Below are 41,671 nucleotides of genomic sequence, written 5' to 3'. Positions count from 1 at the left end.
ATCGCAACACCTTAAGCCCAAGCTGGTGTTGCACTTCGTTTGTGAACTCAGGGGGTCCATTGGTTCCCTCAGCATGGGCGATTGTGCATGGCGTCAGCGCCGATGCACAACATTCAAAGCTGCGGCAAGAGGCGCTGCGAGTGGGCCCCGGCTTTCGCCGGGGTGACACTGAATTTTTATCGACGGCACGGGCAAACGAAAAACAGAGAACCCCCTACCGTCCCAGCCCCGCCTTCAGCACCGATTCGATCTCCCCCAGCACCGCCGGGTCGTCGATGGTGGCCGGCGTGTCCCATTTCTCGCCGTCGGCGATCTTGCGCATCGTGCCGCGCAGCACCTTTCCCGAGCGGGTTTTCGGGAGGCGTTGCACGATCAGCGCGGTCTTGAAGGCGGCGACGGGGCCTATCCGTTCACGGATCATCTGCACGGCTTCCTGCTCGATCTCGCCGGCGGAACGCGCGACACCGGCATTGAGAACCAGGAAGCCGACCGGCACCTGCCCCTTCATCGCGTCCGCTATGCCGATGACGGCGCATTCGGCGACATCCGGGTGTTCGGCCAGCACTTCCTCCATTGCACCGGTCGAGAGGCGATGGCCGGCGACATTGATGATGTCGTCGGTGCGGCTCATCACATAGAGATAGCCGTCCTCGTCCATGAAGCCGGCATCGGCCGTCTTGTAGTAGCCCGGAAACTCGGCGAGATAGCTTTCGCGGAAACCCTCTTCGTTCTGCCAGAGCGTCGGCAGGCAGCCCGGCGGCAGCGGCAGCTTGACGACGATGGCACCGGTGGTGTTGGGGCCAACCTGGCGGCAGGCCTCGTCGACGACGTGAATCTCGTAGCCCGGCAGCGGCACGGTGGGCGAACCGTATTTGACCGGCAGACGCTCGATGCCCATCGGGTTGGCGACCATCGGCCAGCCGCTCTCGGTCTGCCACCAGTGATCGATGACCGGGCGACCCGAAAGCGCCTTCTCGGCCCACTGGATCGTGTCGGGATCGGCGCGCTCGCCGGCGAGATAGAGCACCTCGAATTTCGAGAGATCGTATTTGCCGACAAACTCGGCCTTCGGGTCCTCCTTGCGTATGGCGCGGAAGGCGGTCGGCGCGGTGAACATCGCCTTGACGCCGTGCTCGGCAATGATGCGCCAATAGGTGCCGGCATCGGGCGTGCCGACCGGCTTGCCCTCGAAGAGGATCGTCGTGCAGCCCTGCAGCAGCGGGCCATAGACGATGTAGGAATGGCCGACGACCCAGCCGACATCTGACGCCGCCCAGAACGTGTCGCCAGAATTTATGTCATAGACGTTTTTCATCGACCATTTCAGCGCCACCATATGACCGCCATTGTCGCGGACCACGCCTTTCGGCTTGCCGGTGGTGCCCGACGTGTAGAGCACGTAAAGCGGATCGGTGGCGGCGACGGGGACGCAAGCCGGGCGCGCATTGGCGGCGGCCGCCTTGTCCATTTCATCCTTCCAGTCGAAATCGCGGCCGGCGACCAGCGTCGCCTTCTCCATTTCGCGCTGGAAGATGATGGTGGCCGAAACCTTGTGCGCGCTCATCTCGATCGCCTTGTCGAGTAGCGGCTTGTAGGCGATGACGCGGCCGGGCTCGAGGCCGCAGGAGGCCGAGACGATCAGCTTCGGCGTCGCATCGTCGATGCGGGTTGCGAGCTCCTTCGGCGCGAAGCCGCCAAAGACCACCGAATGGATCGCGCCGAGACGCGCGCAGGCGAGCATGGCGACGGCAGCCTGCGGCACCATCGGCATGTAGATGAGGACGCGGTCGCCTTTCTTTATGCCGTGGCTTTGCAGCACGCCCGCGAAGGTCGCGACCTTGTCGAGCAGTTCGGCATAGGTGAATTTCTTGACGCGGCCGAGCATGGCGCTGTCATAGATGAGCGCGGTGCGCTCGCCGTTCCCCGCCTTCACATGCCGGTCGAGCGCGTTCCAGCAGCTGTTCGTCTCCGCGCCGACGAACCAGCGCGACAGACCGTTCTCGAATTCAAGGGTTTTCGTCGCGGGCCTGAACCAGTCGATCTCTTTGGCCGCTTCCGCCCAGAAGCCTTCCGGGTCCTGTTTCCAGGCGTCGTAGGTGTCCTTGTAGCGTCCCATGCTGCCGCTCCCCGTCATTTTCATTGTTGGGGAGGTTTTAGCACGGGAGAGATGGATTCAGGGAGTCGGGGGAGCGGATGACGGATCGGTGACGGCGCCGCGCCAGAACAGCAGCACCATGTAGATGGCGACGATCGGGAGAGGAGTGAGCGCCGGGAGATGACCCGCAAGATAATCCCGGAGAGGCATGTTCATGGTCGATGCCTGGTACGCCACGACGAAGTGGACCGTCAAAACGGAGACGGCAGCAAACGCAAGGTAGAGGAGGTTCGAGAGGTGCAACAGCCGCCGGAAGGGCGTTCCTGCTACCGACCCGTAAAGAAAATGGAGGCCGTTGCACGTCGACGCCACTGCCGCGGTAAGCGGAAACAACAGCCAAAGCGCGAGGAATGGAATTCCTTCGGCCCCGCCATGTCGCCCCGGATGCAACAGTGCATCCGTCAGCATCCACATAGCGGAGAAGATCATGAGTCCCGCGAGAAGAAAACTGGCTATGCCAAGTATGCGCCTCATCATGCCCTCCCTGTTCGCGGAGGAATTCTAGCATGGACGGCGAGGATACATGTTGAGCCCTGTCATACCCACAAGTGTCATCCCGGCGGAAGCCGGGATCCATCTGACTTGCGTATTTTGACGCGCCCGCCCATGGACCCCGGCTTTCGCCGGGTGACATTTTTATTTGTGGTTTGGGCAGTGCCCAAAATCTGCACAAGGCCAAAACTTTCCCGTCATTGCGAGGAGGCTGAAAGCCGACGAAGCAATCCATGGGGCCTCACCCTGCGGCGAACGCCCTATGGATTGCCGCGTCGCGGCTTTGCCGCTCCTCGCAATGACGGAGAAGGGAGATCTGGAGGTACGCCGCCTTGCCGCTCTCCCGCGTGCTGGGTAACGTGGGGCCAACGCCCCCCTCCCCCGCGCCACGAGGCCCGCCCATGACGACGAACCCCTATGAAACCGGTCTCGACAAGAACCCGGCCAATCACCAGCCGCTGTCGCCGCTGAGCTTTCTGAAGCGGGCGGCGGAGGTTTATCCGGAGAGAGTCGCGGTGGTGCATGGGAGCCTGCGCCGGCCTTACGCCGAACTTTATGCGCGTTGCCGCAAGCTCGCCTCGGCGCTGGCCGAACGCGGGATCGGGCTCGGCGACACCGTGGCGGTGATCGCGCCGAACATTCCCGAAATGCTGGAACTGCATTACGGGCCGGCGATGACGGGGGCGGTCGTCAACACGATCAACACGCGGCTCGACGCGGCGGCCATCGGCTTCATGCTCGACCATGGCGAGGCGAAGGCGTTGTTCGTCGACCGGGAATTTGCGGGGCTCGCGAAAGAAGCGCTGGCGCTCGCGAAAGTGAAGCCCTTCGTCATCGACATCGACGATGCTTTTTACGACGGGCCGGGCGAGAAGATCGGCGAGACGGATTACGAAAGCTTCATCGCCAAGGGCGATCCGCATTTCAACTGGCAATTGCCGGCCGACGAATGGCAGGCGATCAGCCTCAACTACACCTCCGGCACGACCGGCAACCCGAAAGGCGTCGTCTATCACCACAGGGGCGCCTATCTGCTCGGCATGGGCAACATCGTGACGGCGGGGATGACGGGGAGTTCGGTCTATCTGTGGACGGTGCCGATGTTCCATTGCAACGGCTGGTGCTTCACCTGGTCGATGAGCGTGGTGGCGGGCACGCATGTCTGCCTGCGCCGCGTGACGGCGGCGAACATCTTTGCCGCGATTGCCGAGCATAAAGTGACGCATATGGCCGGCGCGCCGACCGTGATGGGCTTCCTGATCAACGCAACGGCGGAAGAAAAGAAACCGCTGCCGAACGTCGTCAATTATTTCGCGGCCGCCGCGCCGCCGCCCGCCGCGACGATCCGCAAGCTCGAAGCGGAAGGCTTCAACGTGATCCATGTTTACGGCCTGACCGAAACCTACGGGCCGGCGGTGGTGAACGCCTGGCACGAGGAATGGGACGCGCTCGAAACCGACGAGCGGGCGCGGGTGAAGGCGCGGCAGGGCGTCAATTATGTGGTGCTGGAAGGAATTTCGGTGCGCGACCCGGAGACGATGGAGGAAGTGCCGCGCGACGGCGAGACGATGGGCGAGGTGATGTTCCGCGGCAATGTGGTGATGAAGGGTTATCTGAAAAACCTGAAGGCGACGACGGAAGCCTTTGCCGGCGGCTGGTTCCATTCGGGCGATCTCGGCGTCTGGCACGCGGACAATTACATTCAGCTGAAGGATCGTTCGAAGGACATCATCATTTCGGGCGGCGAGAATATTTCATCGATCGAGGTCGAGGACGCGCTCTACAAGCATCCCGATATCGTCGAAGCGGCCGTGGTGGCGCGGCCCGACGAGAAATGGGGCGAGACGCCTTGCGCCTTCGTGACCGTCAAGGCGGGGGCGAGCCTGAGCGAGAAGGATGTGATCGACTGGTGCCGGGCGAACCTCGCGCATTTCAAATGCCCGAAGACGGTGGTCTTCACCGAGCTGCCGAAGACCTCGACGGGCAAGGTACAGAAATTCAAGCTGCGCGAGACGGCGGAAGGGCTTTAGGAAGAAAGGATTTTGCACGCGCAAAGGGCCCCCGAAATGCAAAGCGCCGGGCTTGGGAGCCCGGCGCCGGTGTGAATTGTCTGTTTGGGGGTCAGGCCGCGGATCGTTCGCCGCTCAGCCTTGCGATTTCCTCTTTCAGTCGAAGCCTCTGCTTTTTCAACTCCGCGATATGCAGATCGTCGCTGCTCGGGTGAATGATTTCGGCCTCAATCGCATCTTCCAGCGCTTTGTGGCGGTCGCGAAGCTCGGCAATGTGAGACTCCAGAGCCATTACATTCCGTCCTTTCGTTAAGCCTCTAATCTTCAAAGTCTGACTCTTTTTGCCGCCCTTGTCGAACCCCACTCGCAAAGGACGGCCGCACAATGTAAATGTGGGATCATGAACAGAAACGGCAAGACCCCGCCCCGCCTCGTCGTGGGCATTTCCGGCGCCTCGGGCGTCGCCTATGGCGTGCGCCTGCTTGAAATGCTGGGTTCACTGGGTGTCGAAACGCATCTGGTAATGACAAGGGCGGCCGAGATGACGCTGGGTTACGAGACCGGCCTGAAGCCGAAGGATGTCGAGGCGCTGGCGCATACGCGCTACCGGATGGAGGATATCGGCGCGGCCATCGCCAGCGGTTCCTTCAAGACGCTGGGCATGATCGTGGCGCCCTGTTCGGTGCGCACCATGTCGGAGATTTCGACCGGCGTCACCTCGTCGCTGCTGACGCGGGCCGCCGACACGATGCTTAAGGAACGCCGGCGGCTGGTGCTGATGGTGCGCGAAACGCCGCTGCATACCGGCCATCTGCGCACCATGACGCAGCTTTCGGAAATCGGCGCCGTCATCGCCCCGCCGGTGCCGGCGCTCTACACGCAGCCCGGCTCGATCGACGAGATGGTGACGCAGACCGCGGCGCGGATGCTCGACCTGTTCGGCATCGAGGCGCCCGAGACGCAACGCTGGGGCGAGGATCTGAAACAGGGCCGCCGCGCGCCGGTGCGCAAACCGCAGGTCAAGACGCGCAAATGACGGAGCAGGAAGAACGGGAGCTGCGGCAGACGCTGGCCACGCTGAAGGAAGAGCATCGCGATCTCGACATGGCGATCTTTGCGCTGGAATCGACCGCGAGCCCCGACCAGCTGCAGATCAAGCGGCTGAAGAAGCGCAAGCTCAGCCTGCGCGACCGCATCCAGGAGATCGAGGACATCCTGCTGCCGGATATCACGGCCTGAGGGCGCGGCTCACTCGCGGCGCTTGGCCGCGTACATGGCCTTGTCGGCCCGCGCCAGCGCCTCGTCGGGCTGGTCCTCGCCGGTGAAGGCGACCGCGCCGACCGAAATCGTCAGCGCCAGTTCCTTGCCCTCGAATTGCAGCGGCCGCGATGCGACGAGGTCGGCCAGCCCCGCCGCCTTCGACTTCGCCATCGCCTCGTCGGCGCGCACCAGGATGACGCCGATCTCGTCGCCGCCGAGCCGGCCGACAATGTCGGTCTCGCGGATATTGTCGAGCACCAGCCGGGTCAGGTGATGCAGCGCCGCGTCGCCGGCCAGGTGGCCATGGACATCGTTGACCTGCTTGAAATTGTCGATGTCGAAATAGACGAGGCCCGCCGGTTCGCCATAGCGCCGGCCGAAGGCGATGACGCGGGAAAGTTCGCGCACGAAGGCGCGGCGGTTGAGCACCGGCAGCAGCGGGTCGTGATCGGCCAGCTTCTCGGCCTCGCGCAGCCGGTCCTGCATCGCGCTCATGTCGCGGCGCAGTCGATCGACCTCGCCCATCAGCGCCATCAGCGCGTCGCGCACCGCCGGCGTGATCTCGGCTTCGGGGATGCCCATGATGCTGGCGGTGTCACTGACCATGCGGCCGCCCGACGCCGCCGCGGCGCCGCGCGCCTTTTCCCGCTCCCGCGCGGTGGCCGAAGAGGTGCTGCCGACGGGCTTGCTGTCGCCGATCTTCATGGGGCCTTGTGCCTCGCTCTGCGGTGCTGCCGCGATTCGCCATTGAAAATGCCATCTTTTGCCGAATCGCGCCATGCGAAGCGGCCGCGGCCGGGCGCGGCACGGGGGCTAGGCGGGCGGCCCCGGCCTCTCCATAATCGAAAAGGCCCGCAACCGCCTCCCGCAGGAGAGACCCGTCATGACCGCATCGGCCCCCCGAACCGCTCCCGGGCTCGTCCTCGGCCTGATCGCCATCCTGCTGGTAGCCGGGGGCGCCTTCGCGACCATGCGGGGCGCCGCCCCGGCCGAGGCGCTCCCGACGCTGGCGGCGCTCGAACCCGGCTGGACGACCATCGCGCCGGGCGGCGACACCAGTTGCGCGCTCGGCACACCGTTCGAATTCCATGTGAAGCCCGGCCGCGCGGACAGGCTGTTCTTCTTCCTCAATGGCGGCGGCGCCTGCTGGACGGGCGCGCAATGTTCGCTCGAAGAGGAGCCGACGCCCTATATTCCGACCGCCCGGATCGAGCACAACGATCCGCGCCGGCTGAAAGGCGTCTTCGGCACGGATCATGCGGAGAACCCGCTGAAGGACTGGACGCAGGTCTTTGTCAGCTATTGCACCGGCGACGTGCATCTCGGCAACCGCGACGTGACCTATGACAGCTGGAAGGAGGCATTCACCGTGCGCCATCGCGGCCGCGCGAATGTCCGCGCCGTGCTCGACTGGGCCTATCGCAATGTCAAGGCGCCCGAGCGCGTGCTTGTGGCAGGCTCCAGCGCCGGCGGCATCGCCGCGCCGTGGTATGCGGTCGAGGTCGCCGAACATTATCCGGATGCCGGGATCTCGGTGCTGGGCGACGGCGCCGGCGGCTATCGCGATCCGGGCATCGCGGCGCTGATGGACAATTGGGGCTTCTTCGACGACGCTCCGGTCTGGGTAACCGATGGCGGCACGCCGGGCAGTTTCGAGGAGATCTGGCGCCGCGCCGCGATCGCCGCACCGGGCGTCACCTTCGCGCAATACGACAATGCCTTCGACGCGGTGCAGGAGATGTTCCTGCGTCTGCTCGGCAACGAGGCGCCGCTCCACCCGCTTGTCGAAGCCAACCGCAACGATCTCGCTGCCAGCATTGCCGGCTTCCGCTCCTATGTGGCGGGCGGCACGCCGCATACGCTGATCCGCTACGACCGGCTCTACACCTATCAGGTGGAAGGCCTGCGCGCGGTGGACTGGCTGGCCGATCTGGCCGAGGGCCGGGCCGGCGGCAGCGTCAGCTGCGGCACGGCAGCCGAATGTGCGGGCGAGCCGGGGGCCGAATAGGGCCGGTTCCCGCCGCTTGCGGGCGCCGGCGGCGCTTCCTTGCCAAGCGCCGCGCCATGCCTATACTGCCCCGCTTTCCGAAACCGGCGGGCCCCCTGGGCGCCCGCCCGACCCGCGAGGCGCGGACCACGGATGGCAGCGAAAAAGACGGGCGCAGGGCCGGCAAAAGCCCCGGCCAAGGCCCGGAAATCCCCGAAACAGCCGCTGGTCGGCATCATCATGGGCAGCCAGTCGGACTGGCCGACCATGAAGCACGCCGCCGACGCACTGAAAGCGCTGGGCGTGCCCCATGAAACGCGCATCGTCTCGGCCCACCGCACGCCGGAGCGCATGGTCGACTATGCAAGGACGGCGCGCGCGCGCGGGCTGAAGGTGATCATCGCCGGTGCCGGCGGCGCGGCGCATCTGCCGGGCATGACGGCCGCGCTGACCGCCCTGCCGGTCTTCGGCGTGCCGATCCAGTCGAAGGCGCTGTCGGGCCAGGACAGCCTGCTCTCGATCGTGCAGATGCCGGGCGGCATTCCGGTCGGCACGCTGGCGATCGGCGAGGCGGGCGCCAGGAATGCCGGCCTGCTGGCCGCCGCCGTGCTGGCGCTGTCGGATGCGGGCCTGGCCAAGCGTCTCGATGCGCTGCGCGCGGCGCAGACGGCGGCCGTCGGCCTGAGCCCCGAGGGCCGGTGATGGCGCCGGTCGCGCCGGGCGGCACGATCGGCATTCTGGGCGGCGGCCAGCTCGGCCGCATGCTGGCCATGGCGGCCGCCCAACTCGGCCTCAAATGCCACATCTATTGTCCGGACACGGAGGTTCCAGCCGCCGACGTCGCCGCGGCGCTGACCCGCGCCCCTTACGCGGATGCGGCAGCATTGGCCGCTTTCGCCGACGCGGTCGATGTCGTCACCTATGAATTCGAGAATGTGCCGGCCGAGACGGCGCGCGTGCTGGCCGAACATGCGCCGGTGCGACCCGGCCCGCTGGCACTGGCGACCGCACAGGACCGGCTGACCGAGAAGAATTTTCTCAGCCGGCAGGGCATCGCGACCGCGCCCTTCGCCGATGTGGCATCGGCCGGCGATCTGGCCGCGGCGCTCGAACGGATCGGCGCGCCCGCCATCCTGAAGACACGGCGCTTCGGCTATGACGGCAAGGGCCAGGCCAGGATCGCCGGCGCCGCCGAAGCCGATGCCGCCTGGGATGCGATCGGCCGGACGCCGGCGATCCTCGAAGGCTTCGTGCCTTTCGAGCGCGAGATCTCGGTGGTGGTCGCGCGCGGGATCGACGGCGAGACGGCGGCCTACGATCCGGTCGAGAACATTCACAAGGATCACATTCTCGACCGCAGCTATGCACCGGCCGCGCTCGACGCGGCGCTGGCCGCGGAAGCCTGCGCGATCGCCGGCAGGATCGTCGCCGCGCTCGACTATGTCGGCGTAATGGGCGTCGAGATGTTCCTGCTGCCGGCAAGCGCCGGAACGGCGCGCCTGATTGTCAACGAGATCGCGCCGCGCGTGCACAATTCCGGTCACTGGACGATGGATGCCTGCGCGGCCGGCCAGTTCGAGCAGCATGTCCGCGCGATCTGCGGCTGGCCGCTGGGATCGCCGGCGCGCCATTCAGACGCCGTGATGACCAATCTGATCGGCGCGGCAGCGGTCGACTGGGCCGCCATCGCCGCCGAGCCCGGTGCCCGGCTCCATCTCTATGGCAAGGCCGAGGCGCGGCCGGGCCGCAAGATGGGCCATGTCAACCGGCTGTTCCCGCTGGGAAAGCGCCCGCCGGTTACTTGACGTTAATCCACCCCCGTCACGCTATTGGCGAATGAAACGAGAATTTCGGTTCCGCTTGCCCGCTGCGGCGGAGACCGGATGGGGACAGGACCGCCGATGGACCGGGCCGGAACGGAGATGCACGCCGATGGCGATGCGCGCTGGCAGCGTTTCATGGCCGAGACGGCGCCGAGCGCCGGCCGGGCGACGGCCGCGCCGCTGTTCGGTCATCAGGCCCTGACCGACTTCCATCGCTACTGGTCCGCGCTTCCGCGCCGCGGCGGCGCCCCCGCCGACGCCGCTTTCGATCCACTCGAAATCGCGCAATGGACGCCCGACATGACCATCATGTGCCTGGCCGGCCCCGACGATATCCGCTTCCGCCTGGCCGGCACCCGCGTCGCCGAACGCATGGCGCATGACCCGACCGGCATCAACATGCTCGAGCTGCTGGCCGATGCCTCGCGCCTGCAGGTCTGTCGCGACATGCATGAAATCGCCGCGCGGCCCTGCGGCTATCACGCGCGTTATGTCAATCGCTACGGCTCCGGCCGCGTCTCGCATGTGCAGAGCCTCTATCTGCCGCTAACGCCGCCGCCGGGCCGGCCACCCCGCCTGGTCGCCATGCATGCACCGGAAGAGGCGATGGAATACCAGAAGCCGGCCGACCGCTCGACCTGCGCCACCTCGATCGACGAGATCGTATGGATCGACACCGGCTGCGGCACGCCCTGAGCTAGGGCCGGTAGCGCAGCCGTCCGAGCAGCGCGAAGGGATCGGGCAGCTTTTCCGCCACACCGCGCAGCGAGGCCTTGGCCTTCTCGAAGCGCATCACATCCTCGATGCGGGCATCCAGAAAGGCCCAGCTGTCGGCAAAGTCCTTCGACTGATCGGCCAGCCAGTAGAGCGTGACCGCCGAATGGACCGCCGCCAGCGTCGCGCGCTTGGTGTAGAAATTGAAATCGGTCGAAGTGTCGCCGGCGGCACGCCAGATCGCATCGACCGTGCGGTAGAGCGCACGGGGGCCGCGCGCACCGGAGGTCGGCAGCGCCAGCAGCGTCAGCGCGCGGCGCAGCGCCTCGCGATGCGGCGCATCGGCCTCGAGGCGGGCCCGCACGGCGCGGGTGATGCGCTGACGGATCTTCATTGCGGCCAGATCTTCCTGCGCCAGAACCGCTTCCATGCGCCGGTCGCCGGCTGACAGGAAACAATCGACGAGATCGAGCGGCCCGTCGGGAAAGGCCAGCCGCATCTCGTTGTGGCCGATGCCGGCGGCCTCCGCCGCCTCGCGCATCAGGCGCGGCGTCCAGCCGTCAAAGGCGACATGCGGCAGCGCCGCCGCCAGTATCTTTTCCCGCGCCGCGTCGAGATGGGCGGCGCCCCCGCGCCGGCCCGGACGGCCCTTCTGTCTATCGGTCATCGGCTTCATCCCCTTCGATCCGGGCCGCCAGCATCGCCCGGGCTTCGCTTTCGAAAATCAGCTCGGAGAGATCGTCCATCCGCTGAGGATAGAGAATGCCGTCGAGATGGTCGCATTCATGTTGCACGACGCGGGCATGGAAGCCGCGCGCCTCGCGCTCGATCACCGCACCCTCGGGCGTGACGCCACGATAGCGGATATGAGTCGCGCGCGGCACCGCGCCCCGCAGACCCGGCACCGACAGGCAGCCCTCCCAGCCCTTCTCGGTTTCGGCCGTCAGAACCTCGATCTCGGGATTGACCAGCACGGTGAGCGGCGCCGTGTGATCGAAGATCTCGGCCGCGTCGGCCGCCTCGTCCGCCCGCTCGGCCGGCGCCTGGAAGATGACGATACGCCAGGGCTCATGGACCTGGGGAGCGGCCAGCCCCGCGCCATTGGCGTCGATCATCGTCTCGATCATGTCGGCGACCAGCGCCTTGACCGCGGGCGCGGTCGGGTCGGGGACGGGCTTGGCGATGCCTTTCAGCACCGGATGCCCCATGCGGGCGATTTTGCGTATGGCCATACGCGCAATATGTGCCGGCCGCGGGCCCGCGGCAACGGGGCGGAATGCCTCGTTCTGATGCCCCGCGCCGCCCGCCCGCAGTGGACAAAGCCCTCATCCTTTGCTAGACAGGCGGCACTCTTGCGGGGGGCATCGGCCAGCCCGCACCTAACCCATTGAAACAAGACAGGTTTTTCTCGTGCAGGTACTCGTTCGCGACAACAATGTCGATCAGGCCATGAAGGCTCTGAAGAAGAAGCTTCAGCGCGAAGGCGTGTTCCGCGAAATGAAGCTGCGCAATTTCTACGAGAAGCCCTCCGAGAAGCGTGCCCGCGAGAAGGCCGAAGCGATCCGCCGCGCCCGCAAGCTGGCCCGCAAGCGCGCCCAGCGCGAAAGCGGCATCCCGGCGCCGGTCAAGAAGTAGATCCGGCTCTTTCAACCGCCGGAATGACAACGCCCCCGCAATGCGGGGGCGTTTTCGTTTTCAGAAAAGCTCAGAGCCGCTCTTCCGGCGCCCGCGCATTGCGCCCGCCTTCCCATGTCTTGAGGCGGCCGGTGCGCTTGGCCCAGCGATAGGCGGACTTGCCGGCGGCGTTCTGGTGGTACCATTGAAAATAGAGCATCGGGCTGAATTTCGGAATCCAGAAGCGTAGCGGCAGTTCGGCCCGCGGCTGAACGGCGCCGAGCTGGAGGTCGGCGACCGCAACGCCTGCGCCCTCCTGATAGCGGCGGTGCGCGAGAAGCCGGCCCTCGCCGTCGATCACCTGCGTCTCGCCCATCAACTGCGTGCGTATCGGCGCCGTGAGACGCGTGCCGGGCAGGATGAGAAACCCGCCATCGATGACGCTCGCATGTCCCGCATGCAGCAGCGGCGCGCCGACCAGCCCGGCGAAGGTGCGGGGCGTGCGCTCCATCAGCCGGCCATTGCCCGCGTGAAAGCGCTGCCAATAACCGTGCGCCCAGTTCCAGCCGGGTTCGCTCCACCAATGGCTGCCGGTCATCAGGAGGCCGACCTTGCCGCGCAGGCGCGCGACCGTCTGCGTCCTGACCGTCTCCCAGCAGACGGCTGCGCCGACCGGGCCGAGCGAGGTCTGCATCAGTCCGTCGTCGTGCCCGCCGACATAAAAGGCGTTCTCGACCATGGTCGGCAGATCCTTGTCGTGACGATGAACCTTGCCGTCGGGCTCGACAAGGACATAGGTGTTGTAGACATCGCCGTCGCGCATTTCGAGATAGGAGCCGCCGATATGGATGCGATGGCGGCGCGCCTTCTCCTTCAGCATGTCGAGTGCCGGATTTTCGGGCGGCAGCGAGCAGCCGAAGACGCGTTCGTCATAGACGATGCAGGTGGTGAAGAACTCCGGCAGCGCAACAAGTTCCGCGCCATTCTGAACCGCTTCGTCGACGAGACGGCTCGCATGCTCGATGTTCCACGCAATGTCGGCAACCCGCGCTTCGACCTGGATCGCGGCGGCGCGGATGGTCTTCGACTGTGTCATGGGCTGCGTCCCTCAGAACGTGAACCAGGCATAGAGCAGCCAGGGATAGGCGACGCTCAAAAGCCCGAAGGAGATCATCGTCGCAATGTCGATGACGCGGTGCTTGATATAGCCCTCCTTCGACAAGGCATGGACCATGAAGAGCTGGGCATTGGTCCATGAACCGACGACGAGGAGCCAGCCCGCGACTTCCGGGATCGCCGGGTGAACGGCAGCGATCGCGAATTGCAGCAGCGCCATCAGAATGTTGTCGATGTGGCACTGAAGCACGCGCTTGGCGTTCACCAGCGGGCCGAAGCGCTTGCGCGGCCCATACATCGCGACCATTACCCAGCCAAGCGCAACGGCGAAGGTGATCTGGATGAGCCCCGAGGATATCAGAATCGTCTGCATGACATGCCCCTAATGTCGAAACACAGCGACAAAAATGATGACGCTACCGCCGACACAAATCCGATCTGTTACTGTTATATCTATCTTCGTTGACCAGCGTGGCGTCAATATGGAGAATGCGAGAAAATCTGTCGAAATACCCGGACAGTCCATGGAACTCGAACCGAAACTTGTGGCGCTCGGCCTGACCGGCAAGCGGGCGCGCTTTTATCTCGCGGCCCTCGAGCTTGGCGACGAGACGGTGACCGCGGTGGCGCAGCATGCCGGCATCGAGCGGACGACCGCATACGCCCTGTTCGAGAAGCTGTTGGAAGACGGGCTGGTGACACAGGTCGTACGGGGCGGCCGCACCCATGTGGTGGCCGAGGACCCCGATGTGCTGGCACGCAATCTCGACGACAAGCGGCGGATACTTGGAGAGATTCTGCCGGATCTGCGCGCCGTTCATGCTCGCACGCATGGCGCGCCGCGCTTTCGTCTCTATGACGGGGCAGAGGGCATTCGTACCGTGCTCAATGCGGTGCTGGCGGCGCCGCTGCCGGAAATTTGCGGCATCCTGTCGATGAAAGAATTGCTTGCGGTTCCAGGCCCGAAGGCACTGCGCAACTTCATCGCCGAGCGGGTACGGATGGGAACCCACCTGCGCGTCATCCGCGCCCATAGCGAAGAAACGCACCAGATATGGAAAGCGGGCGAGGACGAGCTGCGCGAAGTGCGCTATGCGCCGTCGTCGGACGCCTTTCGCATCACCACCTTCATCTTTGGCGGCAAGGTGGCGCTGATTTCGTCGCGGCGGGAAAATTACGGGCTTATTGTCGACAGCGAGGAGTTTGCGCGACTCCAGCAGGCGCTGTTCGAAACGATGTGGCAGACAAGCACACCGGCCTGAACGCTAGATGCGTCTCGCCATCAACCGCTCATAGGTGCGATAGCCCGCCTCGTCATAGATACGCCGCGCGCGGGTATTGCCTTCGAGCACATAGAGCCTGATCTCGCCGATGCCGGCCACTTTCGCATGCGTCTCCGCCGCTGTCAGCAGTGCCCGGCCGACGCCCTGCCCGCGCGCAGCCGCATCGACGCTGAGGTCCCAGATCATCGCGTGGCGGCGATGCTCCGGCCGCACGAAGGTGCCCGGATCCTCCTCGATGGCGAAGCTCAGAAAGCCGACGACGGAGCCGCCGCTCTCGGCAACCAGTGTCACCCCGCCTTGGGCGGCGATTTCGCCGCTCACCCAGTCGAGATGGCTTTCGGCGGCCGACGCATCGGCACGATTGTCTTCGATCGCCGCCTCGAATTCGTTGAGCGCGCCCATGAGGCGAATGAGCGCCGGGCGATCTTCCGCCCGCGCGGCACGAATGACGACATCCATCTCAGAACCTTTCGTCGCCCTGCTCGCGCACCGGATCGGGGAAATCGCGGTAAAGCGCAAACTGGATGCCCGTCACCAGCGAGTTGACGTTGAAATGCTCGGTTTCGACCGGGTCCGCCCGCGTCGCGACCCAGTTGAAGGCCGAATCGAGCTGAGTGAGATCCGTCACCTCGATCATGAAATGGAACTCGCCGAGATGCGCCGGCGCCAGGCCAAGCTTCTTGCGCATCAGCCGCCAGCCCTCGATCACGCCCTCGCGTTCGAGCAGTTCCATATAGCCGGTGAAAGCCTCGACGAAGTCGATATCCCGCACGCCGGGCTTCAGGTTGAACCAGCCGTGATAGACATCCATGGGTCTCCCCCCTCAAAAGAAAACGGGCGGCGCCCATGTGAACACCGCCCGTTCGATCCGTCCAGCAAAGCCGTTCAGCCGCGCGCAAGCGTTTTCGCGCCAAAGACGGCGAGAACGACGACCACGATTTCCAACGCGATCGGCTGCAACACGCCTTCCGGCGCCCCGTCGATAGCGACACCGAGAATACGGCCTGCCGCCGCCAACCCGTAAAGCGCGGCCGCGCCCCAAAGCCAGTGCGGCCGGCCGGCGAAAAGCGCCAGCCCACAAGCAATCGCGCTCGCCAGAAAGAACGCGCCGATATCGGCCCGCAACGCATTGAGCCCGAGAGGCGACAAGGCACCGATCCCGAGCGTCTCCCCGAGCTGAACGGGCGACGCAAGGGCCATCAAGCCCATCGCCAGCGAAAAAAGCCCCACAAGCACAACACCGATTCGGGCTGCCCAGATCATTCTATGTGTCTCCCCTCTTCATTTTCGAAACCAGGAAGGAATCGAAAGCCTCCAGGACATTGTAATCCGAACGGACCGAGCAAGGCCGCTCATGAAAACGGGCGGCGCCCATGTGAGCGCCGCCCGTCCGGTCCGTCCAGTGCGGGTGCTTAGAGCCCCTTGACGATCTCCTCGACCATTTTCTTGGCATCGCCGAAGAGCATCATCGTGTTGTCACGGAAAAAGAGTTCGTTCTCGACGCCGGCATAGCCTGAACCCATGCCGCGCTTGACGAAGAGTACGGTCTTGGCCTTTTCGACGTCCAGCACCGGCATGCCGTAGATCGGGCTTTGCGGGTCGGTCTTGGCCGACGGATTGGTGACGTCGTTGGCGCCGATGACGAAGGCGACGTCGGCTTGGCTGAACTGGTTGTTGATGTCCTCAAGCTCGAAGACCTCGTCGTAAGGCACATTCGCCTCGGCCAGCAGCACGTTCATGTGGCCCGGCATCCGCCCCGCCACGGGATGAATGGCGTAGGAGACTTTCACGCCTTCGGCCTTCAGGATGTCGGCCATTTCGCGCAGCGTGTGCTGGGCCTGCGCCACCGCCATGCCATAGCCCGGCACGATGATGACCGAGCCGGCGTTCTTCATGATGAAGGCCGCATCGTCGGCCGAGCCCTGCTTGACCGGCCGCGTCTCGACGGCACCGGCGCCGGCCGCCGCGGCATCGCCGCCAAAACCGCCGAGAATGACGCTGAAGAAGGAGCGGTTCATCCCCTTGCACATGATGTAGGAAAGGATTGCACCCGACGAGCCGACCAGCGCGCCAACGATGATCAGCGCGAGGTTACCAAGCGTGAAGCCGATCCCGGCCGCAGCCCATCCCGAATAGGAATTCAGCATCGAGACGACGACCGGCATGTCGGCACCGCCGATCGGGATGATGATCAGGAAGCCGATGATGAAAGCCAGCACCGTGATCAGCAGAAAGAGCTCTGTGGTCTGCCGCGAGACGTCGGAGACAAGCCAGCCGATTCCGCCGACAATGACGATGGCAATCACCGCATTGATGACGTGACGGCCGGGCAGCATGATCGGCGCGCCCGACATGTTGCCGTTAAGCTTGGCGAAGGCGATGATCGAACCGGAAAAGGTGATCGCACCGATGGCCGCACCGATGCCCATTTCGATCAGATTGGCCGCGTGGATCGCATGATAGGTGCCGATACCATAGGCCTCGGGTGCCAGAAACGCCGACCAGGCGACGAAGACGGCGGCAAGACCGACCAGCGAATGGAAGGCCGCCACAAGCTGCGGCATCTGCGTCATGGCGATGCGCCGCGCGATGATGGCGCCAATGCCGCCGCCAATGGCGACACCGACAAGGATCAGCGTCCAGGTCAGCGTGTTCTGCGCCTGAAGCAGACTGAGCGTCGTGACGATGGCGATCGTCATGCCGATCATGCCGTAGACATTGCCCTGCCGCGAAGTTTCGGGCGAGGACAACCCGCGCAGCGCCAGGATGAACAGCACCGCCGAAACGACGTAAAGAAGGGCCGCTATGTTGGCTGACATGTCCCGGGCCCCCTCAGCGCTGCTTTTTCTTGTACATGGAGAGCATTCGCTGGGTCACCAGGAAGCCGCCGAAGATATTGACCGAGGCCAGCACCACGGCGACGAAGCCGAAGCTCTTGGAGAGCCAACCGCCCTCGCCCGCCTGCGCGACATCAAGGCCGACAGCAATCAGCGCGCCGACGATGATGACCGACGAAATGGCATTGGTCACCGACATCAACGGCGTGTGCAGCGCCGGCGTGACGCTCCAGACGACATAGTAGCCGACAAAGATCGCGAGCACGAAGATCGCGAGCCTGAAAACAAAAGGATCGACAGCGGCCGCTTCCATCAGTTGCCTCCCTCGCGAAGTGACGGATGCACGATCTGACCGTCGCGGGTCAGGCAGGTGCCCGTAATGGTTTCGTCGTCCCAGTCGATCGCAAGCACCTTGGTTTCCTTGTCGATCATGGGCGTGATGAAGTTCAGCAGGTTCTTCGCGTAGAGCGACGAGGCATCGACCGCGAGCTGGCCGGCCACGTTGAGATCGCCGATGATCGTGATGCCGTGCTTGACCACGCGCTTGCCGGGCTCTGACAGTGGACAGTTGCCGCCGCGCTCCACCGCGAGATCGACCAGGATCGAACCCGGCTTCATCGTCTTGACCATCTCCTCGCTGACAAGCTCCGGCGCCGGACGCCCCGGAATGAGCGCGGTCGTTATCACGATGTCCTGTTTCTTGATGTGTTCGGCAACGAGTGCGGCCTGCCGGCGCTTGTAGTCCTCGGACATTTCCTTGGCATAACCGCCGGCCGCATCGCCCGACTCCTCCGATTCGACCATGACGAAGGTGCCGCCGAGGCTTTCGACTTGTTCTTTGGTGGCCGAACGCACATCGGTTGCCGAGACAATGGCACCGAGACGCTTGGCCGTCGCGATCGCCTGCAGGCCGGCGACGCCGACACCCATGACGAAAACGCGGGCAGGCGCGATGGTGCCGGCCGCCGTCATCATCATCGGCATGGCGCGGGTGAAGGCCGCCGCCGCGTTGATGACCGCCTTGTAACCGGCAAGGTTCGATTGCGACGACAGCACATCCATCGACTGGGCGCGGCTGATGCGCGGCATCAGCTCCATCGCAAAGGCGTTGACGCCGGCCGCCGCATATTTCTGGAAACGGGCCTTGTCGTCATAGGGATTGAGAATCGCCGCCAGCATCGCGCCGCGCTTCATCAACCCGAGTTCCTCGTCGGAAGGCGCGCGCACCTTGAAGACGATGTCGGCATCCTTCAACGCCTCGGCGGCGCCCGAGGCGATTTCCGCGCCCGCATCGCGGTAGAGCGCGTCGGAAATCGAGGCGCCGTCGCCAGCACCTGCTTCGACCGTGACCTGAAGGCCGAGCGCCGTCAGCTTCTTCACCGTCTCGACCGACGCCGCCACGCGGGGTTCGCCGTCGAGCCGTTCCTTCGGGATCGCAAGTTTCATGGATTGTCGCCTGTTCCCCGGACGGTAAGACCGATATCGGCACCGCCCCCGTGAGAATAAGAATTATTCCAGCATAACGTATGATGGACGACCCGAGCCGGCATCCCGCCAGAAACGTCCATATCGCGCGGACGCGCCGTCAGAGCAGGAAAACCGCCATCAGAATGAGGACGATGGCAATGGCAATGGTGCCCCACTTGCTCATCGCAATGAAGGACTCATAGGTCCCGAGATGCTCCTTGGCATCCATTTCGGTGCTCCAGCCGTCCTGTGCCTTGTTCTCAGCCATGCTACCTCGCCCGCCTTTTGCTGCGCTCAAGCCCTTTTTGAGCGAGGCGGACTATAGCAAACGAACCGCTTGCGGCAAGCGCCGAGGGGCGCTCCCGGCCCCGGATGGCGGAGTGAAATGTGCAAATTCGAACAGGCGATCGACAGATCCTACTCGCCGAAAGGCGATGGCAGGGGCCCGCCGGTTGTTTTCCGCGACGGTGCAGAGTGGTCCCAGTCGGCGAGCAAGGCGCGAAGGGCCGCCACGAACGCCAGCGGCTGATCCAGCATCACATGATGCCGCGCTTGCGGAATCTCGATGACGGGCGCCGACCGCCCGAGCAGATTGAACATGTATTCGCCGATCTCGGCGGGCAGCAGCGCCGAGAATTCGCCGCGCATGATGGCAATGCGGCAGCGCGTGGCCGCCAGGCGCGCGCCCATGTCGCCGATATTGAAGCGCTGCCAGATCGCCGGATCGAACTTCCATGTCCAGCCCTCGCCGCCCTCGGGATTGGAAACCGGCTTCAGTGAATGGCGGGCGATGTAGTCGACGATGTAGCGATTCTCGCAAGGCTGCGGCGGCGCGAGGCGAAAGCGACCCATCGCCGCCTCGAGCGTCGGGTAGATCCGGTGCGGGCGAAACGCCCGATCGGGCGGACCACCCGGACGATCGGGCGGGTTGACGGGGCTGTCGACGATGACGGTGCCCGCAAGCCTGTCGCCATAAAGCGCGCCGGTGAGGATGGTGATGAAACCGCCGAAGGAATGGCCGACGATGATCGGCGGCTCTTCGCAGGCGAAGAATCCGGCATCTTCGCAAACGGCAATCTGTTCCTCGGAGAAGGTCTCGATCGTGTAGCGCTCGCGCCAGCCGGAATCGCCCATGCCGCTGACATCGATGGCAGCCACCGAATATTCACGCGCAAGAAACGGCGCGACGAAGGACCACCAGCGCGCATGCGCGCCATTGCCATGAACCAGCAACAGACCGGGCTTTGCCGGATCGCCCCAGCGCAGATAGTGAACCTGTGTGCCCGCCACTTCGACGAAACGGCTTTCGGGTTCGATGTCGACCGCGCGCAGGAACCAGCCCGGCGCAACCGTGACGGCCGGGCCCTCTTCGTCACCAGGGGCGAGAAGGAAATCTGTCACTTCGGTGGCCTCTCGCTCAGCGCCTTGAAAACGCCGGTCCCGGTCATGATCGTGCGGTCGCCACACCAGATACGGCCCTGCACGGTGAAGAAATCGTCCTCGCGCCCGACGACGTCGGCCGTACCTTCGATCCACTCGCCAATTCTGGCGCCGGACAGGAAGTCGGTCAGCAAGCGCACTGTCACCCAATAGCGATGCACCGACATCGTGACGGCGTGGCCGAATGCCATGTCGGCAAAGGCCATCAGCATGCCGCCATGGCAATTGCCCATGCCGTTGGTGTGGTGCTCCTGCACCAGAAAGGCGCGTGTGTAGCGGCCGTCTGCCCCGACCCTCTCGTAGAGCGGCCCGATTTGCCGCCCGAAGCCATGGAACCAGTTGAGGTTCGTATAGCCCGCGGGCAGGGCGATGGTGTTTTCTTCGAGCAAATCGTCTGTCATGGCCGGCAACTCTGGCGGAATCGAGAAAATATGGGGATGCGCCGCTCAGGCGGCGCGCGGCACGCCCGCCTTCTTTAGCGCGGCGCTTTGGCGCTTGTCGAGCGCGGCGGTTTCGAAGGCCTCGATGGTCTCGTTGAAAAGACGGAAGAAATTGAGTTCCGCCCCGAGATGCAGGAACACCGCACCGAGTCCGATCGCCGCGCGATCCATGAACACGAATTCCCGTGGCGGCGTCACCGGTCCAAGCTCGCGCAGCTTCCGGTGAACCGCAAATGCCTCCTTGCGGCCATACTCGCCCGGCTTGACGCCGTCGGCGACGGAGCGCACCCGGTCGTCGAGCAGCGGCCCATAGATGAACCCTGCCCATACGTTGAGGACATCGATCAATTCATTCGACAGGTTACGGAAGCCCCAGCTTTCATAGGCCGCCGCGGCACGATCGCGGTCGTCGCTCTCGAGTGCACGATAGAGTTCGACGACGCCGGCGACAAAAGCCGGCGGAAAGACACGGATGCAACCATAGTCGAGCAGGTTGATACCCCATTCTCCAGGCATGGAACCCGGCCGCACCGTGTAATTGCCGAGATGCGGATCGCCGTGAATGACGCCATAGCGGCTGAAGGGCACCCACCAGGCCGCAAACATCGCCTCGGCAATCGCATTGCGCGTCGCCAGGTCATGGTCGCGGAAATCGAGCAGTGCCACACCTTCGAGCCAGCCCATGGTGAGTAGACGCCGGGTCGAAAGACCGGCATGGACGTCGGGCACCGCAATGCGCGCGTCTTTGGCAAAAATATCCTTGTAGAGCCGCATATGCGCGGCTTCGCGCTCGTAATCGAGTTCCTCGCGCAGGCGCGCGCCGATCTCGGCATAAATTTCCCGCGTGTCGACGGCGCTGTCGATGCGACGGTGGATCGAGAAGATCAGGCTGAGTTGCTTGAGATCGGCATCGACGGCCGACTCCATGTCGGGATATTGCAGCTTGACCGCAAGAGGCGTCCCGTCGAGCGCCGTCGCGCGGTGGACCTGGCCGAGCGAGGCGGCGGCCGCCGCCTCCCGTTCGAAACTGGCGAATCGCGCCTCCCAACCGGAGCCGAGTTCGGCACGCATCCGGCGCTTGACGAAGGGCCAGCCCATTGGCGGCGCCGCCGACTGAAGCTCCGACAATTCGGCCGCAAATTCCGCCGGCACGGCCTCGGGAATGGTCGCGATCATCTGCGCGACTTTCATGATCGGCCCCTTGAGGCCGCCCAGTGCCGATTTCAGCTCGCGCGCCGTGCGGTCGTTGAGCATGTCGAGACCGAACAGCCGGCCACCCGCAACACGCGCCGCGATTCCGCCAACGCCCGCTCCGACTTGCGCATAGCGCCGGACACGGCGTCCGAGACGATTGGCCTCCGCGTCCTTCGGCAACCGGCCGCTTGGCGGCTTGTCGTTCATTCCATCGCCTCAAGCTCGTCGATGAACCCGCCAATGACGGAAAGACCCTTGTCCCAGAAGGCCGGATCGGAGGCATCGAGACCGAATGGCGCCAGCAACTCCTTGTGGCGCAACGTGCCCCCCGCCTCCAGCATGCGCATGTAACGCTCTGCAAAGCCTTCCTGCGCCTGCTCATAGACAGCATAGAGCGAGTTCACCAGGCAATCGCCGAAGGCATAGGCATAAACATAGAAGGGCGCGTGAATGAAGTGCGAGATGTAGCACCAGTAGGTTTCGTAGCCTTCGCCAAGCCGGATCGCCGGGCCCAGGCTCTCGCCCTGCACATCGAGCCAGATGCGGCCGATCTGGTCTGCGGTCAGTTCACCCTCGCGCCGCGCCGTATGGACGCGCCGTTCGAACATGTAGAACGCCGTTTGCCGGACCACGGTATTGAGCATGTCCTCGACCTTCGACGCCAGCATGGCCTTGCGCCGCGCCGGATCGGACGCCGAAGCGAGCAGTTTGCGGAAAGTCAGCATCTCGCCGAAAACGCTGGCGGTTTCGGCCAGTGTCAGCGGCGTGTCGGCCATCAGCGCGCCCTGCTTCGCCGCCAACACCTGATGGACGCCATGACCGAGCTCATGCGCAAGCGTCATCACGTCGCGTGTCTTGCCCTGATAATTGACCAGCACATAGGGATGCGCGCTCGGCACGGTCGGATGCGAAAAGGCGCCGCTCGTCTTGCCGGGCCGGATCGGCGCATCGATCCAGCCCTTCTCGAAAAACTGCTCGGCGATCGTCGCCATTTGAGGCGTGAAGCCGCGATAGGCGTCGAGCACCGTGTCGCGTGCGAGCTGCCACGGGATGGTCGTGTCGTCGGCATGGGGCAAGGGCGCGTTGCGGTCCCAGTATTCGAGCTGTTCGAGACCGAGCCATCGGGCCTTCATCGCATAGTAGCGATGCGAAAGCGCCGGATAGGCGCGTTGCACGGCTTCTGCCAGCGCATCGACCACTTCGGTTTCGACGCGATTGGCAATGTGGCGCGACTGCGCGATATCGGCAAATCCGCGCAGCCGGTCCTCGATCTCCTTGTCCTTGGCCAGCGTGTTTGTCACCAGCGCAAAGAGCGGAAGGCCGGCCCTGAAAACGCCGGCCAGTGCCTGCGCCGCGGCCGCTCGCTTGCCCCGATCCTTGTCGGAGAGGAGATGCAGCGCCCCTTCAAGCGTCAGCACCTCGCCATCGACTTCGAATGAAAGCCGCGCCATCGTTTCATCGAAAAGCCGGTTCCATGCCGCATGGCCCGTAATGCTTTTCTCGTGAAGCAGCGTCTCGAGCTCGTCGGAAAGCTGATAGGGACGCATCGCACGCAGATCGCGCAGCCAGGGTTCGTAGTACGCCAGCGACGGATCCCTAAGCGCATGGGCGAGCGCCGCATCGTCGAGGCGGTTGAGATCGAGTGCGAAGAACAGCAGCTTCGTCGAAATCGTCGTCACGCGCGCCTGCATGTCCCCATAGAACTTGGCATGAGCGGGATTTGTGTTGTCCTGGGCATAAAGAAGGCCGGAGAAGGACATCAGCCTTCCAAGCCGGTCCTCGATCATCTCGTAGGCGCGGATCGCTTCGGCGAGCTGCGCCCCGCCATCCGGCGCTTCGGCCAGGGCCGAAATCTTTCCGCGATAGCGCGCATTGAAGGTCTCCGCCGCTTGCGCAGCCGCCGCGAGGTCGGCCTGGACCTCCGGCGCTTCAGGTCCGGAATAGAGATCGTCGAGATTCCATGTCGGCAGTGAGGCAGGCATCAACGGGACGTCCTTTGTCGGGAGGGCGGAAAGGCACTGTCATGTATATTGCGCGCCGGCCTTCCCGGTTCAACGCAGAGGCGCCCGAATTCGGCCCGCGATAGCGGCCACCCAACAGAAAAGGGCCCCGGCTTTCGCCGGGGCCCCGATCCTGTCAGTCAGGACGAGCTTAGCAGCCCGCAACGACCGCGCGGCGGTTGAGCGGCTCACGCACGCCATCGCCCGTCTGCACCGCCAGCTGGGTCTCGCCAGCCGAAGAGGCACTGCAGAGTTCCTTGCCCTGCGCGGTCAGCGCATTCGACACCGTGTTGGCACGGCGCTGGCCAAGGGCCTGGTTGTAGGCATTGCTGCCCGACGTATCGGTGTGACCGACAACCGAGAGCGGACCGGTCGTCTCGGCGACGATCTGATCGATCACCGACTGCGCTTCCGGCGTCAGGTTGTACTTGTCGAAACCGAAATAGATGGTCCACGGACCCGCAGCCTGACGCGCGCAGGCGGTCAGGGCTTCGTAGAACGCGGCCTTCTCGGCCTCAACGCGATCCGGCTGCACCGGGCCGCCGGGGCCACCATAGTAGGAGCCGCCCACGCCGAGCTTGTTGTCGCTCGCCTGTTCGACCCAACCATCGTAGTAGCGTTGCGCCTTGGCGCAGGCACAGGCCTGATCACCAGTGCGGCCACCATCGTCAAGCGCGGCCATCAGCTTTGCCCGGGCGTCCTGCAATTCAGGCAGATCGCTCGGAAGAACCCCCATCGTGGAGGGGTCGAAAGGAAGGACAGTCTCGCCAGCAGCCGCGGCGCGACCCTTGGCGACGATCACTGCCGTGTCGACCCAGTTGCAGTCGACATAGGCTTCCGAAGTCGCCCTGTCCTGATATTCGCGAGCCAGGCATGCGTTGAAGGAATCGCCCTGAATGTCTTGATGCAGGTAAGATTCAGCCGTCCACGTGCCGCAACCAGCCAGCACCAGGAAGGAACCCAACGCTATCAGCCGGGATATCATTTTCATCCCAATCTCCGTCGTTATTTCGCTTTGCCCCCCGACAACACGACGGGTGGCCCGGACCCCACCGGTAAGCCCTCATAAGTCCAATTTCATCGCACGGAAGGGCCGAAACCATCAACCCGAATTGGCAGAATCCGGAAACTTCTGGCGCGTGCGTCACATGAGAGCAACACTGTTGCGACACGGAATCGCCGAAATCCGGCGACCTCGATCCCGGAACCTCAAAAAGTGGCGCCAGGCGGGTAAAAGGCAGGTGACAAGCCGCGAATTAAGGCACCCTTTACCAATGCGGGTCATTATGGGGCAAACGGGGCGTTTTTGGGCCCTGACCCTGCACAGCATCGAGGCCGACATGACCCAGGCGATTCTGATCGTCGACGACGACCCGGCGCAGCGCCGCATCCTGGAGGAAGTGGTTAACCGCGACGGTTACCGCGCCATTCCGGTCGAGAGCGGCCAGGCGGCGCTCGACTATCTGGAAGGCCCGTCCGGCGCCGAGATCGCGCTGGTGATCCTCGACCTGGTGATGCCCGGCATCGACGGCATGGAGGTGCTGAAACGCGCCCACCCGCAGAAACCGAACCTCCCCGTCATCGTGCTGACCGCGCATGGCGGCATCGAGACGGTGGTCAATGTGATGCGCGAAGGCGCGGCCGACTTCGTGGTGAAGCCGGTCAGCCCCGAACGGCTGCATGTCTCGATCCGCAACGCGCTGAAGGTCAACGCGCTGACCGGCGAGCTGAGCCGCCTGCAGAAACGCCAGCACGGCCGCCTGACCTTCGGCGACCTGATCGCGCGCAGCAGCGCCATGGACCAGGTGATCCGGCTCGGCAAGCGCGCCGCGCAATCGAACATCCCGATCCTGATCGAGGGCGAGTCGGGCGTCGGCAAGGAACTGATCGCCAGCGCCATCCAGGGCGAAGGCGAACGCGCCGGCAAACCCTTCATCACGGTCAATTGCGGCGCCATTCCCGAGAACCTGGTCGAGAGCATCCTGTTCGGCCACGAGAAGGGCGCCTTCACCGGCGCCGCCGACAAGCATGCCGGCAAGTTCCAGGAAGCCTCGGGCGGCACGCTCTTCCTCGACGAGATCGGCGAGCTGCCGCTCGACATCCAGGTGAAGCTCCTGCGCGCGCTGCAACAGGGCGAAGTCGACCCCGTCGGCGCGAAAAAGCCTGTCAAAGTCGATATCCGATTGATTTCGGCGACCAACCGCGACCTGCTGCAGATGGTCAAGGAGGGCCGCTTCCGCGAGGACCTCTATTACCGCCTCAACGTCTTCCCGATCCATGTGCCGCCGCTGCGTCAGCGCAAGGAGGATGTGCCGGACCTCGTGGCGCATTTCATCCGCCGCCTGGCGGCCGAGGAGGGAAAGGACGTGGTCGGACTTTCGCAACCCGCCCTCGACATGCTGTGCGCCTATGACTGGCCGGGCAATGTGCGCCAGATCGAGAACACGGTCTTCCGCGCCATCGTGCTGTGCGACGGCGAGACGCTGCAGGTGTCCGACTTCCCGCAGATCGCCAGCATGGTGAAGGGCTATGAGACGCAAGCCGCGCCGCGCGCCGCAGCGGAATCCGCCCCCGCTTCCGCCCCGGCCTTCACCGCGGACGAAGACGGCGGCGCCATCGCCTTTGTCTCGCGCGCCCACGCGCCGGCGCAGCCGACGCATACGCTGGCCGATTTCGCGCGCTCGAATTTTTCCGACGGCATCGCCATCACCGACGAGGCCGGCAATGTGCGCAAGCTCGAGGACATCGAGGCGGAAATGATCCGCCTCGCCATCGAGAAGTACAAGGGCCACATGACCGAAGTGGCGCGGCGGCTGGGCATCGGCCGCTCGACGCTTTATCGCAAGGTGCGCGACCTCGGCCTCGAGGTGCGCGAGAACTGATGCCGCGAACGCCTTTCCTTCGTTGAGACAGCAGCGGCGCGGGCACCCCCCGCGCCGTTTCGCTGTGTGCCGCCGGGCGCCCGGAAAAACCCTCCGCCCACGGAGCAAGGGGCGATTTATCCCCGTTTTCGACAGCGCTTTGACGGCGCCGCCCCCCCTTCTGTCATCGAACTGTCACAAAACTGTCACAAAAGCCCCGAGAGCGCCCCGCCGGCGCGCCCGGGCGCCCGGCCGGGCCCGCGCCAGGGCGGGGATAAGGGCCACTTATCCCCATGTGGCAGAAAAACACGGAGCCCGCCCGACCTGTTGCCGCCCGGCATCAGCGGGGATAAGTGGCGATTACGTGAAATCATCGAGGAATTCGGAGGCCGGACCGACGCCGCTGACCAGCAGATGGTCGCGGGCGCGGGTGCAGGCGACATAGAGGAGATGACGTTCGGTGTCGTAGACCTCCCGCAAATCGGCATCGTCGGCGACGGTTTCGATCCGAGCCTGCAGCGGCAGGACCTCGTCGTCGCAGGCCATGACGGCGACGGCGCGGAACTCCAGACCCTTGGCGAGATGCATGGTGCCGATGGAGACATGACCGTTCATGGTCTCGACATGATCGTCGAGAATGCGAAAAGCGAAACCTGCTTGTTCTGCCGCTGCACGCGCACGGCCCAGTTCAGCGTCGGAACGGACGAAGATGCCGAACTCATGCGGCAGCACGCCCTCCCCCGCCTGCGCCGAAAGCCAGGCGACAACGCCGGCCGCCTCCTCGTCTTCGCTGGCGAAGGTGCGGATGTCGGGCGGCGGACCGTTGAAGACGGAAACCGTGTCGCTGCGATTCTCGATATTGCCGTCGACATCGCTGACCGCAGGCCCCAGCAGACGGTCGGCCTGCTGACGAATCTGGTGCGAGGTGCGGTAGTTGACGCGCAACGTCCGCGAGCGGCCGCGAATATCGACGCCGAGCGACTTCCAGGAAAAGGGCTGCTGGAAGATGCGCTGCCCGAGATCGCCGGCAAAGAAGAGCGCATTGGGCCGCTCGCCGCCCAGCGCGGCGAAAAAGCGGAGATGACTGACGGACAGGTCCTGCGCCTCGTCGGCGACGGCAAAATCGAAGACGACCTTGCCCTTCGCCGCAATCGCCTCGGCCAGCCGGCTGAAAAGCTCGGCATGGGTGATGAGCTGCCGCGTCTTCAACCCCGCCCGCGCCTGCTCGAAGATCGACCAGAGCACGCGGCGCTGCGCCTCCGGCAGCCGCGTCTTGCGGCCGAGCCGCGCCACGTCGCGATAGTCGTCCCAGTCCTGCAATTGCCAGGCATCAACGATCTGGTCCCATTCGGTGAGAAGGAAATGCGGGCTGAACCTGTGGCCCTCGACCGCCGCCGATGCTTCTTTCATCAGGTCGCGGAGTTCCGGCGCCTCGACCAGTGCCGCAGGCCCGATATGGGCCTTGTAGAGCCGGAGGCCGACCGCATTGAGCGAATGCACGTCGATCCGCTCGGCAAGACGCGGCTCGTTGCCGAGCAGGCGCTTCAGCTTGAGCTGCAGCGCATTGGCGAGTGTGTCGGAAAAGGTCGTGAGGAGCACGCGGGCATCCGGATGGCTCCGCGCCAGATGCGCCGCCCGGTGCAGCGCCACGATGGTCTTGCCGGTGCCGGCGGAACCCGAGACGCGGGCGGGGCCGGCATAATCGCGCTCGACCCATTGCCGCTGTTCGGGATGGAGGAAGATCGTCCATTTTTCCCAGGGGAAATCGAGCGCGCGCTGCAATTCCTCGACATTGGTCATGATCCGGAAGCGGCGCAACGCGTCGGGATGCTCGAAGGGGTCTGCCGCCACTTCGGCCGCCAGCGGTTCGGCGATGCGCGGCCTGCCGCCGGTGGCGAGTTCGAGCAGCGCCTCCGCCGCCTCGGCGGGCAGATGATCGGCAAGCGTCAGCAGCGTGTCTTCCGTCGCCTGACGAACATCGGCCAGCCATTCGGGCGGCACGCCCCAGGAGAGCAATTCGTCGTCGGAATGCGTGGCGAAAAGCAACGGGGCAGGCGCGGAAGGCGCCGCCGGTGCGGCGGCGATTTCGGCCTGAACATAGACCGGCACCAGCACTTCCTGCACCGTCTCGCGGATTTCAACCAGTTGCGCCGCGCCCGTCTTTGGATGGGTTTCGAGCTTGCGCCGTTCGGACCAGTCATAGGCCTTGTCGTGATGATCGACATAGCAGAGCAGCAGGCTGCCCGGCGTCCGGTGGACGATGATGCGGATGTCCCTGTTGACGCGCACCGACCAGAAATTCTTGTCCCTCGCCTTGTCGAGCTTGTGGAAGCTCAGACCCGGATTGGCTGGATTGAGCTGCAGGTCGAATGCCGTCATCTTGACGGCCTTCTGCTCGTCGCCGGTGAGGCGGGAGAGGCTGTCGGTGAATGTATCGGCGATGCGGAAGTCCATCACGCTTCGCCTCTTTCGCGTTTCCTAAATTTCTCGAAGTGGTGATGAACGACATCCGGATCAGGGCAATGCATGCAGGAAGATGGTAGCTTGACAAGCCGAGCGTCGTATTTCGCATAGCCCGTCTTTTCCAGCGTCTTGGAAATACGAACGAACAAGCGCTCGTCGATATACTCGAACGACAAGAGGTGCAAATCGAAGAGAGTGTGAAGATCGCTCTTCAACAAGATGGCATTTCGGAAGTCGTTTGTGGCCACCCCGAGATACGGGAAAATATGCGCCGCTTCGAGAACCGGCACGACCCCTGTGCGCGAGATGGCACAGCGACGTCCCCAAGCCTGCAAAACACCATCGCGAAAGGCGGCGGCCCCGTCGCGAACAACGCGCACTGAGTCGGCGCGTCGCCTTTCATCTACCGGGTCCGAAATGTCGAATGGCAGCTTGATCGATCTCGCGAGCGCCGTGTAAGGCGCAACGGCCGCATCGCGCATCCTGTCGAAACGCTCCAGCATAGGCACGAGCGGCTCCACAGCGACAATGTATCCTTCACTGTCCCGAACAAGCTCAATCTCCCGAGGACGGCGGTTATATAGAAATTTCACGCAACCCGCGTCTAGCGATCTGATGGTGTTGTCTTTTGTGCGGAATGCATAAGGAACAGGCCGCTCCAAAGCCAGATAAAGTCCGACCAGGTTCTTCTCGAAAAAATGTGTCCGAGCAGTTACGCCTTCTGCGGTGTCCAAAAGCTCTTTATAGAATTTCGGATTCTGTCCCTTCGAGAAGGGATGGCTTCCGCTGAATGCCGGAAGTTCTACGTTCAAGAGTTCCAATTTTTCCAGCGACGGCTGCACAACAACACCTTCCAGATGATTTCGCTCGCGCCCTTGTCCTGCTTATATAGCGGCAGATGGCCAAGCGAAATAAAACTTCCCGACATAGAATTCGTAATAAAGATATTCGAGGTCATTCTCCCAATCGCGAATTGCCGCCGCCATTCGTGAATCGCGACGCCTCTTGGCATTCCGCACGAGTGCCGCAATCGTCTCTGCCATTTTCTGCAGCCGTTGAACCGAACTCGGGTCTCCCCACTCATCCAGATACGGGCGCGGAAACACGGGCGGAATTTCGCCGAAGAACACTTCTCTCAAAATGCGCTCACGGATTCCCTGAGGCTCGCCGTCAATGCCCCCAACTTTGTAGCCCAGGAATTTCAGGGCTCCTTCCCTGATCCAATCCTCGGAATCAATTCCACCCGTTCCAGCACTCGCTTCTGTAGACGGCCATGCAAATATCTCATCGGGATTAGCAGGCATTCGACGTCGACGTTGCCAGTCGTCGCGAATTGCCACGAGCACCTTTTGAGCAAGATCATGCTGCCAGGACTTCTTGGGATCATTCAGGCTACGAATTGCGTTCCGCCATAGCTCGACGGTATCGCGTATCCTCATCGACGGAATTTTGTCCCTAACGTCCGCCATATCTCTGGCTATTAGCTCCTAGCGTCAAGCGGCGCGAAGTCGGAATTGCGTGTGGGGCTCAATTCCCATTTCGGAATCCTGCCGTTACCCCTTAGCGGCGTTTTCCACCAACCGTTGTCTTCGGAATATCCTTGGTTTGCTCCGGCATAGGTATTCAGGATTGGAAATTTTCCCCTGCCAGGAACCCCTTCATACTTTTCGGAAAAGTATTTCAACATGCAATATTCCACGTGCCTGTAGTAGCTGGCAGCCCCAGGCTTCGCGGGGCACGCCACATGGAAGTCGAAATCCGCGCCGGAAAGGCTTTGCATAAAATTGAAAAGGCTACGATTGAAGTGGCTTTTGAGACGGACGGAAAGATTCCCAAGGCCGATATAGATTACCTGGGAACGCTTCTTCCGGTAGCGTATCGATAGCGGATTCGACAGAGAGATTACGTAAACCCCTTTTTTGACACCCCATAGATCGAAGCCCTGCTCCTCGCTTGCGTTGTAGATTTCGGCCAGAGCTTCTTCAATGGCTCTGCGCTTCAATTCTTCCTGTACTGATTTTGAGTAATTGTCGTAAAGCGCCAACTGGAAGCCCGCTTTGCTGGCAAATGTCGCCAAGCTCTGGCCCTTTATCGTGTACCAGTGATTTTTCTTCATTCTCTCCCCCAAAGTTCAGTTTCACCCCACCCTGAACACCTTCATCACCTCGTCGCCGAGATGGTTGATGACCTTGACCGCGATGCGGCCGGATTTCGGTTTGTCGAAGGGGCGCGAGGTGTCGCTGTTGAGCGTGGCCCAGGCATCGGCGTCGATTTCGGCTTTCAGCGTCGTCTTCAGCGCGTTGTAGGGATCGTTGGCGCCGAGGAAATAGGCGTGGCGGACGAAGAAGCTTTCCTCGTTGTAGTCGGTGTCGACGAACCAGCAGGCGATGCCGTCAGCGCCGTCGCTGACGACTTCGCCGGTTTGCGGCTTGAAGACGTCGACGCCATTGACCTTGACGCGCATCCGTCCATCCTTCTCCTCGATGAGATCGATATCGGGCTCGCCGAAGATTACGAAGAGATTGCCCTTGCCGGTGTTCTTGAGGTCTTCGGCCATGTGGAGGTCGGCATTCATGCGCGCCTTCAGGACCGGCAGGCGACCGAGCTTGGCGAATTCGGTCGTATGCGCCTCGTAGTTGAAGGCGCAGGCGATCAGCACGTCGAAGCCGGCATCGCCCGCCTCGCGGGCGGCGGAAACGAGATCGGCGCGCTGCACCGTCCCGAATTCAGGCCCGATGAAGATCGCCGCTCTCTTCTCGGCCTCGCCTTCCATGTAGCGGCCTTCGGCGCAGACGAGATCACCCGGCCAGGGCGTGAGCGCAGTGAAGGTAATGCGGTCCTTCTTGTCCGCCTGCTGCACGCCGGCGGTTTTCAGATTTTCGAGGATCATCTGCGGGAAGGACTGTTTGGCGCCGTATTCGCCGCCTTCTTCCTTCATGCCGTCGATCAGCTCGTCATTCTCGTCGACGCCGAGAATGCGGTGCGGGCTGAGGCTCTCGACCGTGAAGGGTCCGGCAACGCGCACGGCCTTCCTGTTCTCGTAGGGCTTGTCATAGAGATATTCGAAGTCCGCCTTGGCGGCGATGGAGGCGTCGATCTCCTTCTGCCGGGCGATGCGGGCTTGCCACCAGTCGGCATGGAGCTTCCGCGCCTCTTCCGGCCAGGCCTTGCCCGCCTCGCGCGGGATTTCCCACTCTTCCCACTTCTCCTTCAGCGCGGCATTGAGTTGGCCACGCAGCGGCTCCAGCTTTTCCTGCCACTTCTCCCAGATGACATCGATCTCGGCATTGTTGGCGATGGATTTCAGCGTGATATGCGGCACGCGCTCATAGACGAAGCCATGGCGGATATCGCCGCGTACGGCGTTCGAACTCGGCGCTGTCTGTGTCGCCTCGCCTTCCTTCATCTGGCCTTCGCGGGAATCCGCCAGCAGGTAATAGGGATAGCGCGCACCCATGATACGGGCGCGCGCCAGCGCCAGCGCGACGCGCGATGTGTCGATGGTGATCCAGCGGCGGCCCCATTGTTCGGCGACAGTTGCCGTTGTGCCGGAACCACAGGTGGGATCGAGCACAAGGTCACCGGGGTCAGTGGCCATGAGGAGGCAACGTTGAATTAGCGTCGTGGGCGTTTGTACGACATAAACTTTTGGGTCAGCCCTGCTCTGAATACCTCCAATATCAGTCCAAGAGTTATTGATACCGGTCGCGCTGAAATCATCGAGATAACGGACGTAGGATAGACTGTTGCCGGTTAGCTCAACACGAGCCGCACAAAGCAAGCGCTGCATGCCAAGTTCGTTCGTCTTCCAACGCACCTTGATCGACGGCCGGATTTCTTGCCCCGCAATTCTAACCGGGAACCAAGAAGCCGCACCCTCGCCCTTATCTCTACCAACACTTTGGCTAGTAATGTTGTCTTGGCGGTAAACGCGGGCGGCGCTTGGTAGATCGACTTCCAATGTGCGCTCGGCGGGGGTCAGGCTCCGGGTTTCGAGGTTGGGAAGCCGCACTCTGCTATATTTATCAGCACCATCTTCTCCAAGACTCTTAGTCCCGAACAGCGGACGGTATTTTGTGCGTTCGGCATCCTTCGAGAACCACAAAACATGATCGACTACGCCACTCAGATAGACGCCTGTCGAACCACCAGATGTTTTTGTCGCGATCTGAGCGACAAAATTGTCCTCACCGAACACTTCTTCCAATAGCGCCCGCACCCGATGAACATTTTCGTCGCCGATCTGCACAAAAATAGAACCTGAATCTGTCAACAGATCACGCGCGACAGTCAGCCGATCACGCAGATAGGTCAGATAGGAATGGATGCCGTCGCGCCATGTGTCGCGGAAAGCTTTCACTTGTTCCGGCTCGCGCGTGATCTGGTCCGCCTTGCCGTCCTTCACATCGCGGCTCGTGGTGGACCACTGGAAGTTCGAATTGAACTTGATGCCGTAGGGCGGGTCGAGATAGATGCATTGCACCTTGCCCCGGAGCCCTTCGCGCTCGGCAAGGCTTGCCATGACCTGCAACGAGTCGCCGAGGATCATGCGGTTCGACCAGTTCTGGTCGTGCTGGTAGAACTCGGTCTTGTCGACGCCCTTGGGGATACCGTTGAAATCGGAAAAGAGGTCGGGCGTGATGTCGCCTTCCTCATGTGCGCGGGCTTTGGTTTCGCGCAGCAGATCGTCGATCAGCGCCTTGGGGTGGACCTTTTCCTGGATGTAGAGCGGCGGCGCATGGACGACGAGGTCGCTCCAGTCCTGCTCGTCCTTGCCACGCCAGACAAGCTGCGGGTCGAGATCGGTGTTGCGCGGATAGCGCAGCTGCTTCGGGTTCTGTTGCTCCTTTTCGAGCACCGACTGGAACTCCGCCGTCGGAATATTCTTCCGCTTCGCTTCTTCATGCGTCAGCGTTTCGACGGATTTCGGCTGTTTCGGTTTCTTCGCCATTGTTTCCTCAAGCCTTTTTCAGGCTGACCTTGTAGCGGTAGGGGCCCGTTTCCTCGACCAGAACCAAGTCTCCGGCTTCGGCGCCTGTCTTTTCGAAGAACTGCCTGATCCAGCCGCGCCCGCGAAAGAACTGCTTTTCGCCGTCGATATCCGTCAGCGTATCCATGCCGCCGCCCCAATCGATGCTGGCCTCCTTCGGCGCCCGCTCGTGACGGTTGGAACCGCCGATGAGGTCATCCGGGAAGCGGTGAACATGCCCGCGCAGATGGAAGTGGTTGTTCCTGATATTGCCGCCGGTGAGCTGCGTCTGCGCTATGAGGGCGCCAACAGCCGTCGGCGCCGGAGCAGGAGCGGCTGCCGGCATGGAAGCCGGAACAGGCGACACAGCGGGCCGGGGCGCTGCTTCCTTCGCCCGTGCCGGTGCTTCGCTCCGGACAACAGGCTGCTCCGCCAGCGGCTCTCCGAGTTGCCGGGCGATGGCGGCGCAGACTTCCGGCTCAAGCGTTACCCAGGTGACCGCACCAGAGGGGTGCCTGTAGGGGACCGGCTTTGCCAACGGGCGGACATCCGCGAGGACCCAGGGCGTGTTCCACTTCGCGACCTCGCCGGAGCGGATCATCTCCGATGGGATGCGATGTCTCGCGTGGGTCGCGATCATTTCCTCGGGGCTGAGCGGCGCATGCGCGTCGACAAGGTTTGCGACGCCCCAGACGGCGCCTGTTCCCTTGCGGATGAGCGCAAAAGGGCCGCGCACCGAGGTAGCGCTGGAGCGCATTTCCCAGGTCTTGTTTCCCTCGAGAATGTAGCCGATCCATGGATCGGCGATCACAAGCCCCCGCGACAGCACCACTACGCAACCTCCTTCACAACAGCATCAATCATCTTGTCGAACTCGGCCTTCACTTTCGCTTCGAAGTCCGACCCGATCTGCCAGACATCCGTGAACTCGGCGAAGGCCCAGCGGCCATAGGCGCCGAGATGGTTCACGCCCGGCACCCAATAGGTCTCCATAGTCGATTTCTTTTCCTTGGCGTCCTCGCGGCGATAGCCCTTGATCTCCACGATGAGGTTGAGGAGATCACCCGGTCCGTGCCCATCATCGACGCGGACGATGAAGTCCGGAATGTATTTCCGCATTTCGGAGCCGTAGCGGTAGGGCACTTCGAGGCCAAGATTGTGGTTCTTGGTATAGGCCACGACCTTTGGATGCGCCTCGGCGACGCGGCAGAACTCCGCCTCCCAATCGCTGTCGAGCACGACCCAGTTGACCTGGTTCTTCGGCGGAGGGCCGCCCGTGTCCCAGCGGTCCATGCGCGAGGTGTTAAAGCGTACATGGCGCGTGGAGCCGGCGGGGTTGTAGGCATCGAGCAATGCCTTGATCGGGCGCTCGCCGAGGAACTGCCGCGTGATGGCGGCGGTGATGCGGTTGCAGGCCATGTCGGCCAGCTCCTGATACATGAGCTGGGCCGGATAGGTCCCGCCCTTGCAGACGAGGCATGTATCGAGCCATTGCTTGGTGATGCGCTTCAACTGGCCGAAGAGATGCAGCTTCGGGTCTTCGCCCGGATCGCGCCATTTGGTGTAGAGCAAGCGCTGGGTGAGATTGAAGACAAGCGAGGACGGCCGCATGTCGCCCAGATGTTCGAGATTCATGTCGGCGCCTTCGCCGATGATGCCGGAATTGCGCGTGATCGAGGGACCGACGAGGTCCGGGCTCAGTTCCAGAATGGAGTCGTCATTGAAATCGGCCGCGAGACGTTCCTCCGGCAGTTCGACACGGTAACCTTCGACGCGGGGAAAGCGTATCTCCAGATGGTCGCGTTCCGGCCGGACGGCTTTCACCTGCACCGTCTCACGCGGCGGCTGCGGCGGGGCGATGACTGGCTTGGCCGTGAAGTCGAAGGGAATGCCAAAGACATCGGCATATTCGACATTGAAGAGGCCTTCCTCGTTGAGTTCGTAGGACTGGCGGCGCAGCGCGCGACCGATGACCTGTTCACAGAGAAGCTGGGTGCCGAAGGCACGGATGCCGAGCACATGGGTGACGGTGTTGGCATCCCAGCCTTCGGTGAGCATGGAAACGGAGACGACGCAACGAATGGCGCCGCCGAGCTGACCCTGCTTGCCGACGGTGTTCATCACCTCGCGCAGGAGTTCCTGGTCGGTGATGTTGTCGCCGGCGCGCGGGTCTCCCGAGCGTTCGACGATCTCGCGCCGAAAGCGCTCGATCTCGTCGGCGGCCATGGTACGGAAGTTGGCGTCCAGCGCATCGCCCGCTTCCAATTGCTCGCTGTCGATCAACAAGGTGTTGGGGCGCGCCAGCGGGTTGCCGGTCGTCTCATCGAAGTTACGGAAGAGCGCGAGGCGGCCGTTCACAAGCGTTTCGGTGCCGTCTTCATTCTTGCGGTTGAAGCCCGAGACGAAGTCGTAGACGAGTTTCGAAACGGCGGTGTTCTGGCAGACGATGATGAAGCAGGGCGGAACGCCGATGCCCTCCTTCTTCCAGAGATCGAAGGTCTTTTCGTAGTGGCCGTAAAGCGCTTCGAGCGCTGTTTGCAGGCGGGTCGGCAGCTTGAGCGGGTCGAGTTCGCCGCCCTGACCGCGACCCTTCTTCGGCATGTCCTTGCGGATGTTCTCCCAGAGATTGCGGAACATCGGCATTTCCTGGCCCGGAATATTCTCGGCGACGGGCACGCGAGGCAACTTCACGATGCCGCATTCGATGGCATCCATCAGCGAGAAGTCGCTCATGGTCCAGGGGAAGAGCGTGCCTTCCGCATAGCCAGAGCCGCGCAGGAAGAAGGGCGTGGCCGAAAGATCGATGACGCGGGCAAGCCCGAGCTTGCGGTTGACCGCTTCGAGGCCGGAAATCCAGAGGCGCGCGGCCTCGGCATTCTTTTCGGCTTCCTTCCGCTCGTCGCCCTTCAGATCCTCGTCGTCTTCCTCTTTCGGCTTTTCGCGGTAGCAGTGATGAGCCTCGTCGTTGATGACGAGGATGTTCTTCATGCCCATGAGGTCCGGCATGACGCGCTGGAGCATCTGGCCTTCGGTTTCGAGCGTCTCGATCTCCTCGCCGGTGCGGCCCTTGAGGAGCTGGCGGCCACCCTTGGAAATCTCCATGCGCTCGCGCAGCTTGAAGGCGTGATAATTGGTGATGACGATCTTGGCGCGCTGGATGTCTTCCAGCATGTCGTTCGGCACCAGTTCACGATCCTTGTAGTAGCTGTTCGGATCGTTGGGCTGGAGGACGCGGAGACGGTCCTTGATGGTGAGGCCCGGCGCGCAGACGAGAAAGCCGCGCGTGAAGCTCTTGCTGCCCGGGTGGCGCACCGCATTGACCGTCTGCCAGGCGATCAGCATGGCCATGACGGTGGTCTTGCCGGCGCCTGTGGCGAGCTTCAGCGCGAGGCGCATCAGCTCGGGATTGGCATCCTTGTTGGCGGCGGCCAGATGATCGAGCGCGCGCTTGCCGGTTTTCGACTGGGGCGCGACTTCGGTGAGCCAGATGGCGGTTTCGGCCGCCTCGACCTGGCAGAAGAAGGGGCGGACGCCCGAGAATTTGTGGTGGTGCCAGTGCTGCAGCAGGCGCGCGGTTTCGGGGGTGACCTGCCATTGGCTTTGCGGCAGCTCGCGCCAGCGGTCCACCAGCCCGCGCACCTCGTTGATGATCGAGGTCGGGTCATATTGCTGCTCGGCGCTGGAGAGGCCCTTGCCCTCGTTGAAGACGATTTCTTCCTGCTTTGCGGATTTGCTGCGCTTCTTGGGCTTGGGGATCGGCGTGATGAATTCGGCGCGGCGGCGCGAATCGACAATGAGCTGGGTCGGCTGGCCCTGCTCGTCCAGCTCCCAGTGGCGGGCCGGGATCTCGTAGGGCGAGTTGAGGATCGGGCGGTCGAAAAAGGGATTGGACATGGGTCTATGCCCCCTGCGGCAGGCGAATGCCCGGGCGCCGGGGCCCGCGTGAAATGCGGAGAAGCACTCCGCATGATGCGGATGGCCGGTTCGGCCGATGCCGCGTCTGTCTGGTGTCGATATCGATGATCCGCATACCCGCTCCCTGCCCTGCGGTCAGTTTGACCAATATGAGCACGGGCGCAACACCGGGCTCGGCTTCTGGGTTGCTTCGTCGCTTCGCTCCTCGCAACGACGGATATGGGCGGGCGCGCGCCCTTCGCTTCGCTCCGGGCGTTCGGCGCTCGAAAAGGTCCGCTGGACCTTTTCGTTTGCTTGCGCAAACCGCGCCTCACCCCGCTCACCACAGCTGCAGAAGCGCGATCGCGATGAAAAGCGCGCCGGCGCCGCCTTCGAGGCCGCGCATCGTCCGCGCGATCAGGGAAGGGCGGGCGGCGACCAGCCGCATGAGGCCCTGCCGCGCCAGGAGGCTGGCGCCGGCCACCGCCGACAGCGTCAGCGCCACGCCGGCCAGCATCACGGCGGCGAAGGCGAGGCCCGCTTCGGGCGCGCCGCGCGCAACGGCATAGGTCATCACGAAGAGCGTCAGCGGACAGGGAATGAGGCCGGCCACCAGGCCGACGCCGGCGCCTTCGGCCGAAGGGTGGCGGGCGCGCGGCGGAAAGGCGGCGCGCCACAGCATCCACAGCCCGATCAGCCCCAGAATGCCGCGGCTGAGATCTTCGAGCAGCGGCGCGCGGCCGGCGCTGCCCAGTGCCGCCGAGACCAGCGGCAGCGCCAGCAGCACGATCAGCACGGCCATGGCGACATGGGTCAGCGCCAGCACCAGCGCCGTCAGCAAGCCGCGCATGAGGCTCCCCGGCGCGCCGGCCAGATAGAGCGCCAGCACGGCCTTGCCATGGCCCGGCATCAGCGCATGCAGCGCGCCGAAGGCGATGCCGAGCGGGACGAAGCCTGCAAAGGCCAGCCCGCCGCCGCCCGCCGCAAAGGCGCGGATCTCGCCGGCCAGCACGCGGTAGATCTCCTGCTGATATGCCGCCAGTTCCTGAAACATCGCCGCAGTCTGCCCGATATCGGCGGCGGTGCAATGGCGGGGGCGCGCGCGGGGGGGAAGAGGGAGGCTGCGGGAAAGAGGGAGTTGCGGGGAAGCGGCTGCGGAAACGGAAAGTTCTCTTCTTCCCACCCTCCCCTCGGGGAGGGTCGAAAATTTGTGAGCGTCAGCGAACAAATTTCGGGGCGGGGGGTGAGGTGCGTCAGCGCACGCGCTGTCGTTTTCGATGCCGCCACCGCCGCGCCCCCGCCCCGAAAAATTCTTCGAATATTTCGACCCGCCCCCAGGGGCGGGTGGGAAGCAGGGAGTTGCGGCGGCGGAACGGGCGGCCCGCGGTCGGGCCTTAACATGTCGCCCGTCACATGTTCGAAAAATGCGATTTTTCTAACATGTCGCGCTGTCGGCGGCGCCGAGATAGCGCCAGGCGAGGGTCTGGCCGGCGAGGAAGGGCTGGAGCCGCGCGTCGCCGGCGGCGATTTCGGCGGGCACATCGAGAGGGGCGCGTTCGAGCGTGACGGTTCCGGCATTGAGCGGCAGGCCGTAGAAGCGCGGGCCGTGTTCGCTGGCGAAAGCTTCCAGCCGGTCGAGCGCGCCCTCTTCCTCGAAGACCGTCGCATAGGCTTCGAGCGCCACCGGCGCGTTGAAGATGCCGGCGCAGCCGCAGGCCGATTCCTTGTCGCCGATGGCATGCGGCGCCGAATCGGTGCCGAGGAAGAATTTCGGATTGCCCGAAACGGCGGCGCGGCGCAGCGCCAGCCGGTGGCGCTCGCGCTTGGCGACCGGCAGGCAATAGAGATGCGGCCGGATGCCGCCTTCGAACATCGCGTTGCGGTTGATCATCAGGTGATGCGGCGTGACGGTGGCGGCCAGGTTGGGCCCGGCCGCTTCGACGAAGGCGACCGCCTCCGCGGTGGTGATGTGTTCGAAGACGATCTTCAGGCCCGGGAAGTCGGCAACGATCTTCGTCAGCACGCGGTCGATGAAGACGGCTTCGCGGTCGAAAATGTCGACCTCGTGATCGGTGACCTCGCCATGGATCAAGAGCGGCATGCCGATGCGCTGCATGGTGTCGAAGACCGGCGCGAGGCGCGCCACGTCGCGCACGCCCTGGGCGGCATTGGTGGTGGCATGGGCCGGATAGAGCTTGGCGGCGGTGAAGACGCCTTCGGCGTGGCCGCGCTCGATTTCGGCAGGCGCCGTGTCGTCGGTCAGATAGGCGGTCATCAGCGGCGTGAAGCCGGGCGCGGCGGCAACGATCCGTTCGCGATAGGCGCGCGCCGCCGCGACGCTCACGACCGGCGGGGCGAGATTGGGCATCACGATCGCCCGGGCGAATTGCCGCGCCGTGTGGCCGGCCACCGCCTGCAGCATCGCGCCGTCGCGCAGATGCACATGCCAGTCGTCGGGCCGGCGCAAGCTCAGCCTCGTGCCGGGCGCCGCCGCCCCTTCCCGCTCGCCTGCCGGCATTCTGCCTCCCGCATCCGCCCGCGCCGCAAGGTGTGCGGGCCGCTTCGTCCGATTCCGGCCGCCATGATACAGAAATTCGCCGCCCGCGCGGGGTCACTCGAAAAAGGAAATGAAGACCACGAAGACGCCGAAGGCGACGATCGCCCAGGCGAGCCAGACCGTGCTCAAGGGAATGAGCGGCAGCAGGATCCGCACGTTGAAAAACGTCTCGAGCAGACGCAGCCAGTAGATGCCGGCAACGCCCGAGGCGATGATGACGAGGCCGGACGCCCAGACCACGCCGTCGATCAGCCCGCCCAGCGCGAAAACGAGCAGCAGAAAGACCGCGACGGGGCCGAGCGCGGCCAGCCCCGTGGCAAGAAACGGCCCGACACCCACAAGCGACAGCAGCATGTGGAGATAGTTCTCCTGCGCATGGGCGTCCTGTATGGCGGCGATGCGGGCCCGCTCGGCCTCGGCCGCCGCCGCGCCCTCGATGCGGCCTGTCGCGCTCGCCATGGCGCGCCCGCCGGCCGCGCCCACCTTGCGGCCGAGAAGCGTCAGATAGCGCAGCGCCAGCAAGACCGCCATCGCCGGCAGCAGCACATAGAGAATGCTCTGGTAAATCCCGATCGTGTCCCAGGACACCAGCAGCGCCGCAAGCGGCAGACCGAAGACCAGTCCGAATATGACGGCGAAGACGATGTTCTTTTGCATGGAGCCCCCCTTTGCGGCGGGCGCAACCTGCCACAGCGCATGACGGAACCGCAACCGCGTTTGCAGGCGAGGTCGGCCGCGATTCACGGGGCCGCCTTGCCTTGTCTTCATCGACCGCGGCCGCGGCAAAGGCAGCGGCAAGCACGCTCTTCCCACCCGCCCCTGGGGGGCGGGTCAAACGGTCGAAGACCGTTTGGGGCGGGGGCGCTGAAGCGAACAAAAAGGTCCGGTGGACCTTTTTGAACTCTGAACGAGGACATGCGGCGATGCCCGTCGCTTGCGCTCCGGGCGTTCGAAGCTCGGAAAGGCCCACCGGGCCTTTCCGGTTGCGTTCCGCAAATCGCTTCTCACCCCCGAAATTTGTTCGCTCGCGCTCACAAATTATCGACCCTCCCCCAAGGGATTCCTCTGCAAAAGAGAGTGGCATTTGGATTGTAGT

40 protein-coding genes are annotated in these 41,671 nt (G+C 63.8%); 10 read left to right on the top strand and 30 right to left on the bottom strand.

Annotated elements, in window-relative coordinates:
* Positions 1-214: 214 nt before the first annotated feature.
* Both AAC071_RS15335 and AAC071_RS15330 read right to left on the bottom strand, forming a co-directional pair.
* Complete coding sequence (locus AAC071_RS15335; protein ID WP_339834215.1) at positions 215-2,116, bottom strand: propionyl-CoA synthetase; 1,902 nt, start codon at positions 2,114-2,116, stop codon at positions 215-217.
* Positions 2,117-2,173: 57 nt separating this feature from the next.
* A complete protein-coding gene (locus AAC071_RS15330; protein ID WP_339834213.1) occupies positions 2,174-2,629 on the bottom strand; it encodes a hypothetical protein in 456 nt (151 codons plus the stop codon).
* A gap of 419 nt (positions 2,630-3,048) precedes the next feature.
* Between AAC071_RS15330 and AAC071_RS15325 the strand changes: the two genes are divergently transcribed.
* Positions 3,049-4,677 carry an acyl-CoA synthetase gene (locus AAC071_RS15325; protein WP_339834210.1) on the top strand — a complete coding sequence of 543 codons (1,629 nt, stop codon included), beginning with the start codon at positions 3,049-3,051 and terminating at the stop codon, positions 4,675-4,677.
* A gap of 91 nt (positions 4,678-4,768) precedes the next feature.
* Here AAC071_RS15325 and AAC071_RS15320 read toward each other — a convergent pair whose 3' ends face one another.
* Entirely contained in the window at positions 4,769-4,948 is a 180-nt protein-coding gene (locus tag AAC071_RS15320; RefSeq protein WP_339834207.1) for a DUF465 domain-containing protein, read from the bottom strand.
* Positions 4,949-5,056: 108 nt separating this feature from the next.
* Here AAC071_RS15320 and AAC071_RS15315 point away from each other — a divergent pair, with 108 nt between their 5' ends.
* Positions 5,057-5,692, top strand: coding sequence for a UbiX family flavin prenyltransferase (locus tag AAC071_RS15315; RefSeq protein WP_339834204.1), 636 nt, complete (start codon positions 5,057-5,059; stop codon positions 5,690-5,692).
* Complete coding sequence (locus tag AAC071_RS15310; RefSeq protein WP_339834202.1) at positions 5,689-5,895, top strand: DUF465 domain-containing protein; 207 nt, start codon at positions 5,689-5,691, stop codon at positions 5,893-5,895. Before AAC071_RS15315 ends, AAC071_RS15310 begins: the two co-directional genes overlap by 4 nt.
* A 9-nt stretch (positions 5,896-5,904) precedes the next feature.
* Here the strand turns inward: AAC071_RS15310 and AAC071_RS15305 are convergent, their stop codons facing one another.
* Positions 5,905-6,621, bottom strand: a complete 717-nt coding sequence (locus AAC071_RS15305; protein WP_339834200.1) for a GGDEF domain-containing protein — start codon at positions 6,619-6,621, stop codon at positions 5,905-5,907.
* Positions 6,622-6,799: 178 nt separating this feature from the next.
* On the opposite strand from AAC071_RS15305, the gene AAC071_RS15300 reads away from it, so the two are divergent.
* The 4 genes from AAC071_RS15300 to AAC071_RS15285 all read left to right on the top strand — a co-directional run bounded on the left by AAC071_RS15300 (position 6,800) and on the right by AAC071_RS15285 (position 10,422).
* Positions 6,800-7,924 (top strand): pectin acetylesterase-family hydrolase, encoded by a 1,125-nt coding sequence (locus tag AAC071_RS15300; RefSeq protein WP_339834198.1) that lies wholly within the window; start codon positions 6,800-6,802, stop codon positions 7,922-7,924.
* Between the two features lie 219 nt (positions 7,925-8,143).
* Positions 8,144-8,605, top strand: coding sequence for a 5-(carboxyamino)imidazole ribonucleotide mutase (gene purE / locus AAC071_RS15295; protein WP_339834217.1), 462 nt, complete (start codon positions 8,144-8,146; stop codon positions 8,603-8,605).
* Entirely contained in the window at positions 8,605-9,708 is a 1,104-nt protein-coding gene (locus tag AAC071_RS15290; RefSeq protein WP_339834196.1) for a 5-(carboxyamino)imidazole ribonucleotide synthase, read from the top strand. The genes purE and AAC071_RS15290 overlap by 1 nt, the downstream gene beginning before the upstream one ends.
* Positions 9,709-9,786: 78 nt before the next feature.
* Positions 9,787-10,422 (top strand): PAS domain-containing protein, encoded by a 636-nt coding sequence (locus tag AAC071_RS15285; protein ID WP_339834194.1) that lies wholly within the window; start codon positions 9,787-9,789, stop codon positions 10,420-10,422.
* Position 10,423: 1 nt separating this feature from the next.
* Here the strand turns inward: AAC071_RS15285 and AAC071_RS15280 are convergent, their stop codons facing one another.
* The gene (locus AAC071_RS15280) at positions 10,424-11,107 is read right to left on the bottom strand and encodes a COQ9 family protein (RefSeq protein WP_339834192.1); all 684 of its coding nucleotides are present in this window, start codon (positions 11,105-11,107) and stop codon (positions 10,424-10,426) included.
* Positions 11,097-11,672 (bottom strand): peptide deformylase, encoded by a 576-nt coding sequence (def, locus tag AAC071_RS15275; RefSeq protein ID WP_339834189.1) that lies wholly within the window; start codon positions 11,670-11,672, stop codon positions 11,097-11,099. The genes AAC071_RS15280 and def overlap by 11 nt, the downstream gene beginning before the upstream one ends.
* A 178-nt stretch (positions 11,673-11,850) precedes the next feature.
* On the opposite strand from def, the gene rpsU reads away from it, so the two are divergent.
* A complete protein-coding gene (gene rpsU / locus AAC071_RS15270) occupies positions 11,851-12,075 on the top strand; it encodes a 30S ribosomal protein S21 (RefSeq protein WP_339834187.1) in 225 nt (74 codons plus the stop codon).
* A 70-nt stretch (positions 12,076-12,145) separates the two neighbouring features.
* Here rpsU and AAC071_RS15265 read toward each other — a convergent pair whose 3' ends face one another.
* Together AAC071_RS15265 and AAC071_RS15260 are read right to left on the bottom strand one after the other, a co-directional pair.
* Positions 12,146-13,150 (bottom strand): carbon-nitrogen hydrolase family protein, encoded by a 1,005-nt coding sequence (locus tag AAC071_RS15265; RefSeq protein WP_339834185.1) that lies wholly within the window; start codon positions 13,148-13,150, stop codon positions 12,146-12,148.
* 12 nt (positions 13,151-13,162) lie between these two features.
* Positions 13,163-13,543 (bottom strand): hypothetical protein, encoded by a 381-nt coding sequence (locus AAC071_RS15260; RefSeq protein WP_339834183.1) that lies wholly within the window; start codon positions 13,541-13,543, stop codon positions 13,163-13,165.
* Positions 13,544-13,694: 151 nt separating this feature from the next.
* Between AAC071_RS15260 and AAC071_RS15255 the strand changes: the two genes are divergently transcribed.
* Positions 13,695-14,432 carry a helix-turn-helix domain-containing protein gene (locus AAC071_RS15255; protein ID WP_339834181.1) on the top strand — a complete coding sequence of 246 codons (738 nt, stop codon included), beginning with the start codon at positions 13,695-13,697 and terminating at the stop codon, positions 14,430-14,432.
* 3 nt (positions 14,433-14,435) lie between these two features.
* On the opposite strand, the gene AAC071_RS15250 is transcribed toward AAC071_RS15255, so the two are convergent.
* From AAC071_RS15250 to AAC071_RS15195, 12 genes are all read right to left on the bottom strand, one after another.
* Entirely contained in the window at positions 14,436-14,912 is a 477-nt protein-coding gene (locus AAC071_RS15250; protein WP_339834179.1) for a GNAT family N-acetyltransferase, read from the bottom strand.
* 1 nt (position 14,913) lies between these two features.
* Positions 14,914-15,264, bottom strand: a complete 351-nt coding sequence (locus tag AAC071_RS15245) for a DUF6614 family protein (RefSeq protein ID WP_339834176.1) — start codon at positions 15,262-15,264, stop codon at positions 14,914-14,916.
* Positions 15,265-15,338: 74 nt separating this feature from the next.
* Complete coding sequence (locus AAC071_RS15240; protein ID WP_339834173.1) at positions 15,339-15,716, bottom strand: DUF4345 family protein; 378 nt, start codon at positions 15,714-15,716, stop codon at positions 15,339-15,341.
* 149 nt (positions 15,717-15,865) lie between these two features.
* On the bottom strand, positions 15,866-17,272 hold the full coding sequence (locus AAC071_RS15235) for an NAD(P)(+) transhydrogenase (Re/Si-specific) subunit beta (protein ID WP_339834171.1): 1,407 nt from the start codon (positions 17,270-17,272) through the stop codon (positions 15,866-15,868).
* 13 nt (positions 17,273-17,285) lie between these two features.
* Positions 17,286-17,603, bottom strand: coding sequence for a proton-translocating transhydrogenase family protein (locus AAC071_RS15230; RefSeq protein WP_293507911.1), 318 nt, complete (start codon positions 17,601-17,603; stop codon positions 17,286-17,288).
* Positions 17,603-18,736 carry a Re/Si-specific NAD(P)(+) transhydrogenase subunit alpha gene (locus AAC071_RS15225; protein ID WP_339834168.1) on the bottom strand — a complete coding sequence of 378 codons (1,134 nt, stop codon included), beginning with the start codon at positions 18,734-18,736 and terminating at the stop codon, positions 17,603-17,605. Before AAC071_RS15225 ends, AAC071_RS15230 begins: the two co-directional genes overlap by 1 nt.
* Positions 18,737-18,875: 139 nt before the next feature.
* The gene (locus AAC071_RS15220) at positions 18,876-19,025 is read right to left on the bottom strand and encodes an aa3-type cytochrome c oxidase subunit IV (RefSeq protein WP_339834166.1); all 150 of its coding nucleotides are present in this window, start codon (positions 19,023-19,025) and stop codon (positions 18,876-18,878) included.
* A gap of 149 nt (positions 19,026-19,174) precedes the next feature.
* Entirely contained in the window at positions 19,175-20,158 is a 984-nt protein-coding gene (locus AAC071_RS15215) for an alpha/beta hydrolase (protein ID WP_339834164.1), read from the bottom strand.
* Complete coding sequence (locus AAC071_RS15210) at positions 20,155-20,598, bottom strand: PaaI family thioesterase (RefSeq protein ID WP_339834162.1); 444 nt, start codon at positions 20,596-20,598, stop codon at positions 20,155-20,157. The genes AAC071_RS15215 and AAC071_RS15210 overlap by 4 nt, the downstream gene beginning before the upstream one ends.
* 45 nt (positions 20,599-20,643) lie before the next feature.
* Positions 20,644-22,038: an AarF/UbiB family protein gene (locus tag AAC071_RS15205; RefSeq protein WP_339834160.1), complete on the bottom strand. Its 1,395-nt coding sequence runs from the start codon at positions 22,036-22,038 to the stop codon at positions 20,644-20,646.
* Positions 22,035-23,813: a M3 family oligoendopeptidase gene (locus tag AAC071_RS15200; RefSeq protein ID WP_339834158.1), complete on the bottom strand. Its 1,779-nt coding sequence runs from the start codon at positions 23,811-23,813 to the stop codon at positions 22,035-22,037. Before AAC071_RS15200 ends, AAC071_RS15205 begins: the two co-directional genes overlap by 4 nt.
* Before the next feature lie 169 nt (positions 23,814-23,982).
* Positions 23,983-24,822 carry an OmpA family protein gene (locus AAC071_RS15195; RefSeq protein ID WP_339834156.1) on the bottom strand — a complete coding sequence of 280 codons (840 nt, stop codon included), beginning with the start codon at positions 24,820-24,822 and terminating at the stop codon, positions 23,983-23,985.
* A 349-nt stretch (positions 24,823-25,171) separates the two neighbouring features.
* On the opposite strand from AAC071_RS15195, the gene AAC071_RS15190 reads away from it, so the two are divergent.
* On the top strand, positions 25,172-26,713 hold the full coding sequence (locus AAC071_RS15190; RefSeq protein ID WP_339834154.1) for a sigma-54 dependent transcriptional regulator: 1,542 nt from the start codon (positions 25,172-25,174) through the stop codon (positions 26,711-26,713).
* A gap of 339 nt (positions 26,714-27,052) precedes the next feature.
* On the opposite strand, the gene AAC071_RS15185 is transcribed toward AAC071_RS15190, so the two are convergent.
* The 10 genes from AAC071_RS15185 to AAC071_RS15140 all read right to left on the bottom strand — a co-directional run bounded on the left by AAC071_RS15185 (position 27,053) and on the right by AAC071_RS15140 (position 41,232).
* A complete protein-coding gene (locus AAC071_RS15185; protein WP_339834152.1) occupies positions 27,053-29,146 on the bottom strand; it encodes a UvrD-helicase domain-containing protein in 2,094 nt (697 codons plus the stop codon).
* Positions 29,146-29,997: an HNH endonuclease gene (locus AAC071_RS15180; RefSeq protein WP_339834150.1), complete on the bottom strand. Its 852-nt coding sequence runs from the start codon at positions 29,995-29,997 to the stop codon at positions 29,146-29,148. The genes AAC071_RS15185 and AAC071_RS15180 overlap by 1 nt, the downstream gene beginning before the upstream one ends.
* Positions 29,998-30,039: 42 nt before the next feature.
* Positions 30,040-30,594, bottom strand: coding sequence for a hypothetical protein (locus AAC071_RS15175; RefSeq protein ID WP_339834148.1), 555 nt, complete (start codon positions 30,592-30,594; stop codon positions 30,040-30,042).
* A 41-nt stretch (positions 30,595-30,635) separates the two neighbouring features.
* Positions 30,636-31,271, bottom strand: coding sequence for a hypothetical protein (locus AAC071_RS15170; protein ID WP_339834145.1), 636 nt, complete (start codon positions 31,269-31,271; stop codon positions 30,636-30,638).
* 21 nt (positions 31,272-31,292) lie between these two features.
* Positions 31,293-34,106, bottom strand: a complete 2,814-nt coding sequence (locus AAC071_RS15165; protein WP_339834142.1) for a site-specific DNA-methyltransferase — start codon at positions 34,104-34,106, stop codon at positions 31,293-31,295.
* Positions 34,107-34,113: 7 nt separating this feature from the next.
* Positions 34,114-34,956, bottom strand: a complete 843-nt coding sequence (locus AAC071_RS15160; RefSeq protein ID WP_339834139.1) for a hypothetical protein — start codon at positions 34,954-34,956, stop codon at positions 34,114-34,116.
* A complete protein-coding gene (locus AAC071_RS15155) occupies positions 34,956-38,018 on the bottom strand; it encodes a DEAD/DEAH box helicase family protein (RefSeq protein WP_339834136.1) in 3,063 nt (1,020 codons plus the stop codon). The genes AAC071_RS15160 and AAC071_RS15155 overlap by 1 nt, the downstream gene beginning before the upstream one ends.
* Positions 38,019-38,358: 340 nt before the next feature.
* Positions 38,359-39,072: a sulfite exporter TauE/SafE family protein gene (locus AAC071_RS15150; RefSeq protein WP_339834133.1), complete on the bottom strand. Its 714-nt coding sequence runs from the start codon at positions 39,070-39,072 to the stop codon at positions 38,359-38,361.
* A 381-nt stretch (positions 39,073-39,453) separates the two neighbouring features.
* The gene (pyrC, locus tag AAC071_RS15145; protein ID WP_339834130.1) at positions 39,454-40,536 is read right to left on the bottom strand and encodes a dihydroorotase; all 1,083 of its coding nucleotides are present in this window, start codon (positions 40,534-40,536) and stop codon (positions 39,454-39,456) included.
* Between the two features lie 93 nt (positions 40,537-40,629).
* The gene (locus tag AAC071_RS15140) at positions 40,630-41,232 is read right to left on the bottom strand and encodes a hypothetical protein (RefSeq protein ID WP_339834127.1); all 603 of its coding nucleotides are present in this window, start codon (positions 41,230-41,232) and stop codon (positions 40,630-40,632) included.
* Positions 41,233-41,671: the final 439 nt, after the last annotated feature.

This window comes from uncultured Parvibaculum sp. (assembly GCF_963975745.1).
Taxonomy (GTDB): Bacteria; Pseudomonadota; Alphaproteobacteria; order Parvibaculales; family Parvibaculaceae; genus Parvibaculum.
This window is presented reverse-complemented; position numbering and strand designations above follow the sequence as displayed.

Coding starts and splice junctions, on each gene's coding strand:
- AAC071_RS15335 (WP_339834215.1), bottom strand. CDS start 2,116: ATGGGACGCTACAAGGACACCTACGACGCCTGGAAACAGGACCCGGAA.
- AAC071_RS15330 (WP_339834213.1), bottom strand. CDS start 2,629: ATGAGGCGCATACTTGGCATAGCCAGTTTTCTTCTCGCGGGACTCATG.
- AAC071_RS15325 (WP_339834210.1), top strand. CDS start 3,049: ATGACGACGAACCCCTATGAAACCGGTCTCGACAAGAACCCGGCCAAT.
- AAC071_RS15320 (WP_339834207.1), bottom strand. CDS start 4,948: ATGGCTCTGGAGTCTCACATTGCCGAGCTTCGCGACCGCCACAAAGCG.
- AAC071_RS15315 (WP_339834204.1), top strand. CDS start 5,057: ATGAACAGAAACGGCAAGACCCCGCCCCGCCTCGTCGTGGGCATTTCC.
- AAC071_RS15310 (WP_339834202.1), top strand. CDS start 5,689: ATGACGGAGCAGGAAGAACGGGAGCTGCGGCAGACGCTGGCCACGCTG.
- AAC071_RS15305 (WP_339834200.1), bottom strand. CDS start 6,621: ATGAAGATCGGCGACAGCAAGCCCGTCGGCAGCACCTCTTCGGCCACC.
- AAC071_RS15300 (WP_339834198.1), top strand. CDS start 6,800: ATGACCGCATCGGCCCCCCGAACCGCTCCCGGGCTCGTCCTCGGCCTG.
- purE (WP_339834217.1), top strand. CDS start 8,144: ATGGGCAGCCAGTCGGACTGGCCGACCATGAAGCACGCCGCCGACGCA.
- AAC071_RS15290 (WP_339834196.1), top strand. CDS start 8,605: ATGGCGCCGGTCGCGCCGGGCGGCACGATCGGCATTCTGGGCGGCGGC.
- AAC071_RS15285 (WP_339834194.1), top strand. CDS start 9,787: ATGGGGACAGGACCGCCGATGGACCGGGCCGGAACGGAGATGCACGCC.
- AAC071_RS15280 (WP_339834192.1), bottom strand. CDS start 11,107: ATGACCGATAGACAGAAGGGCCGTCCGGGCCGGCGCGGGGGCGCCGCC.
- def (WP_339834189.1), bottom strand. CDS start 11,672: ATGGCCATACGCAAAATCGCCCGCATGGGGCATCCGGTGCTGAAAGGC.
- AAC071_RS15265 (WP_339834185.1), bottom strand. CDS start 13,150: ATGACACAGTCGAAGACCATCCGCGCCGCCGCGATCCAGGTCGAAGCG.
- AAC071_RS15260 (WP_339834183.1), bottom strand. CDS start 13,543: ATGCAGACGATTCTGATATCCTCGGGGCTCATCCAGATCACCTTCGCC.
- AAC071_RS15255 (WP_339834181.1), top strand. CDS start 13,695: ATGGAACTCGAACCGAAACTTGTGGCGCTCGGCCTGACCGGCAAGCGG.
- AAC071_RS15250 (WP_339834179.1), bottom strand. CDS start 14,912: ATGGATGTCGTCATTCGTGCCGCGCGGGCGGAAGATCGCCCGGCGCTC.
- AAC071_RS15245 (WP_339834176.1), bottom strand. CDS start 15,264: ATGGATGTCTATCACGGCTGGTTCAACCTGAAGCCCGGCGTGCGGGAT.
- AAC071_RS15240 (WP_339834173.1), bottom strand. CDS start 15,716: ATGATCTGGGCAGCCCGAATCGGTGTTGTGCTTGTGGGGCTTTTTTCG.
- AAC071_RS15235 (WP_339834171.1), bottom strand. CDS start 17,272: ATGTCAGCCAACATAGCGGCCCTTCTTTACGTCGTTTCGGCGGTGCTG.
- AAC071_RS15230 (WP_293507911.1), bottom strand. CDS start 17,603: ATGGAAGCGGCCGCTGTCGATCCTTTTGTTTTCAGGCTCGCGATCTTC.
- AAC071_RS15225 (WP_339834168.1), bottom strand. CDS start 18,736: ATGAAACTTGCGATCCCGAAGGAACGGCTCGACGGCGAACCCCGCGTG.
- AAC071_RS15220 (WP_339834166.1), bottom strand. CDS start 19,025: ATGGCTGAGAACAAGGCACAGGACGGCTGGAGCACCGAAATGGATGCC.
- AAC071_RS15210 (WP_339834162.1), bottom strand. CDS start 20,598: ATGACAGACGATTTGCTCGAAGAAAACACCATCGCCCTGCCCGCGGGC.
- AAC071_RS15205 (WP_339834160.1), bottom strand. CDS start 22,038: ATGAACGACAAGCCGCCAAGCGGCCGGTTGCCGAAGGACGCGGAGGCC.
- AAC071_RS15200 (WP_339834158.1), bottom strand. CDS start 23,813: ATGCCTGCCTCACTGCCGACATGGAATCTCGACGATCTCTATTCCGGA.
- AAC071_RS15195 (WP_339834156.1), bottom strand. CDS start 24,822: ATGAAAATGATATCCCGGCTGATAGCGTTGGGTTCCTTCCTGGTGCTG.
- AAC071_RS15190 (WP_339834154.1), top strand. CDS start 25,172: ATGACCCAGGCGATTCTGATCGTCGACGACGACCCGGCGCAGCGCCGC.
- AAC071_RS15185 (WP_339834152.1), bottom strand. CDS start 29,146: ATGGACTTCCGCATCGCCGATACATTCACCGACAGCCTCTCCCGCCTC.
- AAC071_RS15175 (WP_339834148.1), bottom strand. CDS start 30,594: ATGAGGATACGCGATACCGTCGAGCTATGGCGGAACGCAATTCGTAGC.
- AAC071_RS15170 (WP_339834145.1), bottom strand. CDS start 31,271: ATGAAGAAAAATCACTGGTACACGATAAAGGGCCAGAGCTTGGCGACA.
- AAC071_RS15165 (WP_339834142.1), bottom strand. CDS start 34,106: ATGGCGAAGAAACCGAAACAGCCGAAATCCGTCGAAACGCTGACGCAT.
- AAC071_RS15155 (WP_339834136.1), bottom strand. CDS start 38,018: ATGTCCAATCCCTTTTTCGACCGCCCGATCCTCAACTCGCCCTACGAG.
- AAC071_RS15150 (WP_339834133.1), bottom strand. CDS start 39,072: ATGTTTCAGGAACTGGCGGCATATCAGCAGGAGATCTACCGCGTGCTG.
- pyrC (WP_339834130.1), bottom strand. CDS start 40,536: ATGCCGGCAGGCGAGCGGGAAGGGGCGGCGGCGCCCGGCACGAGGCTG.
- AAC071_RS15140 (WP_339834127.1), bottom strand. CDS start 41,232: ATGCAAAAGAACATCGTCTTCGCCGTCATATTCGGACTGGTCTTCGGT.